Annotated in this window: 55 protein-coding genes, 1 tRNA gene and 1 CRISPR repeat array (2 of these 57 cut by a window edge); of the genes, 8 read left to right on the top strand and 48 right to left on the bottom strand. The window is 42.4% G+C overall.

What is annotated here, in order from left to right; genetic code table 11:
- The 4 genes from ACZ5GB_RS05135 to ACZ5GB_RS05120 all read left to right on the top strand — a co-directional run.
- Positions 1-759, top strand: the 3' portion of a protein-coding gene (locus tag ACZ5GB_RS05135; RefSeq protein WP_464326182.1) for a hemolysin family protein. Its footprint begins 489 nt before the window's first position; only the last 759 of its 1,248 coding nucleotides appear in the window; its start codon lies beyond the left edge, outside the window; the stop codon is at positions 757-759.
- Entirely contained in the window at positions 756-1,832 is a 1,077-nt protein-coding gene (locus ACZ5GB_RS05130; RefSeq protein WP_464326181.1) for an RNA polymerase factor sigma-54, read from the top strand. Before ACZ5GB_RS05135 ends, ACZ5GB_RS05130 begins: the two co-directional genes overlap by 4 nt.
- Positions 1,829-2,896 (top strand): M24 family metallopeptidase, encoded by a 1,068-nt coding sequence (locus ACZ5GB_RS05125; RefSeq protein ID WP_464326180.1) that lies wholly within the window; start codon positions 1,829-1,831, stop codon positions 2,894-2,896. The genes ACZ5GB_RS05130 and ACZ5GB_RS05125 overlap by 4 nt, the downstream gene beginning before the upstream one ends.
- 22 nt (positions 2,897-2,918) lie before the next feature.
- A tRNA-Met gene (locus ACZ5GB_RS05120) sits at positions 2,919-2,992 on the top strand.
- Between the two features lie 6 nt (positions 2,993-2,998).
- On the opposite strand, the gene ACZ5GB_RS05115 is transcribed toward ACZ5GB_RS05120, so the two are convergent.
- The 5 genes from ACZ5GB_RS05115 to ACZ5GB_RS05095 form a co-directional block, all read right to left on the bottom strand.
- Positions 2,999-3,682 (bottom strand): hypothetical protein, encoded by a 684-nt coding sequence (locus ACZ5GB_RS05115; protein WP_339945931.1) that lies wholly within the window; start codon positions 3,680-3,682, stop codon positions 2,999-3,001.
- Between the two features lie 26 nt (positions 3,683-3,708).
- Positions 3,709-4,272: a winged helix-turn-helix domain-containing protein gene (locus tag ACZ5GB_RS05110; RefSeq protein WP_464326179.1), complete on the bottom strand. Its 564-nt coding sequence runs from the start codon at positions 4,270-4,272 to the stop codon at positions 3,709-3,711.
- A 55-nt stretch (positions 4,273-4,327) separates the two neighbouring features.
- Positions 4,328-4,690 (bottom strand): HepT-like ribonuclease domain-containing protein, encoded by a 363-nt coding sequence (locus tag ACZ5GB_RS05105; protein ID WP_339945934.1) that lies wholly within the window; start codon positions 4,688-4,690, stop codon positions 4,328-4,330.
- Positions 4,687-5,085, bottom strand: a complete 399-nt coding sequence (locus ACZ5GB_RS05100) for a nucleotidyltransferase family protein (protein WP_339945936.1) — start codon at positions 5,083-5,085, stop codon at positions 4,687-4,689. The genes ACZ5GB_RS05105 and ACZ5GB_RS05100 overlap by 4 nt, the downstream gene beginning before the upstream one ends.
- Positions 5,086-5,273: 188 nt before the next feature.
- Positions 5,274-6,122 carry a hypothetical protein gene (locus ACZ5GB_RS05095; RefSeq protein ID WP_464326178.1) on the bottom strand — a complete coding sequence of 283 codons (849 nt, stop codon included), beginning with the start codon at positions 6,120-6,122 and terminating at the stop codon, positions 5,274-5,276.
- A 153-nt stretch (positions 6,123-6,275) separates the two neighbouring features.
- Between ACZ5GB_RS05095 and ACZ5GB_RS05090 the strand changes: the two genes are divergently transcribed.
- Complete coding sequence (locus ACZ5GB_RS05090; protein WP_464326177.1) at positions 6,276-6,554, top strand: nucleotidyltransferase family protein; 279 nt, start codon at positions 6,276-6,278, stop codon at positions 6,552-6,554.
- A 463-nt stretch (positions 6,555-7,017) separates the two neighbouring features.
- On the opposite strand, the gene ACZ5GB_RS05085 is transcribed toward ACZ5GB_RS05090, so the two are convergent.
- The 17 genes from ACZ5GB_RS05085 to ACZ5GB_RS05005 form a co-directional block, all read right to left on the bottom strand.
- Complete coding sequence (locus ACZ5GB_RS05085; RefSeq protein WP_464326176.1) at positions 7,018-8,121, bottom strand: AAA family ATPase; 1,104 nt, start codon at positions 8,119-8,121, stop codon at positions 7,018-7,020.
- 207 nt (positions 8,122-8,328) lie between these two features.
- Positions 8,329-9,123 (bottom strand): hypothetical protein, encoded by a 795-nt coding sequence (locus tag ACZ5GB_RS05080; protein ID WP_464326175.1) that lies wholly within the window; start codon positions 9,121-9,123, stop codon positions 8,329-8,331.
- A gap of 27 nt (positions 9,124-9,150) precedes the next feature.
- A complete protein-coding gene (locus ACZ5GB_RS05075; protein WP_464326174.1) occupies positions 9,151-12,669 on the bottom strand; it encodes an Eco57I restriction-modification methylase domain-containing protein in 3,519 nt (1,172 codons plus the stop codon).
- A complete protein-coding gene (locus ACZ5GB_RS05070; protein WP_464326173.1) occupies positions 12,653-15,865 on the bottom strand; it encodes a helicase-related protein in 3,213 nt (1,070 codons plus the stop codon). The genes ACZ5GB_RS05075 and ACZ5GB_RS05070 overlap by 17 nt, the downstream gene beginning before the upstream one ends.
- Positions 15,866-15,878: 13 nt before the next feature.
- The gene (locus tag ACZ5GB_RS05065) at positions 15,879-16,223 is read right to left on the bottom strand and encodes a hypothetical protein (protein ID WP_464326172.1); all 345 of its coding nucleotides are present in this window, start codon (positions 16,221-16,223) and stop codon (positions 15,879-15,881) included.
- Positions 16,220-16,636: a hypothetical protein gene (locus ACZ5GB_RS05060; protein WP_464326171.1), complete on the bottom strand. Its 417-nt coding sequence runs from the start codon at positions 16,634-16,636 to the stop codon at positions 16,220-16,222. The genes ACZ5GB_RS05065 and ACZ5GB_RS05060 overlap by 4 nt, the downstream gene beginning before the upstream one ends.
- The gene (locus ACZ5GB_RS05055) at positions 16,623-17,354 is read right to left on the bottom strand and encodes a TIGR04255 family protein (RefSeq protein ID WP_464326170.1); all 732 of its coding nucleotides are present in this window, start codon (positions 17,352-17,354) and stop codon (positions 16,623-16,625) included. Before ACZ5GB_RS05055 ends, ACZ5GB_RS05060 begins: the two co-directional genes overlap by 14 nt.
- A gap of 15 nt (positions 17,355-17,369) precedes the next feature.
- Entirely contained in the window at positions 17,370-17,996 is a 627-nt protein-coding gene (locus tag ACZ5GB_RS05050; protein WP_464326169.1) for a 3'-5' exonuclease, read from the bottom strand.
- Positions 17,993-19,846 (bottom strand): putative nucleotidyltransferase substrate binding domain-containing protein, encoded by a 1,854-nt coding sequence (locus ACZ5GB_RS05045; protein ID WP_464326168.1) that lies wholly within the window; start codon positions 19,844-19,846, stop codon positions 17,993-17,995. The genes ACZ5GB_RS05050 and ACZ5GB_RS05045 overlap by 4 nt, the downstream gene beginning before the upstream one ends.
- Positions 19,846-20,076, bottom strand: a complete 231-nt coding sequence (locus ACZ5GB_RS05040; protein WP_464326167.1) for a YggT family protein — start codon at positions 20,074-20,076, stop codon at positions 19,846-19,848. The genes ACZ5GB_RS05045 and ACZ5GB_RS05040 overlap by 1 nt, the downstream gene beginning before the upstream one ends.
- Positions 20,073-22,073 carry a sodium:solute symporter family protein gene (locus tag ACZ5GB_RS05035; RefSeq protein WP_464326166.1) on the bottom strand — a complete coding sequence of 667 codons (2,001 nt, stop codon included), beginning with the start codon at positions 22,071-22,073 and terminating at the stop codon, positions 20,073-20,075. Before ACZ5GB_RS05035 ends, ACZ5GB_RS05040 begins: the two co-directional genes overlap by 4 nt.
- 1 nt (position 22,074) lies before the next feature.
- Complete coding sequence (locus ACZ5GB_RS05030) at positions 22,075-22,332, bottom strand: DUF4212 domain-containing protein (protein ID WP_464326165.1); 258 nt, start codon at positions 22,330-22,332, stop codon at positions 22,075-22,077.
- A 408-nt stretch (positions 22,333-22,740) separates the two neighbouring features.
- The gene (gene rph / locus ACZ5GB_RS05025; protein WP_464326164.1) at positions 22,741-23,502 is read right to left on the bottom strand and encodes a ribonuclease PH; all 762 of its coding nucleotides are present in this window, start codon (positions 23,500-23,502) and stop codon (positions 22,741-22,743) included.
- Positions 23,499-24,920, bottom strand: a complete 1,422-nt coding sequence (gene atpD / locus ACZ5GB_RS05020; RefSeq protein ID WP_464326163.1) for a F0F1 ATP synthase subunit beta — start codon at positions 24,918-24,920, stop codon at positions 23,499-23,501. The genes rph and atpD overlap by 4 nt, the downstream gene beginning before the upstream one ends.
- Before the next feature lie 11 nt (positions 24,921-24,931).
- On the bottom strand, positions 24,932-25,798 hold the full coding sequence (locus tag ACZ5GB_RS05015) for a F0F1 ATP synthase subunit gamma (RefSeq protein WP_464326162.1): 867 nt from the start codon (positions 25,796-25,798) through the stop codon (positions 24,932-24,934).
- A gap of 8 nt (positions 25,799-25,806) precedes the next feature.
- Complete coding sequence (gene trpB / locus ACZ5GB_RS05010; RefSeq protein ID WP_464326161.1) at positions 25,807-27,009, bottom strand: tryptophan synthase subunit beta; 1,203 nt, start codon at positions 27,007-27,009, stop codon at positions 25,807-25,809.
- The gene (locus ACZ5GB_RS05005; protein WP_464326160.1) at positions 27,002-27,505 is read right to left on the bottom strand and encodes a DUF29 domain-containing protein; all 504 of its coding nucleotides are present in this window, start codon (positions 27,503-27,505) and stop codon (positions 27,002-27,004) included. Before ACZ5GB_RS05005 ends, trpB begins: the two co-directional genes overlap by 8 nt.
- A gap of 146 nt (positions 27,506-27,651) precedes the next feature.
- On the opposite strand from ACZ5GB_RS05005, the gene ACZ5GB_RS05000 reads away from it, so the two are divergent.
- Positions 27,652-28,500, top strand: coding sequence for a hypothetical protein (locus ACZ5GB_RS05000; RefSeq protein ID WP_464326159.1), 849 nt, complete (start codon positions 27,652-27,654; stop codon positions 28,498-28,500).
- 54 nt (positions 28,501-28,554) lie between these two features.
- Here the strand turns inward: ACZ5GB_RS05000 and ACZ5GB_RS04995 are convergent, their stop codons facing one another.
- The 26 genes from ACZ5GB_RS04995 to ACZ5GB_RS04870 form a co-directional block, all read right to left on the bottom strand.
- The gene (locus ACZ5GB_RS04995) at positions 28,555-29,190 is read right to left on the bottom strand and encodes an MBL fold metallo-hydrolase (RefSeq protein ID WP_464326158.1); all 636 of its coding nucleotides are present in this window, start codon (positions 29,188-29,190) and stop codon (positions 28,555-28,557) included.
- The gene (locus ACZ5GB_RS04990) at positions 29,190-30,572 is read right to left on the bottom strand and encodes an NADH-quinone oxidoreductase subunit N (protein ID WP_464326157.1); all 1,383 of its coding nucleotides are present in this window, start codon (positions 30,570-30,572) and stop codon (positions 29,190-29,192) included. The genes ACZ5GB_RS04995 and ACZ5GB_RS04990 overlap by 1 nt, the downstream gene beginning before the upstream one ends.
- 3 nt (positions 30,573-30,575) lie before the next feature.
- Positions 30,576-32,051: a complex I subunit 4 family protein gene (locus tag ACZ5GB_RS04985; RefSeq protein WP_464326156.1), complete on the bottom strand. Its 1,476-nt coding sequence runs from the start codon at positions 32,049-32,051 to the stop codon at positions 30,576-30,578.
- A gap of 3 nt (positions 32,052-32,054) precedes the next feature.
- Positions 32,055-33,872 (bottom strand): NADH-quinone oxidoreductase subunit L, encoded by a 1,818-nt coding sequence (nuoL, locus tag ACZ5GB_RS04980; protein ID WP_464326155.1) that lies wholly within the window; start codon positions 33,870-33,872, stop codon positions 32,055-32,057.
- Between the two features lies 1 nt (position 33,873).
- The gene (gene nuoK, locus ACZ5GB_RS04975; RefSeq protein ID WP_464326154.1) at positions 33,874-34,182 is read right to left on the bottom strand and encodes an NADH-quinone oxidoreductase subunit NuoK; all 309 of its coding nucleotides are present in this window, start codon (positions 34,180-34,182) and stop codon (positions 33,874-33,876) included.
- Entirely contained in the window at positions 34,163-34,696 is a 534-nt protein-coding gene (locus ACZ5GB_RS04970; RefSeq protein ID WP_464326153.1) for an NADH-quinone oxidoreductase subunit J family protein, read from the bottom strand. Before ACZ5GB_RS04970 ends, nuoK (ACZ5GB_RS04975) begins: the two co-directional genes overlap by 20 nt.
- Complete coding sequence (locus tag ACZ5GB_RS04965) at positions 34,693-35,316, bottom strand: NuoI/complex I 23 kDa subunit family protein (RefSeq protein ID WP_464326152.1); 624 nt, start codon at positions 35,314-35,316, stop codon at positions 34,693-34,695. The genes ACZ5GB_RS04970 and ACZ5GB_RS04965 overlap by 4 nt, the downstream gene beginning before the upstream one ends.
- Before the next feature lie 3 nt (positions 35,317-35,319).
- Entirely contained in the window at positions 35,320-36,369 is a 1,050-nt protein-coding gene (gene nuoH, locus ACZ5GB_RS04960; protein WP_464326151.1) for an NADH-quinone oxidoreductase subunit NuoH, read from the bottom strand.
- A gap of 9 nt (positions 36,370-36,378) precedes the next feature.
- Entirely contained in the window at positions 36,379-38,097 is a 1,719-nt protein-coding gene (locus ACZ5GB_RS04955) for an NADH-quinone oxidoreductase subunit D (protein WP_464326150.1), read from the bottom strand.
- A 12-nt stretch (positions 38,098-38,109) separates the two neighbouring features.
- On the bottom strand, positions 38,110-38,481 hold the full coding sequence (locus ACZ5GB_RS04950) for an NADH-quinone oxidoreductase subunit A (RefSeq protein ID WP_464326149.1): 372 nt from the start codon (positions 38,479-38,481) through the stop codon (positions 38,110-38,112).
- A 5-nt stretch (positions 38,482-38,486) separates the two neighbouring features.
- The gene (locus ACZ5GB_RS04945; protein WP_464326148.1) at positions 38,487-39,938 is read right to left on the bottom strand and encodes an NADH-quinone oxidoreductase subunit N; all 1,452 of its coding nucleotides are present in this window, start codon (positions 39,936-39,938) and stop codon (positions 38,487-38,489) included.
- A gap of 1 nt (position 39,939) precedes the next feature.
- Complete coding sequence (locus tag ACZ5GB_RS04940) at positions 39,940-41,439, bottom strand: complex I subunit 4 family protein (protein ID WP_464326147.1); 1,500 nt, start codon at positions 41,437-41,439, stop codon at positions 39,940-39,942.
- Positions 41,440-41,442: 3 nt separating this feature from the next.
- Positions 41,443-43,347, bottom strand: a complete 1,905-nt coding sequence (gene nuoL, locus ACZ5GB_RS04935) for an NADH-quinone oxidoreductase subunit L (RefSeq protein WP_464326146.1) — start codon at positions 43,345-43,347, stop codon at positions 41,443-41,445.
- A 1-nt stretch (position 43,348) separates the two neighbouring features.
- Positions 43,349-43,651, bottom strand: a complete 303-nt coding sequence (gene nuoK, locus ACZ5GB_RS04930; RefSeq protein ID WP_464326145.1) for an NADH-quinone oxidoreductase subunit NuoK — start codon at positions 43,649-43,651, stop codon at positions 43,349-43,351.
- Positions 43,648-44,136: an NADH-quinone oxidoreductase subunit J family protein gene (locus ACZ5GB_RS04925; protein WP_464326144.1), complete on the bottom strand. Its 489-nt coding sequence runs from the start codon at positions 44,134-44,136 to the stop codon at positions 43,648-43,650. Before ACZ5GB_RS04925 ends, nuoK (ACZ5GB_RS04930) begins: the two co-directional genes overlap by 4 nt.
- Positions 44,124-44,729, bottom strand: coding sequence for a NuoI/complex I 23 kDa subunit family protein (locus ACZ5GB_RS04920; protein WP_464326143.1), 606 nt, complete (start codon positions 44,727-44,729; stop codon positions 44,124-44,126). The genes ACZ5GB_RS04925 and ACZ5GB_RS04920 overlap by 13 nt, the downstream gene beginning before the upstream one ends.
- A 341-nt stretch (positions 44,730-45,070) precedes the next feature.
- A CRISPR array of direct repeats spans positions 45,071-46,223; the repeat unit is 29 nt; unit sequence GTTTTATCTGAACTATGTGGGATGTAAAG.
- Positions 46,224-46,241: 18 nt separating this feature from the next.
- Positions 46,242-46,916 (bottom strand): N-glycosylase/DNA lyase, encoded by a 675-nt coding sequence (locus tag ACZ5GB_RS04915; protein ID WP_464326142.1) that lies wholly within the window; start codon positions 46,914-46,916, stop codon positions 46,242-46,244.
- Positions 46,909-48,459 carry an AAA family ATPase gene (locus ACZ5GB_RS04910; RefSeq protein WP_464326141.1) on the bottom strand — a complete coding sequence of 517 codons (1,551 nt, stop codon included), beginning with the start codon at positions 48,457-48,459 and terminating at the stop codon, positions 46,909-46,911. The genes ACZ5GB_RS04915 and ACZ5GB_RS04910 overlap by 8 nt, the downstream gene beginning before the upstream one ends.
- Positions 48,460-48,470: 11 nt before the next feature.
- Positions 48,471-49,655, bottom strand: coding sequence for a chromosomal replication initiator protein DnaA (locus tag ACZ5GB_RS04905; RefSeq protein ID WP_464326140.1), 1,185 nt, complete (start codon positions 49,653-49,655; stop codon positions 48,471-48,473).
- Positions 49,656-49,807: 152 nt separating this feature from the next.
- Complete coding sequence (locus ACZ5GB_RS04900) at positions 49,808-50,812, bottom strand: aldo/keto reductase (RefSeq protein WP_464326139.1); 1,005 nt, start codon at positions 50,810-50,812, stop codon at positions 49,808-49,810.
- Positions 50,813-50,823: 11 nt separating this feature from the next.
- On the bottom strand, positions 50,824-51,516 hold the full coding sequence (locus ACZ5GB_RS04895) for a succinate dehydrogenase/fumarate reductase iron-sulfur subunit (RefSeq protein ID WP_464326138.1): 693 nt from the start codon (positions 51,514-51,516) through the stop codon (positions 50,824-50,826).
- Between the two features lies 1 nt (position 51,517).
- Positions 51,518-53,026 (bottom strand): sigma-54 interaction domain-containing protein, encoded by a 1,509-nt coding sequence (locus tag ACZ5GB_RS04890; protein ID WP_464326137.1) that lies wholly within the window; start codon positions 53,024-53,026, stop codon positions 51,518-51,520.
- Entirely contained in the window at positions 53,026-53,496 is a 471-nt protein-coding gene (locus ACZ5GB_RS04885) for a YqhA family protein (protein WP_464326136.1), read from the bottom strand. The genes ACZ5GB_RS04890 and ACZ5GB_RS04885 overlap by 1 nt, the downstream gene beginning before the upstream one ends.
- Positions 53,496-53,912 carry a c-type cytochrome biogenesis protein CcmI/CycH gene (locus tag ACZ5GB_RS04880; protein WP_464326135.1) on the bottom strand — a complete coding sequence of 139 codons (417 nt, stop codon included), beginning with the start codon at positions 53,910-53,912 and terminating at the stop codon, positions 53,496-53,498. Before ACZ5GB_RS04880 ends, ACZ5GB_RS04885 begins: the two co-directional genes overlap by 1 nt.
- Before the next feature lie 12 nt (positions 53,913-53,924).
- A complete protein-coding gene (locus ACZ5GB_RS04875) occupies positions 53,925-54,599 on the bottom strand; it encodes a metal ABC transporter ATP-binding protein (protein WP_464326134.1) in 675 nt (224 codons plus the stop codon).
- Positions 54,584-55,423, bottom strand: coding sequence for a metal ABC transporter substrate-binding protein (locus ACZ5GB_RS04870; protein WP_464326133.1), 840 nt, complete (start codon positions 55,421-55,423; stop codon positions 54,584-54,586). The genes ACZ5GB_RS04875 and ACZ5GB_RS04870 overlap by 16 nt, the downstream gene beginning before the upstream one ends.
- Before the next feature lie 30 nt (positions 55,424-55,453).
- Here ACZ5GB_RS04870 and ACZ5GB_RS04865 point away from each other — a divergent pair, with 30 nt between their 5' ends.
- Both ACZ5GB_RS04865 and ACZ5GB_RS04860 read left to right on the top strand, forming a co-directional pair.
- A complete protein-coding gene (locus tag ACZ5GB_RS04865) occupies positions 55,454-56,548 on the top strand; it encodes a J domain-containing protein (RefSeq protein ID WP_464326132.1) in 1,095 nt (364 codons plus the stop codon).
- Positions 56,549-56,591: 43 nt separating this feature from the next.
- Positions 56,592-57,671, top strand: partial view of an N-6 DNA methylase gene (locus ACZ5GB_RS04860; RefSeq protein ID WP_464326131.1) — the 5' portion only. Its footprint extends 282 nt past the window's final position; only the first 1,080 of its 1,362 coding nucleotides appear in the window; its start codon is at positions 56,592-56,594; the stop codon falls past the right edge of the window.

The following is a 57,671-nucleotide window of genomic DNA, read 5'->3' as shown; positions in this document are numbered from 1 at the left end:
AAGGAGCCAAGGGAGGCCTTTTTGGAGCTTATAGAGGTAGGCCTATCCATGGGCTACTTTGACAAAAAGGAGATTGAACCGGTAGAAAGGGCCATAAGCCTAAGGGATATTACAGTAAAGGAGATAATGACCCCAAAACCAGACATCTTTATGTTGTGGGAGGAGCTAACCCTTGGGGAGGCCATTGAAGAGATAATACAAAAGAAACACAGCAAAATACCCCTTTATTCAAAAAGCCCAGACCACATAACGGGCATACTCTATGTAAAGGATATTGTGCCTTTATATGCTAATCTAAAGAGAAAATTGGGAGAACTAAAAAGGGAAGCCCTTTTTGTGCCGGAAATACTTAGCATAATAGACCTTATAAAAGAGATGAGGAGCAAAGGCACACAGATGGCCTTGGTGGTGGGAGAGCATGGGGAGCTTTCTGGCCTTGTGAGCGTTTATGACATAATGAAGTATATCTTTGGCGATGTGCAGGAGAGCTGGGAGGAGGACATAATAAAACTTTCAAAGAACACCTACTTGGTAAGCGGTTGGGTGGATGTGGAAAGGGTGGCAAAGGAGATAGGCTTTAGCCTTCCCGAGGACTATGAGTATGATACCATTGGAGGCTTTGTGATGGCCATGCTTTCAAAGGTGCCGGAGGAAGGGGATGAGTTTGTCTACGATGGATTTAAGTTTGTAGTGGATAAGATAGAAGGAAACAGGATAGTTAGCCTCTTTATAACCCAAAAGGAGGAGGAAAAGGCTTGAAGAAGATAAAGCTACAGCCTCAAGTAAAGCCAAAGCTTTTGCTAAGGCTTGAAGGAGGCCTTGAACTGCTTACAAAAACTTCAGAAGAGCTTCTTCAAGAGATAGAGAAAAAGCCACACATAAAGCTAACACTGCGCACAAGGCCAAGGTGGTTTTATCAAGACTACAAGGAACCTCAGATAAGCTACAGGGAAAGCGAGATCAAAAAGGTAGAAGAACAGATAAGGTATGAGTTTGATGGCTTAGATTTGGATATAGCCTTTGAGATAGTTGCCAACCTTGACCACAGAGGCTTTTTTGTAGGAAGGATAAAGGATATAGCAAACCACTACGGAGTGAGCCAGGAGTATGTGGAAGATATAAGGGATTTTATAAAGAGGGAGATAGAGCCTTTGGGCGTTGCCTGCAAAGACCTTGAAGAGTTTATACTCCTCCAGCTGGAAGAACTATACCCTAAGGAGAAGGACCTGCACAAGGAAGTCTTGGAAGTGTTAAGGGGAAAGGGCAAGAGCCTTAAGGCAAGGGAGGTGCTATCCAGGCTAAAGCTTAGCCCCTTTGAAGGAGAAGAAACTATCTATCAGAGCGGTAGCGTGGATGTGGTTTTTGAACACGATGGCAAGCAGTGGTATGTCTTCCTCATGGATGACTTTTTGGAGATAGAAGGTTCCAAGCCCCTTTCCTTTATACTTGAGCTAAGAAGGAGGGTTTTGAGGGTGGCATGCGACCTAATACTGGAAAGGCAAGAGGGCTTTTTGCTGAAGGGAGAGCCACTAAAAAGCCTGTCCCTCAGTCAGGTGGCAGAAAGGGCGGGCGTGAGCCTTTCCACCGTTAGCAGGATAGTAAGAAGGAAGTATGCGAGGACGCCCATGGGCATATACCCCCTAAGGTTCTTCTTTGTAAGGGAAGGGAAGGAAGGTCTAAGCAGAGAAGAGATTTTAAGGGCCTTAAAAGAACTTCTGGAGGGTGAAGGAAAGGGCAAGTCGGACGCAGAACTTTCTAAGATATTGCAAGAAAAAGGTATTAAAATAGCAAGAAGGACGGTAAATAAATATAGAAGGATGCTTGAGAGATGAGAGAAAGGATAGAAAAAGTTCAAAACCTTTTGGAGGAAAATGACCTTGATGCCTTCCTCTTTTCCTCACAGCCCAATGTCTTTTACCTTTCTGTCTTTAGGTCCAGCCATGCCTATGTGGTGGTAAGCAGGCACTCCTACCATCTTTTGACGGACGGAAGGTATTATCAGAAGGCAAAGGAGGAGCTAAAGGATTGGGATGTGATCCTTTTGGAAGGCAATGTAATAAAGGCTATTGAAAAGCTTCTTAAAAAGGTAGGTGCCTTCAAAGTTGGCTATGAGGAAGACAGGGTGAGCTGTGAGTTTAGAAGGAGGCTAAAAGGGGGCTTTAGATGGGTTGGCAAGGCTGGCTTTTTGAAGCATATGAGGGCCATAAAGGACAGCACAGAGATAAACCTAATGCGGGAGGGAGTAGGAATAAGCGACAGGGTTTATATGAGCATACTAAACAAGATAAGAGAAGGCATGACAGAGCTTGAATTAAGGTCCCTTATTGTCTCGGAGTTTTTTAAGGCTGGTGCCATGGGTGAGAGCTTTCCAGCCATAGTGGCAAGCGGTAAAGGTAGCGCCATACCCCACTGGGAGACATCCACAAGGCCCATAAAACATGGCCAGCCCCTTTTGATAGACATGGGCCTCCTTTGGAAGGGCTACTGCACAGACTTTACGCGCACCTTGCATTTAGGAAGGGCAAGCTCAGAGTTCAAAAAAATATACAACATAGTAAAAGATGCCCATCTTTTTGCCCTTGAGAAGGTAAAGGTGGGAAGAAAGATTTCAGAGATAGACAAGACTGCAAGGGATTACATAAAAAAGAAAGGCTATGGAAAGTTCTTTATACATTCTACAGGCCATGGTGTGGGCATAGAGATCCATGAGTTCCCAAGGGTGTATTACAAGGGAGTGGATAAGGACGTTATAATAGAAGAAGGTATGGTCTTTACCATAGAGCCGGGCATATACCTTGGCGGTAAGTTTGGCGTAAGGCTTGAAAATATAGTGGCCGTAATAAGGGGCGTGGGAGAACCTCTTTCAAAAGTTCCTCTTGACTTGATAGAAATTTAGTAGTATAATAATACTTTGGCTACGCGGGGTGGAGCAGCCTGGTAGCTCGTCGGGCTCATAACCCGAAGGTCGCGGGTTCAAATCCCGCCCCCGCAATATAAATTACCTGCATACAAAGCCTACAACAGCCCTTACAGATATGAATATATCTTCCATTCTTGGTTCTGGTGCTTGAGAGGACTTTAAGGCCATAAAATCCCTACCACCTCTTATTGGGCTAACATATTCATAGTTTACATTTTGAATATGGCATTCTTTCCCAAGCTTTTTGCTTGCCTTTGTGGCAAAATCTTTTGCTCTATCTAAAAGCCTAAGCCTTAACCGTTCCTCTAAGTCTCTTATTTTGATTTCGGAAACAATCCAGATAGTTTGAGAAATAGCATAATTAATAGCTTCTCCAAACTTTTCTTTAAGACCATCCAGAGCATCCAATAGCCTATTTTGGTCCCAAGCCCTCTGTAGCCTAAAGGAATACCTAAGCTCTCCCAAATAGCCCTTACATTTCCTTTTACCTTCTTCCCACCAGCAGTTTTTTTGCACCCAATAATTTCCGCCAGAATACTCCAATCCAAGGCTTCTAATAGTTCTATCTATTTCACCAAGCATACCAACCACATCCGCTTCCTTGTTGCCATGAGCATTTATGGAAATATCCACCTTTAAAACATCAGGAGTTAAAGCTTCTTCCTCTTGGAGTGTTAGAGAGATGTTAATGGCTTGCATGTCTTTGTCTTGAGAAAAGCCAAAGGAAAGAAGAAATAAAAGGCATAGTATAAACTTTCTCATGATTTGAAATCCCTTCCCACTACTAATTATTTTACCTCTTCTAAATACTTTCTTCCTTTTTCTGTTATCTCCCATATACCTCTGGGAGAGCTATTGGAGAGTAGTCCTCCTTTCACAAGGTGTAGCCTGCGCCAATGAGCATATTTTCTCCACCTTATATCCCCTGATGGAATCCTTTCATAGTCTCTCTCTGTAAGCCTTCCCTTCATCTTTTCTTCCACTTTCTTTAATACCTCCTCTGCCCGTCCACTGCCGCCCATTTCCACCAAAGATTCAAGTATCGGTATTGTGTATTCCTCTGGCTGAGTGTATTTTGCCCTACGCCTTGTGTATTCTGTTTTTTCCATTTTGACTTCCCAACTTTCTTCCTTTAAAAGCCTTGAGGCATGAGAGTTTTCCCATTCTTTTTGCAAAGCCATAACCTTTTCTTTGAATTTTTCCATGCTTTCTGCCTTTTCTATGTATTCCCGTGCTTGGTGGTAATTGGATATGTCAAGGGTTGACCTGCTTTTGTCTTTTAGTATGTTTATAACTCCTTGGATTTCCTCAAGAAGCAACTTGAAAGCTTCGGAGACGCTATCCATATTCATTTTGCCCCTCCGTGGTTGGGTGTATTATTATATCCTAAGATAGAATTAAACAAAGTTATCTATCAAGACCGGTTATTTCCTGTAGGAGCCGATCTATGCAACTCCTTAGTTTAGAAAGTTCATTTTTTACTACTTCCCAAATAATTTCATCATCCACATTAAAATACTCATGAACCAAAAAATTCCTAAAATCCTTAATTTTCTTCCAAGGAATATGTTGGCACTTGCCCTTGTATTCACTTGTTATATGTGAAACTGCTTCACCTATTTCTATAAGATTTTTTATAACAGCATCCTTAGTTTTTAAATCATTTTGGAAATCCTCAAAGCTCATATCCTTAGTATATTCTTCAATCCTCTTAATGCATTTTAATATATCTTGCATGAAAAGTTTTGGATTTCTCCCACTCCCTTTCATAATATATACACCACATCCTTCTTAACACTTTCCCAAAGCATTGGTTTATTTTTTAGAGTGTTTAAGGTGGTTAGGTCTACGCTTATGCCCAAGATTTCTTCCAGCTTTTCCTTTAGGCTAACTATGTTAAGTCCTATTGGTTTTTCCAATTCTACAAAGATGTCAATATCACTCGTTATCCTGTTTTCACCTCTTGCATAAGAACCAAAGATGGCTATGCTTTTTACACCAAAATCCTTTTTTAGCTCTTCAAAATGCTCCTGTAAAAGCCTTTTGGCTGTATCAAGGTCTTTTGCATAGTTTTTTATCCTTATAAATTTAAACTTGGAAATATAACGTGGGTAAGTTTTTATAGTTCTTATTTTAGGAATTGCATTCAATTTAACCTGCCTCATGGCACACCTACCTTTATCATAAGGAACTCAATGAGTTGCGTTTATGATTTAGGTCATGTTTTATGTTGCTTGGGTTTAGGGGGCGGGTGGAAGACCTATAAAGGACTTATGAAGTTATGTTTATCATTTTGCATCCACCTTCCTATATGTAATTAATAATTTTTGACAAGTATACGCCGGGTGAGAAATTAGGCCTCAAGTTCACCCCTCCTGTAATAGCTATATCCAATAGCATAAGCATATGTATAAACAAGCACACAAGTTAAAGTCCTCCACCCACTACCAGCATTGAAAAGCTTTATCTGACTTATAACACCCTCCACCACCTGCCTTTTTGCCCTCATATCTTTACTATCACACACAATCACACCTTCACAACCCCTATAACCCCTATCTCCATACACCACACAACTCTCCACAAGCTTCCTAAACCATAAACTCCTTCTCTTCCTTTCCCTAAATGCCCTAACCTCATGCACACTTCCAAAGCTTATCCACACATCATAAACTCTTCCCCACCTATCACATAACACCATCATCAACATGCCATACCTGACCTCCTCAAACTCCACTACCTTCCCATTGTCTCTCCGAACTATCTTCCTTCTCCTCTTTGCCCACCATACCTTCCCTCTTACCCTCCTTATCTTCTGTGTCCTCGCCCTGTTTACATTGGCTATGTCCACTATGGTTCCATCTATTACAAGTTCTATCTTCTTACCATACAAAAGCCTTGCTAAAATCATAAGCCTCAGCTTGTGAAGCTTGTATTCTCTCAATATCCTGTATACTCTCTTGAGTCTGTATCTTCTGAAGATATGCCATGATTGTATGGATGGGTCAATAAGTAGTTTAGCTAAGGTGAGGACTTTTGTATTGGTTATGTAGGAGAGTATAAAGATGGCTGCTATATGGATGTCTGTGAGTTTAGGCTTTCTGCCTGCTTTAGCTTTTGGCACATTAAGGAATGGCAAGGCATTTTCAAGGTCTTTTAGGATTTGTTGGTAGATGCGTAGGTAAGGTGGTATAATTTCCATGGTAAAAACCTCCGATGGTTTTTAGGGCTACTATTATAGTAGCCCTGCTGTCTTTTTATTGATATGGAAAGTTTGGCTTAAAGGGAATTTCTCACCCAGCGTATACTATGTATTATGATTATACATAACATAACAAGCTAAGGAGGTAATGCCATGAGGTGTGTGACGGATATAAGGCAAATCCTCTTCTCTCGCATAGATGAGATAAAAGAAAAGTTTGGCGTTGAAAGGCTTGGGATATTTTTCTTAGATAAGAATGAGGATATTAATATACTGGTAGAGTTTTTGCCGGGAAAGTTGAACTTTGATAACTATATGGACTTGAAGTTTTATCTTGAAGAATTGATTGGTGAAAGAGGGAATCTTATAACGAAAGATGGAATTAAGCCAAGATTTAGGGATTTAATTTTGGAGAAAGTGGAGTATTTATAAAAGCTAATTAAGATAGTTTTCCAAAAATCTTCCTTTGTATAGCAATTTATTTTGCTACTTTCTTTCTTAAGACATTCTATTAATTTCCTATCCGTGGTTATAAACATAACTTCTTTCTCGCTGTAATCCTCTATCAATTGATAGCACAGGTTTACTAAATATTTATCGTCAATATTAACGCATTCAATATTTATATCCCTTCCTCTTAATTGAACTTCAAGGTATTTATCACTGTTATAAAGTATCTTGTGAGTAAGTATTCTTACTATCATCCTATTCTCAGTATCACTTTGTTTTAAAAATTTCCATAACTTCTCTTCAAACTTTGATTTATGGGCTACAGCCAGTTTATCACATTTTTCTATCATTTTTATTAAAAACCTTATTGCCTTTTCCCGCTCTTTTCTTTCATATTCCCCTCTAAGCTCATGCCATATCCATTCATCTATTACCAAAATCATTTTTAAATTTCAAAAAATGCTTTTAGGTCTTCTAATTCTCCTTCCATAAAAGAAGAAAGCCCGCCTTTTATCCTCCCTCTTTCATCACATTCCTGCTCCTTAAATATGGTCTCTCCCTTTTCCTTTTCTACCAAATAGAATTTTACCTTTTTGTGTGATATATCCTTCCTTCTAATGGCAGACAATAAGGAAGATACAAAAACTTCACTATGTGTAGTCAATATAATCTGTTTGTTCTCTTCCTCCACAATTTTACACATAATTTTTGCAAGCTTTCTAATAATGGATGGATGTAGGTGTATTTCTGGTTCCTCTATGAGTATTATCTTTTTGTCTTTTAGATAAAGCTTTGCAAACATATAAACTACCTGATTAATTCCAAAGCCTTCGTTGGTAATTAAAATCTCTTGATTTGAACCTTTTTCCTGTATAAGAAATCTTGATAATGGTATGCCTTGGATAGGATGTATCCTAAAGCTTTTGTTTGCAATCTCTTCCAAAGCTTTGCTTATTTTTGGTACAAGGTCTTCTTGGTTTATTATGGCTGATGCTACCTCTTCATCGGATATAAGGACGTGTGGAACTTCATACCTTAGGTAGTGTGAATAAAAAGCTTCAAAAAATCCACGGTTATGCGGTGCTATATCAACCTGTTTAATAGTGTTGGCTATTTCATTAAGCTTAGAGATTAAATTTCCAGTTTGTCCTTCTTCCTCCACGCTTCCAGACAAGCCAAGCACATAAAAACCATTCCAATAGGCTTTACCTTTTAGAGTTTTAAGGTCTATTTTTGTCTCAAATATCTTTGTCTGTTTATAAGGTATGCTAAACTCCGCAGTTAGCTTAATGTTTTTGTATTTAAGATAGGTGTTTGCTTTGTCCTTTTTTAGGGATATACCAAACTCTCCAGAGTTTGTTGAGTAAGATATTTCCATGGCCAATTCTTCATCCTTTCCATAAAGGCACTCTTTTAGGCCTCCAAGGTCTATAAATCCAAGGTCAAAGAAATTATCTATGGGTTGGTTTGGATTGGTTATTATTTTGTTAAATACCATAAGAGCATATAGTAGGCTGGATTTTCCGCTTGCCGTTGGTCCATAAAGCACATTTAAAGCACCAAGTTTTATTTTTGCTTCTTTATGAACCTAAAGTTAGAAATTGTTAGTTCTGTAATCATTGCACTAATATTTTAGCATGTGAGTTTATCATTCCTTTTCATAATATGGTGCATATCATATTGTTATAGCTTAAAATTGTCCCATTAAAATATTTCAAGGAACTCAATGGGTTGTGTTTATGATTTAGGTCATGTTTTATACAGATGGAAAACAGTTGCCTAATATGTTTCTCCAAATTTCCATTGCTCTTTCTGGTGATGTATTAGATAGCTCAATTGCCTCTGTTATTTTTGATGCTGTGTTTTTAATGGCTCCTATATCATTAAAGGTAAGAAGTAAATCTATGTTAAATCCGGCTACCATTTGGTCTATTATTACATCTGGTATATAGCCCTTGCCCGCTATTTCAAAGATATATTCTACAATCCTTCTCTTTTTCTTTTTTACCTCTTCAGGGGTTAAACCAAGATGCTCTGGAAATACTTCATCCACCACTCTTCTATATCTTATGCTGTCCTCTACTTTTCTAAAATCTTCTATAAAATTCTTTACATCATAAAGAAATTCCTTTAACTTGGTAGGCTTGGCCTCTGGTAGTTTATTGCCTCGGATATATAAAGGTAACATCTCTAAGGGTAATATCTCTAAGCCGTTTCGTAAAGCTTCTATTAATATCTGACTGGAGAAAAACATTTTCAAAGCCTTTGGAAAATCATCAAAGCGTTTAAACTTAGGATATTGTGATGGCTTTTTACTCTTCAATGGAGATTTATAAAATATGCATAAAGCTACAGCTTCTAAAAATAAAGGGTCCATAATATCTCCAATCCTTCCATTCCAGTGCTTTATAATTTTTATCAACGGTGTAAATCTACCATTGGTTTGGCTGTCTGCTATTAGAACCAACTTCTCAAAGTTTGGACTAATCTCATAATTTTTAAGACATTCCTCAATAAACTTCTCAAAAGCTTCTGAGATTATGTTTGTCATTTCACTTTCCCTCCTTCATGCTTTTTATTATAACTCTCCCTCCACTATCCTTATCTCCTCTTCTGTTAAGCCATAGAGTTTATAAACAAGCTGGTCAAGTTGTTTTTCAAGTTCTTTTACTCTTTCGTAATCTGATGTAGCACGGACATTCTTGTCCATGTTTTTATAATCACAGGCAAAAGTGCCTGTGATACATTCAAGTATCTTATCCACAAGGTCAATGATTGGCTTTTGTTGGTCTTCGGGGACTTTGGGGATGGGTATGCGTTCTACGTATTGGTTGGAAAGTAGAAAACCTTTATCAGCATATTGATGGACATAAGTTTTTATATAATAGTCAATAAGGCGCGAATTTAGAACTCCTATTAAAAAGCGAAGATTATTCCCAACCATAAAAGCCATAGAATCAAGAATATACATTCCTTTTGGAACTATACAAAATGAGAATTGTTGCGTCACCCTCTGCCACACAATTTTTTCCTTTTCAAATTCATTGATGACATTTATTCCTGTTTGTATTTCCCACCAAAAATCTCCCTGAGAGGGTCTATTAAACAAATTCTTCCCCTCTTTGTTTATTAAATTTGATTTACTCAAAAGATAATGATACAAAGCAGGATAGTTTTCAGCAAAGGCGTTTTCATAATTTTCTGGAAAGCTTTTCTTAGTCCATCCAGAAAAAGTTGCAATCACCCACAACCCCGCCCACTTATACCTCCACTTTTCAATATCTCTACCTCTCAAAACCGGCTTGATTATCTCTTCTGTTCTCTTTCTCTCTTCCTCTGTTTTGCAATTAGCAAGGATTTTGTTTCTCGTTTCTGTATCAATAATAAAGGCTTCATTATAACCTGTCTTTATTCCAAAATAAATTTTCACATCCCAATCCTTTAAAGGTGTTCCTATTTTTTCTATCTTTTCTTTTATTGCCAAAACCTTGTCTTCTGCAAGTGTCCAGGCGCTGTCAGAGAGTTTCTCTTGTAATATGGTTTTCTTATTGTTTCTGATGTATTTTATAACATCATCATCAACATCACTTCCTACATTAACAAAGCTTACCAAATGCCCTTTTTCTGGTTTGGATTTCAAAAGAGTGATTATATTAGTGTCCACAGTTTGCTCAAAAACTCTGTAGCCCGAAAAGTCCACAACTTCAATAACCTTTGTGTTTTCTTTCAAAAACTTTCTCAATTTTTCTCCATACTTTGCCCTCATCCACTTGTTGGAAGTGATAAAGGAAAGTATGCCTTTGTCTTTCAAAAGCTTATAGCCCTTTTCATAAAAATACACATAAAGGTCCGCCGTGGATGTAAAAACTTCATACTTTTGCTTTTGTAAATCAGGCTTTAAATTTTTAATCTTTTCCTGCCTCACATACGGCGGATTACCTATCACAATATCAAACCCATCTACCACTCCAAACATCCACTCGGGGTCAAACCAATCTGCCTTTGCGGTGGGGTCCAAAATGTCAAAGTCTGCCACCTTTTGGGCATCTTCCTTTTTATATTCCTTCTCCAATATTTTTAATAGTTCCTTTCGCAACTCTTTATCTCTATCTTCCAGTCTTTTCTTTTCATCCCTGTTTCTGACCCTAAAATACCTCTCCCTAATTCTCTTTAATTCGTTCTCTATTCTTTGTAGCTCGCTACTTTTCATTATTAACTGCTTTCCACTCTCCAGACCTATTAGTGTGTTGGCACATACAAACTTTGTCTCAAGGTGGGGCAATGGGAGTATGCCAAAGTTGTTGTTTTTGTCGTTGCTGGGCTTTTGGTCAAGGATCAAAGACAGGAAGAACCTTAGCTTTGTCAGTTGCACCGCTATAGGCTGGATATCCACTCCGTATATGCAGTTTTGGATGAGATAAAGCTTTCTTCCGTAGTCGGGGTAATTTCTTTGTTCGTTGAAGACTTCCAAAAGGTATGCCCTTTCTTCGTTTCTTTCCTCTTGGGTCATCTCTTCCCATCGCTCGGAGAGTTCATTGGTCAGTCTTCTTAGCTGTTCTGACTTCCAAAGTTCGTTGGTTGGGTCTATTCTGTTAAGCAGATAAACAAGCTTGTGTAAAACTCCCATAGGAAAGGCTCCAGAACCTACGGCAGGGTCCAATACCTTTATCTCATCTATTGCTTTAAGAATCTTGTGCCTCTCTTCCTCGCTTAGCTCCACATTTTCCTCAAAGCCAAAAAGCTTTTCTACGCTTCCTTCCTCAATGCCTGTTTTTGTCCTAAGGTATTCCTTCAGGCTTTCCTCCACCATAAAATCCACTATCTCCTTTGGCGTGTAATAAGAACCTGTGGCCTTTCTGGCGGTGGTTTGTGTCTCCTCGTTGTAGCTTGCCAAAAGGTTTTCAAAGATATGCCCTAAAAGCTCTGGGTCCAAAGATACTTCCACATCCACAGGAGAGTTTTCATCGGCCGTAAAGTTATAGTCTTTAAGGATGTTTATAAGTCCTCTTACCTTTTCCCTTCTTGCGTTCGTGCCATAAAAGTAAGACAGGTCTTCTGTTCTTTCAACCAAAAAGAAAAACTCATCTGGAATCTTTGCCCTTTTGCTCTCTTCCCTTGAAAAGCCATCCACATATTGGCTGTCTTCATCCAAACACTCAAAAAGCCCACCGTTTATAAAGGGTGTTTTCTCAAAGAGTTTTATAAAGTCCTCTGGCGGAATCTTTAAAAAGCTTTGATATCTGTATAGGTTTTTAACTCCAAAGTGTGTTCTGTTTTGTAAAAAATCCCCTTCCTTTGCAAACTCCCTTTTGCTGACCTCCCTGTTCAAGGTTGCAAAGAAAAGGTTCTGAAGTATGACATTGTAGTAGTAGTTTCCACTTCCAAAGTCCTTAACTATATCCTTTAACCTCTCCTCATCAAAAATTTCTTCCGGCACAAGCTTCATCTCTTTCAAAAACCATACAAATATAAGCCTTGTAATAAGCCTTATAAGGTTCTCCTCCTTTGTCCCACCGGGAAACCACACTCTATCGTCTTTCAAAGCCCAAGCATACCAGTTTTGAATTTCCTTGTAAAATTCCTTTATAAGTGGCTGGACTGCAAAGGCTTCTGTGATACTCTCTATGCTATCAAGCTGTAATTCCAATAAGGCTTTTTTAAAGGTCCTGTAAGGCTTTCCCTTTTGGACAAAGTAGGTATATCTCTTGTAGTGGCTAAACTTGTGCTTTGCACCTTCATAAATCTTATGAACAAAAGAGAACCTAAAATTGCCCTTTTTATCATAAAAGACAAAAAAGCCACCGTCTTCAAAGCCCAAAAGCCTTTTTGCAAGCTCAAACTGCCTTTTTTTACTGCTTCTTTCCGATAGCTCCTTTTTGCTCTCTATAGCATATATGGCTATAATATCATCCTTTAACCTTATGTTTTCCTCTCCATAAGGCTTTAAAACATAAAGCTTTCCAAAGTATTCTTCATAATCTTCCTTTGGTAGAATATCTTCAAATTCCTTTAGCTGTATTCTTAGCTTTTCTTCAAAGAATTTTCTAAGATTACTCAAGGAACATTGGTTTATCAGGTTTTCAATAAGCCTCTCCATCTTCCTGTCCCCTGTTTTCTATGGATATTATAATTAACTTTTCTTTTCCCTTGTCCTTTACGGCTTTTTCCAAAAAGTCCTTTCCAAGCTCATCCATAAGCTCCTTTATGCTTTCTTTTAGCTTTTCTAAATCATCTAAGTATTCTCCCCACTCTTGTATCCTTCTTATGGCCTCTTCCGTAAGTGTTCTATAGCTTTCTATGTCCTTCTTTATATTCTGTAAAAACTCCCTTTCGTCCTTGCTTAGCATCTGCCCATACTTCTTTTCCACAGTTCTTATCACACTAAAGGCAGAGTTTATGTTTCTTGAATTGTTTGCATACTTAGTTCTTTGCCCCTTTTCAAGATGTTCCAAAAGCTTATTGTAGCTGTCCCAAAAGCTTGGGCTATGGGGCAATCTTGGCGTGTCTGGCTGTGCCTTTACTGACTCATACACATCTTCAAAGCCAACAGACCTTATACCATCTTTGTCCTTCTTTACCACAAAAAGGTCTGTGCCACTTTTTACCACCACTATCAGCTCATCCCTTTGGTAGGGCTTGGCCACCTTTAGGCGTGTGGGCATATTCTCAAGCCTTTGTATGATGTCTCCATACTCCTTTTGATAGGCTTCCCATTCTTTGCGCAGTGATGTGATAAAGGATTCTTCTTCCAGCTCCTCTGGGTTTTTGGTTAATCTCTCATAAAGCTTTGATGGGCTTGGCTCCTCTTCTGGAGAGAATATCTTCGCATCCTCACCAAGTATATCGTGTATCATAAACATTTTGCTTTGGGCTATTTGCTTTTGTCTTGTTTCGCTCTCTCCCCTCTCCGTTGGGAAGAAGTTTAGAATGTATATCTCATCGTAGACCTTCTTGCCAATCCTGTTTATCCTTCCCACTCTTTGTATTACTCTTACTGGGTTCCAAGGAATATCGTAGTTTATGACCACACCAGCCCTGTGTAGGTTAAAACCTTCTGATAGTCTATCCGTTGTTATAAGTATATGGTATTTCCCTTCATCATCCTTTTCTGCGTTAAAGTTGTTGTTTATTTCATCTATCATACTTTTATTAAACTGGCCTGTGGCCGTCAATACCTTATCACCGAATACTTCTTTGAGTTTTTCATCAAGATAGTTGGCCGTATCCACATACTCGGTAAAGATTAAAACCTTTCTTCCAGCATCTATGTATTTTTTCACCTCTTGTATTAGTTTTTCCACCTTTGGGTCCTCTTCCAAAAGCCTCAGGCTTTCCATCCTTTCCTTTATCCTCTTGAAAAGCTCAATATCCCCTTCTATGTGTTTTACAAATTCATCTCTTAGGTCTTCAAGCTTGTAGACCTTCTGGTATTTTTTGCCCTTTGTATTTTCTTCCAGTTTTTCAATGTATTCCTTTATGGCCTTTTCTATCTTCTCATCATCCTCTTCTTCCAAAAGGTCCTCCATAAATTTTCTGTCAAGGATAAAGGTTTTTGCCCTTTTTACAAAATCCAAAGCCTTATTGTGTAATTCTATAAAGTTGTTTATGCTCTCATCAAAGGCATTAAAGCTACTTTCAAACCTCTTTACCAAAAGCCTCCTCATAAAGTTGTAAAGGTTCTTTTGAGACTCTTCCATAAAGGCATCTTCTTCCTTGTCCTTCAAATACTTTGCAGGGTAGTATATGGCTCCCTTAAATTCTCCATCCTCTTCAAAGGACCTTATGACCTCATCGTAAAACTCAGATTGCTCTTTGGTGAGTTCATAGTAGCATGCTATTGGGTCTTCCACCTTTGGCATTGGTATTTCTTCACCATAATACTTTAGGTCCAAGCGGTTCCTTCTTATGGTTATTGGTTCAATAATACTCCTTATCTCCTTTGCTATTTCTCTAAGCCTTTCTTCTATCTCCTTTTTTCTATTGCTTTGAGCTTCTCTTTTTTCCCTCAAAAGCCTTCTAAACTCATTCTCGTAGCCTTTAAACAGGCTTTCAATGTCCTCATCAAGGACCAAGTTTGACCTGGCGGGCACGGTAAAAAGTTTCAAAAGGGCGTATATGTCCGATGGCCTGTTATTAAAGGGTGTGGCCGTAAGAAGCATTACCATCTTTCCCCTGCATATCTCATGCAAGTAGTGGTATCTTTTTGTCTTCTCGTTCCTAAACCTATGGGCCTCATCCACTATAACTATCTCAATATCAGGGTTTCTTTTTACAAAATCCAATACATCTTCAAGCTCTCCTAAGGACCATACTTCCCAATCGTGAAGTTTAAAATCATTTAAATACTTTTTCCATCCCCAGTTTGCACTTTTATCTCCCACAAGATGGGGTGGGCAGACTACCAAGCCTCTTTTACCAAGCATTCTGGCAATGCCACAAGCTATAACAGATTTCCCAAGTCCTACCACATCTGCCAAAAGCACACCGTTATACTCCTTTAGGCTCCTAACACCTTGCAATATGGCCTCAACCTGATATTTATAAGGCTCATATTCTGCTCCTCTCAAAATCTCTTCCGCCCTTTCCCACTCTTCCTTCTCAAAGCTTGTGTTGAGCTCAAGGTAAAGCTTTAGAAGATAAAGCCAAGCTTCAAAGGGTGTTATCTCCTTCATAAAGGTTTTTTCTCTTATGGTTTTTATAACATCCTCCGGGCTTATCTCTACGGCATCTTCCCATAGCTTGTCAAAATATTCTTCGGCCTTTGTTCCATACTCCGCCAATCCTATCTCTATGTTGAACTCATGCTGGTGGTTTAGGCCAGCCCTTGTTAGGTTGCTACTTCCAGTTATAAAAAGGGGGTATGTTATAGCAGGCGATGAGAGTTTAAATAGGTAAAGCTTGGCATGGTTTGGCTCCCTCGTCTTTTTTAAGATAAGCTTTTTTTCTTCCAAAAGCCTCAAAAAGAATTCTGCCTGCTCGTAGACCTCTTTTATGTCCAAGTCCTGAGAATTGAAAGCCCTCTCAAGGGATTTTAAAAAGTCTTTCCTTGGGTCTTCTACAAAGGTATGCTCGTATATTCTGTAGGTGGCAAGGTCCACGTTTAGCCCCACCAAGACCTTTATAAAGCCCTCTTGCATATCCCCCTTCTCATACCTCTCTTTCAATGCGGAATAAAGCTCTGGAATGGCCGAAAAATAGAAAAAGGCCGTCAAAAACTTTAGCTCCCTACTATCCTTTATTACAGCCTTTAGCCTTTCCCCCAAATTTTTTTGCTTTTCGTTGGTAATAAACATGGCTGTGTATATTTTACTCTTTCAACAGGCTTAAGGCCTCCTTACTTAACAATACCATTATTTTTGCATCCTCCCGTTTGAAAGAATCTTCCTCATAATCCGCCCGTTCACGGGCTCTCTTAAGGTCTGATAATATTTTAGCCAGCTTTTTATGCTTTGGATTGTTTGATTTCCAAAGCCTTTTTATAACTTGCCAATGCACAGACCTTGACTTGTCATAAGTCATTGATAGCCTATTCCTTGCTATACAGAAAACACCATAATAGGCCCTGCTAACAGCACTTCTATGGCTTGCCTCATCTTCCCTTTTTAATAGTTCTTCTGCTAAATCTACATAATCTTTCCAATTAAAGCTCATGTGGTTTCTACTGTGTAATCAAGCCTTGGAAATACCTTGTCCATAATCTTTATATACCAATCTTCAAATAATCTTTCATATAGTTCCAGAATCTTTTCTGGTGGATTTTTACTTTTTATGACTATTAAAATCTCCTCCGTGTTTTCTTCTGGGTCTTTATATAGCTTTACATGTATATTACACTCGCCAAAAACTTTACAAATATGCTGATGTGCAGAGTATAACTCTTGGATTAAATCTGGATTTTTTATTAAAAACCTTATTATTTCTTCCTTATCCTCAAATGTGTATAAGCCTTCCTCCTCAAATTGTTCAAGTTTTTTCATAATGTATTCTGTTGTTGCAAAGGTTATGCTCCCAATTGGATATTTATAAGGGTATGCTAAGGTTGTATATTGGTCATAACCTATCATGTTCCACTCCTCCAAAGACTGCACGGGCATCATCCGTAATGCTTTCCTCAAAGGCCCTTTTTATTTCATAATGAAAGGCGTCAAGCATACCTTCCATATCTTCAAAGGACATACCTTCTGGGAGTTCCATGGAGTACGCCAATTCAAAAACAAGTAAATTTTTATCCATTTCCATTGGCCTGTTTAATGTTAATATAAGCTTCCCGCCTTTATCATAAGGAATTTCTGCCCTCAAAAGTAAGGAGAAATCCTCCCTTCCGGTTATATGGGACGGGTATAGTTTAATATACTTAGAAGGATGTGTTTTAGCACTGTCAAATTTTATAAGATTTATGTAAGCCAAGTTCAATGCTTTAATATTGGTGTAATTAGTCAATTCTGTGTATATTTTAGAAATTTCCAAGATGTCCTTCTTAAAATCCTCCCATGAGTAATTAGAAAGCCTGCTTATCGCTAAGGTGCGTGGGGCAACTTGCACTATCCTTTCCCTATTTTGACTAAAAAACTTTACCAAAGGCGTGCCAGACTCTATCCTCTGCTCCAAGCCTTTATCCGTAGGCTTTTGTTCAACTCCCATCAAAGCATAGCTTTCTTTATATGGAAAGTCCTTTTTTAACCTTTCATAAAATAGGCCAAAGAGTGTTAGGTCCCATGGGTAGGGTTCTGTAAAATGGATTACGCACAAAGCCTCCACAAGGGGCGGGTTTTTGTATACCATATTTTTAATATACACTCAAACTACCTTTAAAGGCAAATCCCTTACCTTTCTGTAGTTTTCATGTCTTAAAACTCTAAGTAGAATAAGTGCCGTTGTGTAAGCATCTTCCAAGGCGTTATGAAGGGTAGAAGTGGGAATTTTAAACTTCTTTGCCAGCTCTTCTAAAGAAGAAGCCCTTTCTTCACCTATCATATCCAAAAGGTCAAGGGCATAAGGATAAAAAAAGCCATCGCATTCTTCTTCTGCCAGCCTTCTTATCATGGCTATGTCTATATGCACAAAGTAGCCTACCAAAAGGCAACCTTTTGCGTATTCTATAAACTCCTGACAAGCCTCCCTTCTTTCCTTTGCCTCTTTTAGATCTTGGGGTGTTATGCCATGCACCTTTATGGAGTCTGCAAAGGCCCTTGAAGGCTTTAAAAGCCTGTAAAAACTTTTGGAAAGGTCTATTTTTAAACCTTCTATTTTTACCGCTCCTATGCTTATGGCCTCATCCCTCTTTAGGTCAAGGCCTGTGGTTTCTGTATCAAAGACCACAAAGCATGTCTCTTCAATGGGCTTTTCTCTATCTATCTCCCAATGGAACTTATGCCAAACTTCTGGCTTTAACCTTTTGTATAGCCACCTTTTTAAGGCCTTCATTCAAAGAACCTCAAGTTATACCTCTCATACAAAAACTCTTGAAACTCTTTTATTATTTTGAACACATCCTTTAGGGTGTTCTTCTCCGCCCTTGATAGCCTGTTGGGGTTTATATAGTTGTCTGGCTCCTTCCCTTCTTTTATCTTCTGTGCTTGGAATTTAAACCTTAGGCTCAAAAGGAATCTGTAGGCCTCTTTTAGGTCCTTTGCATGCTCTTCAGAAAACACACCAAGCCTTTTTAGCTCCTCTATCCTTTCAAAGGTATTCCTTTTGCCTATGCCCATTTCAAGGGCAAGGGCCCTTATGCCCTGCGTTATGGGAAATATTCCACCTTTCTTTATCTCTATCTCTCCCTTATGTTCTCCCGTCTTTTCCACCACAAAGTCTCCAAAAAAGCCTATGGGGGGCTTGAAGCGCACCGCATCCACCGCAAGGAAGGGCAAAAAGCCCGGGTTTTCCTTAAGTGTTTGAAGTATAAAGCTCCAAAGGTCTTCTGTGAGACTTTGGTCTCCAAACACATTCCTAAAGTCAAAGAAGATGGCCACGTTTAATATGTTTTCTTCCTTTGGCTTTTCAATCCAATCCTTTACAGCAGACCGCCATTCCTTTGCAGACCTTCTCCAAAAGGGGTTTGAAATCATCACATTGCCGGGGCATGGCGGAAAGCCTATCTCAAGCAGTGTATCTATGTATGCCTTTGAAAAGCTTTCAAAGTAATTTTTGGAGTCAAAGTCCAAAAGGGGATAGTCTTGGTAGATTAGCGCATTGTCTTGGTCTGTCCGTAGGCTTTGTTCCTTTCTTCCTTCGCTTCCAAGCACCATAATGCTAAAAGGCACCAAAGGCTCCTCTCCCAATCTGTTCATGGCAACATAAACTGCCCTCTTCATAAACCGGTCGTTTATCTCCGATATATACTCTCCAAGCCTTTCTGGGTCTGTGCCTTGAAAGACAAGGTCCAGGGTCTGTTCTTTCACAAGGCCGTAGAGATATTTTAGGTCTTCTACAGTCTTTGCCTTGTCTATCTCCTTTATAAGCAAAACTGCGTTTTTGCTTTCGTAAGCTATAAGGTCCCTATCCTCCAAAACTCCCACTGGATCACCGTTTTTCTTAACCAATAGCTTTCTTATTCCATGTCTTGCCATCAAAACCATGGCATCGTAAAGGGTGCTTTTGCTCTCTATCCATACCACCGGAAAGCTTGCCACATCTTTGAGTTTTACCTCTTCTGGCCTTAGGCCTTTGGCAAGCACTTTTCTAAGCACATCCCTCTCTGTGATTATGCCCATGCCTTCTGGAAGTTTAACCAGCACATAGGTGCTGTCCTTTGATACCATCTCTTTTATGGCCTCTTCTACCCTTTGATTTCCCTCCATTACCAAAATGGGCCTAAGATTTATATCCTCAAGGGAAATCTCCCTATGCCTTTCCACAGAGGAGAGACCTTTGCTTGCCACATTTTGCATCCTTTTGGCAAGCTTTCTGGCAAAATACTCTCTGAAGTTTTCGTTGGTGCTTATAAGCTTGTTAAATATTTTTTTGTTTAAAAGGAATACCACACTGTCCTCTATTGCCTTGGCTGTGGAGCTTGGCGGGCTTGAGGTCATAAGGGATATGTATCCAAAGCACTCTCCTTCGTGGATGTATTCAATTACCTCTCCCTCCCTTTCAAGCACAAGGCTACCGCTTCTTAAAATATAAAGAAAGTCTAAGGGTGAAGAGCCTTCTTTGAATATCACATCTCCCTTTTTGTAATATTCCACCAGAAGGTTGTGGGCTATGCTTTGAATCTCTTTTTTATCAAGATAGTTAAAGGGTTCTATCTCCGATAAAAACCTTTCTGCGTCAAGCATCAGAATAATTTTATGACCATGTATCTAAGGATCAAAAGACTTATTAATATGGCCAAGGTATGACAGCAAGGCAAAAAGGACCTATATAGTTTGTATATAGGCTCTGTTGGCACATAGAGCATGTTATAAAAGAAGTTTCTTCTGTCTGTGGTAAAAAAGGAAAGGGCGGCCCGCCCGAGGACGAGCCACATATAAAAGGCAAGGCTGTAGTTTAACACCTGCTCTATCATTCCTCTTCGCCAGCCTTTACTGCACCCTTTGGATAACGTATGTGGTCCACAAACTCCTGAACCTGTTGAGGTGGTGGGGGTGTTAGCCTTGAGACTATAAGGGCCACTATGAAGTTAAGGGGCATACCAAATATACCGGCGGCTATGGGCTTTATGCCAAAAAGCTCCACACCTTGGAACCTGCTAAGATAGAGGTAAATCATGGTTGTTGTAAGTCCCACAATTATACCAGCTATGGCTCCTTGCTTGTTCATCCTCTTGTCCCATATGCCAAGCACCAAGGCGGGGAACAAGGAGGCACCAGCTAAGGAGAAGGCCCAAGCCACAAGCTCCACTATTATGGCAAGCCTAAAGCTTGCCACATAAGCACCTATCAAAGCCACCACAAGAAGCAGCGCCTTTCCAATTTTCACCCTTGTGGAGGGGGAGAGGTTGGGATTGATGATCTTGTAGTATAGGTCGTGGGAGATGGCGTTGGAGATAGTTATGAGAAGGCCGTCCGCTGTAGATAGGGCTGCAGCCAAACCACCAGCCGCCACAAAGCCTGCTATCACGTAAGGCAATCCAGCTATCTCTGGCGTTGCAAGCACTATCATATCGGGGTGTATGGAGATCTCCGCAAATTGCACAATGCCATCGCCGTTTAGGTCCTTTATGCTTATGAGGTTTACCTTTGCCCACTTTTGGACCCAGTCTGGAAGCTCACTAAAGGCTTTGCCCACAAGGTTTAGCATCTCATACCTACCAAAGGCTGCGTAGGCCGGTGCTGTTATATAGAGGAGTAATATGAAAAATAGGGCCCAACCTGCGGAAGTCCTCGCCTCTCTAACGGTGGGTGTGGTGTAAAACCTCATTATAACGTGGGGCAATCCTGCCGTGCCAAGCATTAGCATAAGGGTGAGGGCAAGGAAGTTAGCCATGCCTTTGGCATCGGAGGGTGGTGCCACGTAGGACTTGGGAGGTTTGGAGGCCTCTATCTCTTTCTTCATAGCCTCTGTCCACTTTTCCTTTGCCTCCTGTGGAGACTTGGGGTATTCCTTGAGCTGTTTTTCTATCTCTGCCCTCTTGGGGTCCTCCGCTGGCATAGCCTTTAGCTTCTCTTCAAGCTCCTTCTTTCCTTGTTCCCAGCTTGCTGGGAGGGCTTCTATCTTAGCCTTTAACTCTTCTGCCTTCTTTTTGTGTATCTCTCTTACCTCTATCTCCTTTGGGTCATCTTTTAGCTGAGCGAACTTCTGTTCTATACCTTGAAGGGCAAAGCCGTAGGAGATTTGGGATATGGGGTTTCCTGTGTATTTAAAAGACAGAGCAGTCACGGGTATAAGGTAGGCTAAGATTAGCACTATATACTGGGCCACCTGAGTCCATGTGACCGCCTTCATACCGCCCAAAAAGGAACATACCAATATACCAGCAAGACCTAAAAAGACTCCCACTTCAAAGGGAAGACCTAAGAGTCTGCTGACTATTATACCTACACCAGCTATCTGAGCCACAAGGTATGTGAAGGAAACTATAATGGTGGCTATTATCCCTACAAATCTTGGTATCTTTCCGCCGTATCTGGCGTCAAGGAAGTCTGGAATGGTATAAGCACCAAACTTTCTAAGGTAAGGAGCTATCAAAACACCTAAAAGCACATAGCCACCGGTCCATCCCATAATGAAGGCAAGGCCGTTATAACCCTGAAGGGCAAGGACGCCAGCCATACCAATAAAGGATGCTGCAGACATCCAGTCGGCGGCTGTGGCCATACCGTTAAAAATTGCAGGAACTCTCCTTCCTGCCACATAGTACTCTGCTACCTTTCCAGTCCTTGAGATTATTCCTATGGTTGCATAAACCGCAATTGTTCCAAAAAGGAAAACGTAGCCTATGAACACAGGAGAAAGGTTAAAGAGTTTTTCACCTATGTAAAGGAGTATGAGAAGTAGTATAAGACCACCCGTATAGATGGCGTAAACCTTCCTAAGCCTTTCAACAAATCCCTTATCTACCATCTTACTCCTCCTCTACTCCGTATTTTTTGTCAATCTGATCCATCTTTTTCGCATAAAAGATTATGAGAAGAAGGAATACAATAAGGGAACCTTGGGCGCCCATGTAATAACCAAGCGGAAAACCAAAGATAACTATTTTATTGAGCCAGCCTGATATAAGAGCAGCGCCATAAGAAACTAAGGCCCAGATAAAAAGAACTATGAGCATAAGGTTGCGGTTTTCCCGCCAATAATTTTCTAACTGCTCTTTTGTTAGCATGCCTTACCTCCTTTTAAAAGTTTGTGATTTATTTTATAGTCTTTTTGTTTTACAGTCAAGGATATAGTGTTTTAAGTATATATGCATCTCATTTAGTAAACTTTCTATTACATTTCAAAAAATTATGAGAAAAATCCTATACTTTTTGTAATTTTCAAAAATATATGATTTATATCATATTATTTTTACACTATGTAAGAAATTCCCTCTTTGTAGCATGGTATACTGTGCCTTATTTTTTTTAGTGCAAGCGTTAACGTGCCACTACATTGTTTGTCTCATTTATTTTTAGCAAAAACTGTAATTGCATCACCATTGCTTATGTAATGGTTGTCCTTTTGAAATACCTATTTAGAGATAGGGGGGAGCCTACCCCTACGTTAAAAATGGACAGGTATAGTATTATGGCTACAAACGGGCTTCTTTTATATTTTTTCTTCTAAATATTCCCCCGTTTACTTCAAAAAAGGCCTTTTGTAGCTCCACAAGTTGTTTTATAGCCTCCAAGCCCAGGCTTAGCATCCTGTCAAACTCTTCTCTTGTAAAGGAGTGTTCTTCTCCGAGGGCTTGTATTTCGGATATTCTACCAGAGCCTGTGCCTACCACGTTTATATCAACCTCTGCTTTTGAATCCTCTTCAAAGTTTAAGTCAAGAAGTATATTGCCCTCTACCATGCCTACGCTTACGGCTGCCACAAAGTCCTTAATAGGCGTTGATGTCAAAACTCCATCTTCATAAAGCTTTATCACGGCATCGGTGAGGGCCACAAAGGCACCCGTTATGGATGCGGTCCTTGTGCCTCCATCGGCCTGTATCACATCGCAATCCACCCAAAAGGTCCTCTCTCCCACCTTTGTTAGGTCAAGGGCTGTCCTCATAGCCCTTCCTATCATCCTTTGGATCTCATGAGTTCTACCACCTATCCTTCCCTGGACGGATTCCCTTATGTTCCTTGTGTGGGTTGCTCTTGGTAGCATGGAGTATTCCGCCGTTATCCAACCTTGGCCTTTCCCTTTAAGGAAGGGGGGAACCCCCTCCTGAACGGAAACGGTGCATATCACCTTTGTATTTCCGAACTCCACAAGCACAGAGCCCTCTGGATGCTTAAGGTAATCCCTAATTATTCTAATGGGCCTTAGCTCACCGGGCTTTCTTCCGTCAGACCTCAAACCTTAGCCCCCAGAGCTTTAGCCTTTTCTACAACCTCTTCTATGGTTCCCACCATATAGAAGGCCATCTCCGGCAGATGGTCATACTTTCCTGTAAGTATTTCCTTAAAGCTCCTTATATTATCTTCAAGCCTTACATACTTTCCGGGCATACCGGTAAACTGTTCTGCCACGTGGAAGGGCTGGGCCAAAAATCTTTGAATCCTTCTTGCTCTGTTTACTATGGCCTTGTCCTCTTCGGAAAGCTCTTCCATACCAAGTATGGCTATAATCTCTTGTAGCTCTTTGTACCTTTGGAGTATTCTCTTTACTTCCATAGCAACCTGATAGTGTTCCTCTCCCACAAACTCTGGAGCCAAATACTTGGATGTAGACTCAAGAGGGTCCACAGCAGGGTATATACCAAGCTCTGCAAGCCTTCTTGCAAGAACGGTGGTAGCATCAAGGTGGGCAAAGACCGAATAGGGTGCTGGGTCTGTAATGTCGTCCGCAGGCACATAAACGGCCTGTATGGAGGTTAGAGAACCTTTTTTGGTAGAGGTTATCCTCTCTTGAACTTCTCCCACGTCCGTGTTGAGTGTGGGCTGGTATCCCACAGCGGAAGGAAGCCTTCCAAGGAGTGTGGAGACCTCCGAACCTGCCTGAACGAACCTAAAGATGTTATCTATGAAGACAAGCACGTCCTGGCCTTCTACATCTCTAAAATACTCCGCCATGGTTATGCCCGTTTGGGCAACCCTAAAACGCACTCCCGGTGGCTCGTTCATCTGGCCATAGACCATAACTGTGTATGGTAGAACCCCAGATTCTTTCATCTCGTGCCAAAGGTCGTTTCCTTCCCTTGTCCTTTCTCCCACACCTATAACTACAGAAAAACCTTTGTGGAACTTGGCTATGTTGTGGATAAGCTCCTGCATAAGGACCGTCTTTCCAACTCCTGCACCACCGAAGAGGCCTACCTTTCCACCCTTAACATAAGGCTCAAGCAAGTCTATAACCTTTATACCAGTTTCCAAGATCTCTACCTTTGTAGATTGTTCTTCAAGGGATGGTGGTTCTCTAAACATGGGCCAGTATTCTTCTGCATTGACAGGCCCAGCTTCATCTATAGGCTGTCCTACCACGTTAAATATCCTTCCCAAGGTAGCCCTTCCTACTGGCACCTTTATGGGACCACCCAAATACTCCACCTCTTGACCTCTCACAAGGCCATCGGTGGCACCCATGGCTATACATCTTACCCTGCTCTCTCCTATATGCTGTGCCACTTCCAAGTATAGGTCTTCCTCTGCCCAGTTTCCTCTGTCATCTATGAATTTACGCCTGGTCTTGAGGCCATGTCTGACCGGTGGCAAGTTCTTTTCACCAAACTCCACGTCAATAACTGCACCTATAACCTGCACTATCCTTCCTTTCATGTCAGCCTCCTTTATTTCATTGCTTCAACTGCATTAACTATATCTATAAGCTCAGAGGTAATAGACTCTTGCCTTGCCTTGTTAAAGATAAGGGTCCAGCTCTTTATAAGCTCATCCGCATTCCTTGTGGCGTTGTCCATAGCCACCATACGAGCAAAGTGTTCAGAAGCGTTAGACTCAAGCATGGCTCTGTATATCTGGTAGTTAAGGTAGAGGTCTATGAGCTTGTTTAAGAATAGGTCCTTGTCCACTTCAAACTCATAAGTGCCATAATCCCCTTCGCCTTCAATCCTTTCAAAGGGTAAAAAGGTTCTAAGCACGGGCTTATAGCTTACCCTTGTAATCATCTCATTGTTCAAAAGATAAACGACATCCGTTTCCTTTTTTGTATACCTTTCCCTTAACAGCTCTCCAACCTCTTTGACCACTTCAAAGTTTATCTCCTTCCTAAAAACCTCATCGTAGGCTTTTAGAATGGGATAGCTTCTCTTTCCAAAGTATTGGGCACCCTTTCTACCTATAAGCACCAAGTTTACCTTTATGCCCTTTCCTTGCTTTTCTCCTATAAACTCCTCCGCCTTCCTTATTAGGTTTGAGTTGAAGGCTCCTGCCAAGCCTCTATCTGCGGTTATAAGCACAAGGTCGCAAACCTTTTCTTCTCTTATTTCAAAAAGAGGGTGGCTTTGGGGGTCTATATGGGAGGATAGGCTTTTGAGAACTTCGTACAACCTTTCCGAATAAGGCCTGGAAGCGTATATTAGCTCCTGAGCACGCCTGAGCTTTGCTGCGGAAACTACCTTCATGGCATTGGTAATTCTACGGGTATTTCTTATACCTTGTATCTTTCTTCTTATATCCCTGGGTGAAAGCTTTGGCATGTGGAATATTATAGCATAGTATCTAAGTATTTCATCACATGAAGCATATCCTTATCACCCCTTCCAGACAAATTAAACACAACAATGCCTCCCTTCCCTATACCTTTTGACAACTCTACTACCTTTAAGACCGCATGGGCTGGCTCAAGGGCTGGTATTATACCTTCAAGCCTTGAAAGGAGTTTAAAACCCTCAAGAGCCTCTTGATCTGTGGCATAGATGTATTCTGCCCTTTTGCTTTTGAAAAGATAGGCATGCTCTGGGCCAACTCCAGGGTAGTCAAGCCCTGCGGAGATAGAATGGGTTGTAAGGATCTGCCCTTCTTCGTCTTGTAAAAAGTAAGACTTCATGCCGTGAAGCACACCCGGAGAGCCACCGTTTATGGAGCTTGCATGCTTGCCAGTCTCAAGACCAAGGCCTCCAGCCTCCACGCCTATGAGCCTAACTTCTGGATGTTCTATAAAGGGATAGAATATGCCCATGGCATTTGAGCCTCCACCTACGCAGGCGACCACCGCATCGGGAAGCCTTCCCTCCAACTCCATAAGCTGTGCCTTTGTCTCCTCACCTATCACCTTCTGAAAGTCTCTAACCATCATGGGAAAGGGATGAGGTCCCACCACAGAGCCTATTATGTAATGGGTATTTTCCACATTGGTCACCCAATCCCTTAAGGCTTCGTTTATAGCATCCTTTAGGGTCCTTGATCCGCTTTTTACCACCCTTACTTCCGCACCCAATAGCCTCATCCTAAAGACGTTTAGCTTCTGGCGCTCCGCATCCTCTTCTCCCATATATACTACGCATTCAAGCCCCAAAAGGGCGCAGGCAGTAGCCGTTGCCACACCATGCTGGCCAGCACCCGTTTCCGCTATTATCCTCCTTTTTCCCATCCTCTTGGCAAGAAGTGCCTGTCCTAAGGTGTTGTTTATCTTGTGGGCTCCTGTGTGCAGAAGGTCCTCCCTCTTTATGTATATCTTTGCTCCTCCAGCATACTGGGTTAAGTTCTTTGCAAAATACAGTGGCGTGGGCCTTCCTGCAAAGCTTTTAAGGTAGTGGTTAAATTCATCCCAAAAGGATGGGTCCTCCTTTGCTTCCTTATAGGCCTCTTCCAGCTCTTCAAGGGCATACATTAGAGTTTCCGGAACAAACTTTCCGCCGAACTCTCCAAAATAGCCTTTTTCATCGGGATAGGTATGGATTTTATTCATCTATTGCCTCCTTTCTTAAATCTCTTTTCATGGCTTCTTCGTAGGTGTAGGGGCATTCTTCTGGGATATGATATTGGTCTGGGTCTTCTCCCAATTCTCTAAGCCATATTCTTAAATTACCTACCGCCTCAATCCAGGCAGACTGAAGCTCCATCGGTAGTTTAGCCTTGAGGCTTGGGTATCTCCTAAAGAGGACCACTATCCTATCCCTTGCATTCTCCACACTCTTTATCCAACTAAGCCCTCCTTTTTCTTTTCCAGCTTTTGTTAGCCCTCTAAAGTGGTCCCATTTGTAAAGATGCTCCAAAATCACCGCCAGATGGCTCATACAACTCTCAAGATGTCTTAGTCCCATATCCTCTATCTCCTCCAGAAGGTTCTCCCAGTCTACCAAGTCGTAGGCTTTTTCTCTAAGGAGTTCCAAGTTTTTCTCCACCCAAAGGGGAAAGTCCTTTTCATAAAGCTCTTTTAATTCCTCTTTGCTTATGGTCCTCATACTATTAATATACTGCTTCATTAGTTTTTATGATAAAAATAAATACGCCGAGTGAGAAATTCCCTTTAAGCTAAACCTTCCATATCAATAAAAAGACAGCAGGGCTACTATAATAGTAGCCCTAAAAACCATCGGAGGTTTTTACCATGGAAATTATACCACCTTACCTACGCATCTACCAACAAATCCTAAAAGACCTTGAAAATGCCTTGCCATTCCTTAATGTGCCAAAAGCTAAAGCAGGCAGAAAGCCTAAACTCACAGACATCCATATAGCAGCCATCTTTATACTCTCCTACATAACCAATACAAAAGTCCTCACCTTAGCTAAACTACTTATTGACCCATCCATACAATCATGGCATATCTTCAGAAGATACAGACTCAAGAGAGTATACAGGATATTGAGAGAATACAAGCTTCACAAGCTGAGGCTTATGATTTTAGCAAGGCTTTTGTATGGTAAGAAGATAGAACTTGTAATAGATGGAACCATAGTGGACATAGCCAATGTAAACAGGGCGAGGACACAGAAGATAAGGAGGGTAAGAGGGAAGGTATGGTGGGCAAAGAGGAGAAGGAAGATAGTTCGGAGAGACAATGGGAAGGTAGTGGAGTTTGAGGAGGTCAGGTATGGCATGTTGATGATGGTGTTATGTGATAGGTGGGGAAGAGTTTATGATGTGTGGATAAGCTTTGGAAGTGTGCATGAGGTTAGGGCATTTAGGGAAAGGAAGAGAAGGAGTTTATGGTTTAGGAAGCTTGTGGAGAGTTGTGTGGTGTATGGAGATAGGGGTTATAGGGGTTGTGAAGGTGTGATTGTGTGTGGTAGTAGGGAGATGAGGGCAAAAAGGCAGGTAGTGGAAGGTGTTATAAGTCAGATAAAGCTTTTTAATGCTGGTAGTGGGTGGAGGACTTTAACTTGTGTGCTTGTGTATGTATATGCTTATGCTATTGGATATAGCTATTATAGGAGGGGTAAACTTGAGGTCTAATTTCTCACCCGGCGTATTAGTTTTTATGATAAAAATAAATGAGACAAAAAAATTTTATGCAAAAAGGCTTCTAAGGTATGGATTAAAAAGCCTCTCCTGTCCTATGGTAGTCTCCTCATAATGCCCAGTTATAACAAGCACATCGTCCTCAAGCTCTGAGAATATCCTTTTCAAAGACTTCCTTAGGTCCTCAAGGCTTCCGCCCGGAAGGTCCCACCTTCCCACACCGCCTTTAAAAAGAAGGTCTCCCGCTATTAGGGTTTTATCCTCCTCTGAATAAAGACAGCAAAGGCCGGGAGTATGCCCGGGAGTGTGAATAACTTTAAGTTTGCTTTTTCCAAACCTTATCTCCATTCCATCCTTTAGCTCTACATCTGGGTCTGGGCAGGGGAAATTGGCTCCTATCTGTCTTTCAAAGCCGGGCCAGAGGGGGTTGCTAAGAAGAAACTTGTCCGCTGGGTGCATGTAAAAGGGTGCATTAAAGTGTTCCTTTAGGGTTTTTACCTGTCCCACATGGTCTATGTGTCCATGGGTGGCCACAATGCCCACAAGTTCAAAGGGCTGTAGCTCTTTTATTATCCTTTGTGGGTCCGCTCCGGGGTCTACCACAAGGGCCTTACCACTTTCCTCATCCACCACTATGGAACAGTTTACAGAAAGAAGCCCAACCGGTAAGACTTTTAAAAGCATTAGAATTTGATAAGGTCGTAAAAAAGATGTGGGAAAATACCCAAAAGAAGCATAAATAGGGAACAAACCATAAGGGTAAGGGCCTCTCCACCGGAGACCTTGGCAGGTGGATACTTCTTTTCACCCTCCTCAAGGAACATGGAGACTATAACTCTAAGGTAGTAGCCTGCGGATATGATGCTGGCAACTACAAAGGCAAGGGCAAGGGGGAAGAGCATGGAGTTTACAAGACCCATAAAGAGGCCAAGCTTACCAACAAAGAGGGCCATGGGTGGAATGCCTATGAAGGCAAAGAGGAATAGGGCAAAGATGGAGGCAAGGGCTGGGTGGTCTTTAAACAGCCCTCTGTAGTCAAGTATATGGTGGCTAAAGCCTTCCCTCTTTTCAAGGGAGGCCATAAGGACAAAGCTTCCAAGGCTTGCAAAGGCATATAGGGAAACATAAAATAGCAGAGCCTTTTGAAGGTTTGGCTGGGCTGTGGCCAGTCCAAGGAAGAAGTAGCCCGCATGGGCTATGGTGGAGTAAGCAAGGAGCCTTTTTACAGACCTTTGGGCGTAGGCCACAAAGTTGGCGTAGAACATGGAAAGGAGAGAAAGGAGGGCTACAAGGATAAGCCATTGCTTAAGATGGTAAAAGTAAGATAGGAGCTTTACAAGGAAGAAGTAGATGGCCACCTTTGGCACGGAGGATAAGTATCCTGTTATAGGTGTGGGGGCACCCTCGTAGGCGTCTGGTGTCCAAAAGTGGTATGGGACTGCGGAGGCTTTGAGTGCCAAGGCGGAGAGTATGAGGAACATGGCAAGCAAAAATAGGCTGTTTTCGTCCCTGTATTCTTTGAAAAAGAGGCTACCGGTGCTGGCGTAGTAAAAGGCAGAGCCAAGGGCAAGCATGGATGTGCCTACCGCACCTATTACAAGGTATTTAAAGCCGGCTTCTTTTGAAAAGTATTCATCCCTTTGAAGGGACACAAGCACATACATGCTTATACTTGCAAGCTCAAGGGAGAGGAAGAGAAGGACAAGGTTGTTGGAAGAAAGGAGGATAGAAAGACCTAGGGTGGGCATAAGGGGAAGGTAAGAGAGTTCTGTGTATACAGAGTTCTTCTTTTCATAATAGTCCTGCATGGAAAAGATGGCCAAGCTTGTAAGCAAGTATATTACTGCCTTTCCAAGCAGGTTTAAAGAGTTTACTTCAAAGAGGTCAAAGAGGGTTTTTGAGGGGTAATTCACAAAAAGTAGGCTTATCAAAGAGGCTATTGGCACAAGGGCTGATATGTATGTAAGAGTCCTATAGTGTTTTTTGCTGGCAAAGAGGTCAAGTATAAAAAGAAGGAGTATGCCAAAGGCAAGCACAAGCTCAGGCAATAGGACATTCCAATTCACTTCTTAGCCTCCCAACACGTATTTGGTGGTTTGCTCTATTATCTTTACAAAGGGGTAAGGATAAAGGCCCATGAGCAATGCTAAGGCTATTATAAGCACAAAGGAGAGGGTGTGATGGGCTTCTAAGTCCTTTAGGTGCTTCCACTTTTCAAGCCTGTATTCGGAGAGAGTTTCCTCTTCAAACATGACCCTTTTATACATGTATAGGAAGTAGGCGGCGGACAGAACCACACCAGAGCCTGCTATGAAGGCCCATATGGGGAAGCTTTTGTAGGTGCCGAGGAAGACCAAAAACTCAGCCACAAAGCCAGCCAAGCCCGGAAAGCCTATGCCTGCAAGTCCAGCTATCATAAAGAACACAGCCAATTTTGGTACATACCTGGCCAATCCTCCCAGATCATCCATATGGTAGGAGTGTATACGGTCGTATATAAAGCCGGCGGACATAAAGAGGGCTGCGGAGGAAAGACCGTGGGCTATCATCATGTATATGGCGCCGTTTAGAGCGTTGTGGTCCATGGCAAAGGTGCCAAGGGTTACCACACCCATGTGGCTTATGGAAGAGTAGGCTATAAGCCTTTTGATATGCGTTTGGGCTATGGCCATCATAGCAGTGTAAATTATGGCTACAAGGCTAAGGAAGAAGATAAGTGGTATGAACTGTTTGCTTGCCTCAGGGAAAAGGGGCAAAGAATACCTCACAAAGCCAAAGGTGCCCATCTTCAAAAGCACGGCGGCAAGTATTACAGAGCCGGCCGTTGGCGCTTCCACGTGAGCATCAGGAAGCCATGTATGCACTGGCCACATGGGTATCTTTACCGCAAAGCCTATGCCAAAGAGGAAGAAGGCAATGGTTTGCAAAAGCATAGGATAGGAAAAGCTAAGATGGAAAAGGTAGTCAAAGGATATTTTGCCGGTCATCATATAGCCATAGACCACTATGCTGGCAAGGCCAAGAAGGAGGAAAACGCTACCGAAGAAGGTATATACAAAGAACTTGTTGGCAGCATAGACCTTTCTATCATGGCCCCAAAGGCCTATGATGAAATACATGGGAATGAGCATACCTTCCCAAAATAGGTAAAAGAGGAATAGGTCTAAGGCGGAAAAAACACCCAAACAGGCAGTCTCCAAAGCAAGGAAGAGAGCAAAGTAAAGGTTTGGCCTGTCCTCTATCTTCCAGGACCATAAAAAGGCAACCAAAAAGACCAAAGAGGTCATCAAAAGTAGGGATATGGCCATGCCGTCCACACCCACATGGTAAGAAATACCGAGGGAAGGTATCCAGTCTACCTTTGTGATGTACTGGAAACCTTTTAAAGACCAGTCAAAGTTTACAAAGAGGTATAGCATTATGAGGAAAACTACAAAGGAGATAGCCAAGGAGATAAGCTTTGAAAACTTTTCCTTTCTGACAATGCCAACCGCTATGGCACCAAGCAATGGAAGAAATATGGCAAGGTTAAGAAGCTTTTCCATCCTTTACCTCCAAAAGATTACTAAGAATAAAAGGGCCAAAAAGCCAACAGAAAGGAAGAGTATATATAGGTTAAGCTTGCCTGCCTGCAAGGCCTTTAAAAGACCACCCAAGGCACGCACGCCCACATAGGAAGAATTTACCAAACCATCTATAAGCTGTCTTTCCGCCGTGGCATATAGCACCCTTGAGTAGAAAAGATAGCCGTAAGCCAAAACCTTATGGTAAAGCCTTTCTGTAAAGAACTGCTCTTTGAAGGTAGTATGTAAAGGCTTTAGGGCCTCATAGGCCTTCTCTGGATTTATTATGCCCTTTATATACACCACATAGGCTATGGCTATGCCTGTTAGCCCTATGGCCACTGACAACACCGCTATGTTTAAATGCAATTCTTTCTCCGCTCCAAAAACTTTGCCATACCATCCTTCAAAAAAGCCCGCTACCACTGCCATTATGCTTAAAACTACCATAGGCACCAACATCACTCCAGGGCTTTCATGTGGCTCCTCTCCATGGTGCCTCTCTTTGCCATGAAACATTACAAAGCCTTCCCTGAATATGTAGTAGGCTGTTAGTAAGCTTACTACCGATGCCAATAGCCCCCAGCCAAAGCTTGCCTCATAGGCCGTGGCTACTATCATGTCCTTGCTCCAAAAGCCCGATAGAGGAAATATTCCAGCCAATGCTAAGGCTCCTACTAAAAAGCTTGCGTAGGTTATGGGCATATACTTCTTTAAATTGCCTACCTCGTATATGTCATGCACATGGTGGTGAAAGGCATGGATTATGGAACCTGCCGATAAAAAGAGTAGGGCCTTGAAAAAGGCGTGTGTGGTAAGGTGGAACATGGCCGCTACCTTGTCCCCAAGGCCTAAGGCCAAAAACATTAGCCCAAGCTGGCTCATGGTGGAAAAGGCTATTATCTTCTTTATGTCTGTGTGTGAGGTTGCTGCCAATGCTGCAAACAGGGCCGTTAATCCGCCTATTACCGCTACCACTTTTAAACTCTGTGGTGCGCTCTCAAACATGGGATATAGCCTTGCTACCATATAGACTCCTGCCGCTACCATGGTGGCTGCGTGTAGCAAGGCTGACACTGGCGTTGGACCTGCCATGGCGTTTGGTAGCCATGTGTGCAGTGGCAACTGCCCAGACTTTCCTACCGCTCCACCAAAAAGCAACAAACAGGCAAGACCCAAAAGGGCCTTATCCACACCACTTAGCTTGCTAAATATCTCCACTATGTTTAGTGTGCCAAAAAGGTAAAAGCTTGCTATTATGCCAAAGAGGAAAAACCAGTCTCCAATCCTGTTTAGTGTAAAGGCTTCCAAAGATGCGTTGGCTGCTTTCTTTTGTGTGTGAAAGTAGCCAATAAGAAGGTAAGAAGCCAATCCCACACCTTCCCATCCAAAGAAGATGCCAAGAAGGTTATCTGACAAGACAATCAGAAGCATGGCAAAGAGGAACAGGGAAAGGTAGGCATAGAACTTAAAGGTCCACTGACCAAAGAGGTTAGACATATAGCCAATAGAGTAGATGAAGATAAGAGTGGCAACGAAGGTCACTACAGAAGCAGTTATAGAGGAAAGGGGGTCAAAGTAGAGTCCCAAAGACAGTGTGTAATTGCCAAGGGGCAAAAAGTCATAGAGCTTTACGCTAAATGGTTCTTGTAGTGCCTTTGAGGTGGCCCAGAGGGAGAAAAGAAAGGAGAAGAGTCCTCCAAGAACGCAAAGGATGGCAGATGCCATATCTCCCAGCCTTGAGCCAAACAGGCCTATTACCAAAAAGGCTATTAAGGGTGAAAGTAGTATTAGTATTTCCATCTTAGCCCCTCATATCCACTATTTCATCTGTAGAATCTACCTTCCTTAGCCTAAATATGGCTATTATTATACCAAGGCCTACGGCCGCTTCTGCGGCAGCAAGGGCTATAATAAAGAGGGCAAAGACCTGGCCATCCACCAAGCTAAGATGGGCGTCTGCACCTACGAAAAGTATATTTACCGCATTTAGAGCCAGCTCCATGCTCATAAGCACTGTTACCATATTCCTGCGCACTATCATACCAAAAACACCAAGGCCAAACAGAACAATGCTAAGTATCAAATATGCTTCAAGGGGTATCATCTTCATAAACCTGAGCCTCCTTCCTTCCTATCAAAACAGCGCCTATCATACCAATAAGAAGAACCAAAGAAACCAGTTCAAAAGCCAAAAAGTACTTACTAAACAGTATAACACCTACTACCTCTGTGTTGCCAAACTTTTGTATAAGCTCTCTAAATTGACCTTTGGGAGATACGCTTACACCTATGAGGAAGACAAGGACCATCTCCAAGTAAAGTAGCAATATAAGAGGAAAGGATAGCACACCCGCTACCCTATAGTGGCTGTCCTTTTTAAGAGCCTTTTCCCAAGGGACTGCAGTTAGCACAAAGACGTAAAAGACGGCCACAGCAACGGCGTATATAAGTAGCTGGATGGCTCCTACAAGCTCCGCACCAGCCACAAAGAATATACCAGCCACAGAAACGAGAACGGAAAGAAGGGCAAGTATTACATAGATAGGATTAGGCAAAAAAACTACACCAAGGGCGGAAAAGATTGCCAAGGCAGAAAAGAGCAAGAAAACTATCCATTGGATCACCTTTTTACCTCCGGTAGATTTATGGAGTTTTCATACCACAGCCTTTGTCTTTGGTGGTCATCTATCCATATCCTATCTGGTTCATCCTCCCTTCTTCTTTGCCAATCCCTTCCTATCCTTTCTAAGGTCTCAAGGTCAAGCACCGCATCCTTCCTTGTGTAGCTGGCCGTCTCGTGAATATCGCTTTGGAAAAGGCAGTCCACAGGACAGGCATCTACGCAAAAACCACAAAAGGTGCAAAGCATCATGTTCATGTTAAAGATTGAGACCCTTCTCCTCCCATCCGGAAGCTTTTCACCCTCTATCTCAAAAAGCTGTGGCACAGGGCATGCCCTTTTGCAAAGCATACATACTACGCACCTGCTTTTCCCAGGCTCCACCTTTATCTTAAACCTCTCCACCCACTCGTCAAAGGCGGGCTGTGGCTCTCTTCCATCCACTACCTTATGTCCAAAAAAGCCCCTAAAACGTTTTGGTGGCGTGAGCTTTTCATAAGGATAGTGGGTGGTTATGGTTTTTCTGAAGGCATGCCTTATGGTTATGGAGAGGCCTTTTATAAAATCCAAGAAGAGTATCCTTTCAAACCAGCTCAAGGGCCTTTCAAAAACCTTTTTAACCATGTTTTACCTCCATACAAGGGGTGCCACTATGGCCGTTAGCACCAAGTTAATAAAGGTAAGCGGAAGCATTACCTTCCATGCCGTTTCGGTTATCTGGTCAATCCTATACCTTGGAAGGGTCCAGTGTAGCCAAAGGACAAAGAGGAAAAGAAGGCTTACTTTTAAGACAAACCAAACATAGGGCGAAAATGGACCAAGGAAGAAAAGAGGGTCTACAAAGCCAAGGAAGGGTATGTTTATGGGGGACCAGCCACCTAAGAAGAGGACCACCGCAATGGCCGAAAGGGAAAGCACCTCCACATACCACTCTACAAGGGGGAAAAGACCAAACTTCATACCACCATACTCCACGGTAAAGCCTGTCACCAGCTCTGCCTCGGCCTCCTGTATGTCAAAGGGGACCCTTCCAGTTTCCGCCAGCATGGCAAACATATAAACCACAAAGGCCAAGGGCTGAAGCCATATATACCAAAGCTTTTGTTCTATCTGCTTTTGAACTATGTCGTAGGTGGAAAGGGTGCCGGCCAATATGATGGGTCCCATTACCGCAAAGGTTATGACCACTTCATAAGAGATGATAATGCCAGCCTTTCTCATAGAGCCTATTAGGGCATACTTAGAGTTGGAGGCCCAGCCAGCCAAGGCTATGGCAAATACGGCCATGGAACCAAGGGCAAAAACCAGAAGAAGCCCTACGTTTACGTCGGTAAGTATGGGCTTTATCTTTATACCAAAAGCTTCAAACTCTGGGCCAAAGGGGACTACTGCAAAAACAAGGGTGGCAGGTACTAAGGCCATTACAAGGGCAAGGTTATACAAAAACCTGTTGCCATACCTTGGGAATAGGTCCTCCTTTGTAAGGAGCTTAAGGCCGTCTGCCAAAGGCTGTAGTAGGCCATGCCATCCTACTACCATAGGTCCCGGTCTTCTTTGAATGTGGGCTGCCACCTTCCTTTCCACAAGGGTAAGGTAGGCACCTATGCCAAGCACTATACCCAGGATTACCAGTATCTTTATAATGGTTATCACAAGCCAAGCCAAAACACCTTCCATCCTTTCCTCCTACCTGTCTATTTCTCCTACCACTGGGTCAAGGCTTGCCAAAATGGCCACTGCGTCGGCAATAACCCTATCCTTCATAAGCTTTGGATATATACATAGATTGTACATGGAGCCGGGCCTTATCTTTACCCTGTAAGGCTTTATACCGCCGGTGGAGTATATGTAAAAACCCAGCTCACCCCTTGGGTTCTCTCCAGAGGAGTATATCTCTCCCTCTGGCACTTTTAGACCTATACCATCCAAGGAAAGCTTTATCTTTTTGGGGTCTGGAGATTCGGCAAAGAAGGGCGCTGACTTAGGCATCCTTTCTAAGACATTCACACACTGTTCAATGATCCTAAGGCTTTGTCTCATCTCCTCAAGCCTTACCAGGTATCTATCATAAACATCTCCATTTTCTCCCACGGGAATATCAAACTCCACCCATCCGTAAGCATCGTAAGGTTCAAACTTTCTAAGGTCATAAGGCACGCCAGAACCCCTTGCCACAGGGCCGGTAAGACCATAGAAATAAACATCCTCTTTACTTATCACACCAACGCCTATGTTTCTCCTTAGCCAAATCCTATTCCTGCTTAGTATGGTCTCCCACTCCTTAAGCTCTTTAGGAAATCTCTTTATAAAGGCCTTTATCACTTCCAATGCTCCCTCTGGCAGGTCCATACGCACACCACCCACCCTTGGATAAGATATGGTGAGCCTTGCACCCGTTATGCCCTCTATTATGTCCATAAGCTTTTCTCTTTCTTTAAAGGCATATAGGAATATGGTCAATGCTCCAAGGTCAAGGGCGTAGGTGCCAAGCCAAAGAAGGTGAGAGTTTATCCTTTGAAGCTCGGACATCATAGTCCTTATATACTTTGCCTTTTCTGGCACAAGGTCCTCTATGCCAAGAAGCCTTTCTACGGCCACAACCCATGCCTGATTGGAACACAGGGCAGAAAGGTAATCCATACGGTCCGTGTAGACCAAGAACTGATTATACATCTCATTCTCCGCCAGCTTTTCCACGCCCCTGTGTAGCTGGCCCAATATAACATCGCACTGATAGACCCTTTCCCCTTCAAGGTCAAAGAGGAACCACATAGTTCCGTGAGTGCCTGGGTGCAAGGGTCCCCAATTAAGCACTATCTGTGCCTTCTTTTTTAGTCTTTTCTTTTCTGTAATCTCAAGGTCCTCAAGGGTTGGCACAGGCGTGTGCATTTTATCGTAGTTCATAAGGCCCTGAAGGTTGTCGCCCCAAAGGACCTCGTTCAAGGAAGGAAGGTATTCGGTAGCGTAGCCTTCCAGAGGGAAGTCCTTCCGTAGAGGATAATACTGGTATGTTTCCCACATAAAGGCCCTTACAAGGTTCTCATGCCCTTCGTATTTGATGCCAAACATATCGTAGCATTCCCTTTCGGCCCATTTGCCTGCAAACCAGAGCTTTTCTATGGAAGGGAGTTCGCCATCGGTCCATGTTTTTACTACTACTCTTTTCCTTTCATCCACGTTGTAGAGTATGTAAAAGGCCTGGAACCTTGGCTTTTTGTCTGGAAAGTCAATAACCGAGTGGTCAAGGAAAAGTTTAAAGCCCTTTTCTTCTTTTAAAGCCTTTAGAAGCTCTATAAGGTCGCTTTTTGGTATGTGTAGGGCCGTAATGGTTGGTTTTTCTTCTATCTGTAGCTCTCTAAACCTTTCCTTTAGGTCAATAAAGTCTTCACCCTTTGCCCAAGGCATCTTTCAACTCCTTTATAGACTTTCTTCTTCAAACTGCCAGTTTAAGGCACCTCTTCTCCAAGCGTATAAAAGCCCGTAGGTAAGTATAAGGATAAATAGGAACATCTCAATAAAGCCAAATACGCCAAGGTATCTATACACTACCGTCCAAGGAAAGAGAAAGGCAGCTTCTATGTCAAAGAGCAGGAGCAAAAGGCCCAAGAGATAATAACCTTGATGAAAGGTGGCCTGGGCGGATTGATCATACAAAGGCACACCACATTCATAAGGATAGTCCTGAAGTGCATCTTGGGACTTGGGACCAAGTATATAGTTTATAAACACAAAGACCAGCGCAAGGCCAAGCATAATAACAAAGAATATCAACAGCGCCAAGTAGCCCATGCCTTTCACCTCATAAAAAGGTTTTCTGCCGAAGCACTAACAAAGTTCCATAATATTATAGGCACAGCACCGAGCAAGACAACGCCTATGGTTATAAGCATTATAAGCAACTTTTCTGCACCGGAAAGAGAAAGGCTAAATTCCCCGTTAGGCTCCTTCATAAACATAAGGGCCGTTATCCTCAGGTAATATCCCGTGGATATACCGGTAGCCACTATCATCACAAGGGCAAGCCACCAAAGGCTTCCAAAGGAAAGGGACATAAAGACTAAAGCCTTTCCCACAAAGCCAACGGTGGGCGGAACACCGAGAAGGGCAAGGAGCATTATCATAAAAGACAAGGCAAGCCAAGGAGAGGAAAACCTAAGACCAGAAAACTGTTCAAGCCTGTTTTCCCAGTTGGGAACCCTTTCAAGCAAGGCAAGCACCATAAAACTACCAAAGCCCATAAGGGCATAGGCTATCAAAAAGTAGATCACAGCCTTTAGGCCGATAACCTTGGCAATGGCAATACCTGCCATTATGTATCCAGAATGGGCTATAGAAGAGTAAGCCAAAAGCCTCTTTACATCCTTTTGCGCAAGGGCTGTCAGATTTCCATAAAGCATGGTGAGGGCTGATATGATGCCTACGGTGGTTATCCAAGCGTAGGAGAAGTGTTCTTGAACGTAGGGCATTAGCCTTACAAGGGGAGCAAAGAAGGCAAGCTTTCCAAAGGAAGCCATGTAGGCCGTTATGGGCGTAGGAGCGCCTTGGTAGGCATCTGGAAGCCAAAAGTGGAAAGGCACAGCTCCTATCTTTATGGCAAAGCCTATAAGGAAAAGCACAAGGCCCAAAACTAAAAAGTAGTGGTTTTCACCTACATGGGTGAGGATATACCTTAGGTCCAAAGAGCCAGAGTATAGATACATAAAGCCGGCACCATAAGAGGCCAAGGCTATGGAAAGGCCACCAAGCATGAGGTATTTGAAGGCACCTTCCTTGGAGTTAAAGTCGGACCTAAGAAGGGCCGTAAGGATGTAAAAGGATATGGATACGGCCTCAAGGGCCACATAAAGCACTATAAGGTTATAGGAAGAGGCAAGGAACATGCCACCTACCAAGGAAAAGTTAAGGATGTAATAAAACTCTCCGTATAAGGACCTTTTGTGCTTGTAATACTTGTATGTAAAGCCAAGGAGGAATATGGTAAGGAGGAGCATAAAGACCTGCACCAGAGTTGAAAAGCTATCCCTATAATACAAGCCGTAAAAGGTTTCTCCCTTCATGTTAGGGTTTAGGACAAGAAAGAGCAAAGCTATTATGTAGCCTGTGAGGCTTACGCTTATGGCAAGGGCATGGTTTATCCTTTTGTATATAAGGTCTAAGCTAAAGAGGATAAAGCCCGTTATCAGTACTATAAGTTCTGGGAGGACAAGCCAAAGGTTGGGAAATTCCAATCTTACCAGCTGTTCCATCTTAGCCCCCCACTATCCTTATTATGATGGCTTTTAGAAGGTGGTCTATGTAAGGGTCATAAAAGGCGAAGAATAGGAAGGGAAGAAAGCCAACCATAAGCATCGGCACCACAACGAGAAGGTAAGCAAGGAGCTTATAACCCCTTATATCGGTAAAATGCACAAGCCTGCTCTCTTCCTTTGTATCCAAGTAGAGGGTTTTCAAAAGGTAAAGAACATACACGGCGCTAAAGAAAGCACCTACTATTACAAGGAAGGCAAGTATAAGGCTGTATTCTCTTGCACCCACTATGGTGAGGAACTTACCCCAGAAGGAGGAACCACCGGGAAGGCCCATGGAGGAAAAGCCTGTAATGGCCACAAGCACGGCGAACAAGGGCATGAACTTTATACTACCTTTTAGGGCCTGCATGTTAAAGCTGTGAAGCCTGTTGTATATAAAGCCTGCCATCATAAACAGAGCGGAGGAGGTAAGGCCATGGGCGAACATCTCTGTAATGCTTGCCCTCAAACCTTCTGCATTCAAAAGGAACATACCAGCTACCACAAAGCCCATATGGCTAACGGAAGAGTATGCCACAAACCTCTTTACATTACTCTGGCTTATGGTGAACCAAGAGGCAAAGACTATGGAGAATATGCCCCAAAGGACCATAAGTGGCATAAGGAACACGGAAGCCTCTGGAAACAGGCCTATGTTGAACCTAAGGAGTGCGTAGGTGCCCATCTTAAGGAGTATGGCCGCAAGGACCACAGAGCCAGCCGTTGGTGCCTCACCGTGGGCGTCCGGTAGCCATGTATGGAAAGGCACTATGGGCGTTTTTACCGCAAAGGCGATAAGGAACAAAAGGAACATAAAAACCTCAAACTCAAGGCTATACCTGTTGTTTATAAGGTCAAAGTAGTTGAAGGAAAACTTACCAAACTGTTTGTAATGCTGGACCGCAATGCTTACTATACCAAGAAGCAAAAAGAGGGAGGATACAAATATATATATGAAGAACTTATAGGCCGAATACATCCTTAGCTTGTAGCCCCATATACCTATAACAAAGAACATTGGCACCAAGGTTAGCTCATAAAAGACATAGAAGACCATAAGGTCAAGGCTGGCAAAAACACCCACCAGGAAGCTCTCTGTTAACAAAAACCACACAAAGTATTCCTTTAACCTATGGCTTATCTGATGGTCCCTTGTGGACCATAGTATGGCGGAGAGAGAGGTAAGGGTGGTAAGAATATACATAAGATAAGAAAGGCCATCAAAGCCAAGGTGAAGGCTTAAGTTTAGCTCTGGAATAAGGCTATACCTTTCCTCAAATTGAACCTTGTGCGCCTTGGAAAAATCAAAGAAGAACAAAGAAATCAAAGAAAGGAGAAAAACAATACCGCTAAAAGCCACAGCTATCCATTTAGAAAGGGCCTCCTTTGCAATAAGGATTACAAGACTGCCTACCAAAGGCAGTATCATACTTATAGAAATCAAAGGAAAGCCTTCCATGCCTCACCTCATACTGTATAGAATTATGCCAAGTATTAAGATCACGCCCATCAATAAAAAGCTTACGTAGTTATTCAAAAGGCCCGTTTGTATATTTCTTACCTTTTTGCCCGTCCAGTAGGTAAGCCTTGCCACACCGTTGATAAGAAGGTCCACAAGTATTATATCCAGCTTCATCCAGAGGAACTTAACCACTTTAAAGTATAGAAAGTTTAATAAGTTTAGGAAGCCATCTATGATAAACCTGTCCCCCACCAAGAAAAGCACCCTTGAGAGGGACATATAGCCCTTTGCCAAAACCTTATGGTAAAGCCTTTCTGTAAAGAACTGCTCTTTGAAGGTAGTATGTAAAGGCTTTAGGGCCTCATAGGCCTTCTCTGGATTTATTATGCCCTTTATATACACCACATAGGCTATGGCTATGCCTGTTAGCCCTATGGCCACTGACAACACCGCTATGTTTAAATGCAATTCTTTCTCCGCTCCAAAAACTTTGCCATACCATCCTTCAAAAAAGCCCGCTACCACTGCCATTATGCTTAAAACTACCATAGGCACCAACATCACTCCAGGGCTTTCATGTGGCTCCTCTCCATGGTGCCTCTCTTTGCCATGAAACATTACAAAGCCTTCCCTGAATATGTAGTAGGCTGTTAGCAAGCTTACTACCGATGCCAATAGCCCCCAGCCAAAGCTTGCCTCATAGGCCGTGGCTACTATCATGTCCTTGCTCCAAAAGCCCGATAGAGGAAATATTCCAGCCAATGCTAAGGCTCCTACTAAAAAGCTTGCGTAGGTTATGGGCATATACTTCTTTAAATTGCCTACCTCGTATATGTCATGCACATGGTGGTGAAAGGCATGGATTATGGAACCTGCCGATAAAAAGAGTAGGGCCTTGAAAAAGGCGTGTGTGGTAAGGTGGAACATGGCCGCTACCTTGTCCCCAAGGCCTAAGGCCAAAAACATTAGCCCAAGCTGGCTCATGGTGGAAAAGGCTATTATCTTCTTTATGTCTGTGTGTGAGGTTGCTGCCAATGCTGCAAACAGGGCCGTTAATCCGCCTATTACCGCTACCACTTTTAAACTCTGTGGTGCGCTCTCAAACATGGGATATAGCCTTGCTACCATATAGACTCCTGCCGCTACCATGGTGGCTGCGTGTAGCAAGGCTGACACTGGCGTTGGACCTGCCATGGCGTTTGGTAGCCATGTGTGCAGTGGCAACTGCCCAGACTTTCCTACCGCTCCACCAAAAAGCAACAAACAGGCAAGACCCAAAAGGGCCTTATCCACACCACTTAGCTTGCTAAATATCTCCACTATGTTTAGTGTGCCAAAAAGGTAAAAGCTTGCTATTATGCCAAAGAGGAAAAACCAGTCTCCAATCCTGTTTAGTGTAAAGGCTTCCAAAGATGCGTTGGCTGCTTTCTTTTGTGTGTGAAAGTAGCCAATAAGAAGGTAAGAAGCCAATCCCACACCTTCCCATCCAAAGAAGATGCCAAGAAGGTTATCTGACAAGACAATCAGAAGCATGGCAAAGAGGAACAGGGAAAGGTAGGCATAGAACTTAAAGGTCCACTGACCAAAGAGGTTAGACATATAGCCAATAGAGTAGATGAAGATAAGAGTGGCAACGAAGGTCACTACAGAAGCAGTTATAGAGGAAAGGGGGTCAAAGTAGAGTCCCAAAGACAGTGTGTAATTGCCAAGGGGCAAAAAGTCATAGAGCTTTACGCTAAATGGTTCTTGTAGTGCCTTTGAGGTGGCCCAGAGGGAGAAGAGAAAGGAGAAGAGTCCTCCAAGAACGCAAAGGATGGCAGATGCCATATCTCCCAGCCTTGAGCCAAACAGGCCTATTACCAAAAAGGCTATTAAGGGTGAAAGTAGTATTAGTAGCCCTTCCATCCTATTCCCTCAGGTGCGTAATTTCAGAAGAGCCTTCATAGCCCTTAAGCCTAAAGAGAGCCACTATCAGGCCAAGGCCTACGGCCACCTCAGAAGCAGCCACCGCCAATACAAACAGTGCAAAAACCTGCCCTTCCACACCGCCAACCATCTTATCCACGCTCGCAAGTGCCAAGTTTACCCCGTTCAGCATAAGCTCCGTGCTTATGAGAAGGGTTATAAGGTTCTTTCTTATGATAACACCAAGCAGGCCCGAAAGGAATAAAAAGATGCTTATAAGGATATAAGCCTTCTCTATGCTCACTCCTCTTTCCTCCCAAGAAGGATGGCTCCTATCATGGCTGTCAATAGTATAACAGAAGCCACTTCAAGAGGAAAGAGGTAAGTGGTAAAAAGGCTCTTACCTACCTCCTTTACATTATCTTGGCCCGCCACACCCACATGGGCAAAGTTGCCTTTAAGTATGGCATAGGCAAAGCCTCCAAAGGCCAAAAGCAAAATGGGAAAGCCAAAGAAAAACTCCTTTTTATAAAAGCCTTCAAACCTTTTGACCTTTTCCCAAGGAATGGTGGTTATCACAAAGACATAAAAGACCACTATGGCAACCGCATAGATTATAAGCTGTAAGCCTGCTAAAAGCTCCGCACCCAAGTGAAGGAACATGCCAGCCACCGCCAGTATAAGGCTAACAAAGGATAGAAGGGCATGCACTGGGTTTTTCAAAAATAGAACACCCATCACGGACAAAACAGCCCAAGAGGCCAAAAAGCCAAAGATTATCCACTCCATTCTATCTTCCCCCAAAGTCTTTCTCTATGTTCATCGTCAATCCATATACGGTCGGGCTCATTGCCCCTTCTCTTCTTCCAGTCTATGGCGTTCTCTTCAAGCTTGTCCATTTTAAGCACCGCAGACCTTCTTGTATAGCCAGCAAGCTCATAAAGGTCTGTCATGGTAAGACAGCCCACAGGACAAGCATCCACGCATAGACCACAGAAAAGACAGTTAAGCAAGTTCATATCAAACCTAACTACCTTTTTAGACCCGTCGGGCATCTGCACCGCCTCTATTCTAAAGAGGGTTGGCATAGGACAGGCTGTCTGGCACATATAACAGGCCACGCACCTGCTCTTACCCTTCTCATAGCTCATAAACTTCTCTATGGCCCTTAGAGAGTCTGGCTCTGTGCCATCCCAAACAAAATGGCCATGGGCCCCTCTATACCTCTTAGGTGGCGTTAGCTTTTCAATGGGATAGTTGGTGGTGATAGGCCTGCGAAAAAGGTTTTTTAGCGTGACCGAAAGGCCCTTTATAAAATCCACAAATAGCACCGTCTCTATAAGGTTAAGGAAGGCTTTCCTGTCTACCTTTTTTATACCCATAGTGGGCTATTATTTTAAGCCATATTGAACCCTCATGCAAAAGTTTATGAGATTAATCACTCCCTTTGTGTTTTTAAAATTATTTAAAGCATACTTCCTGCGTGCAAAAACTCTTTGAGACAAAAACGCAAAAATTTACTTTATCATCTCTTAATCATCCGTGAACCTACCTTTTAGGTTCATAACCTTCTGGATAAGATATATCAAGGCTTAGAAGTCTTTTTGCGAAAAATTCTCAATTCCCAACTGAAGGTTCGCGGAAATTTTGCTTCACTTGAACCACTTGACAGATTCCTAAAATTGGTGTATTATCTATATTAGATTTAGGTGGTAGGTGGTGGGTTTTATCTGAACTATGTGGGATGTAAAGGGGCAAGCTACGAAAGACGTCAATGGTGAATGGTATGTTTTATCTGAACTATGTGGGATGTAAAGCTACCTTTCCCAACAGCAGGCACTTGCGGAGGACTGACGTTTTATCTGAACTATGTGGGATGTAAAGAAGCTTGGCTGGTAAATCAATATGCTTGTTCTTAGGTAGTTTTATCTGAACTATGTGGGATGTAAAGTAACCCACGCTTCGTGTTTTCATACATATCTGCGTACCATGTTTTATCTGAACTATGTGGGATGTAAAGGGCACGGCGGGATGAAGGTTTGTCTTAATCTAACACTGTTTTATCTGAACTATGTGGGATGTAAAGGACTCAATATCGCTGATAGTTGCCCTCAACTCCAAACGTTTTATCTGAACTATGTGGGATGTAAAGAATCTAAAGTATGATTGTAAACCAACCCTTTCAAAATTGTTTTATCTGAACTATGTGGGATGTAAAGTGTAACATGAGATACTTTTCACTTTCCTTTTCATCTGTTTTATCTGAACTATGTGGGATGTAAAGGTTTCTCTGTCAACATACTGAATAGTGTTCTCACCTGTTTTATCTGAACTATGTGGGATGTAAAGAACAAGGAAATCTTTGAACTCGTTTGGAATTTTACAGCGTTTTATCTGAACTATGTGGGATGTAAAGAGCCAGTACGATGTAGAGCTTGCAGTTCCAGAGCAGTGTTTTATCTGAACTATGTGGGATGTAAAGGAGAATAACGGGAAGAACCATAACAAAAAGAGAATAGTTTTATCTGAACTATGTGGGATGTAAAGTAAGATACTCTGCTGTTCTTGTAATTCTGTAAGTTTTATCTGAACTATGTGGGATGTAAAGTAATAGTTTGAAGGTGCTCAAGATAGTCAAATATCTCTTGTTTTATCTGAACTATGTGGGATGTAAAGTGAAGCATCTGTTGTCCCACTCTTCATATGTCCAGTAGAGTTTTATCTGAACTATGTGGGATGTAAAGGCAAGTAAGAAATGTGATAGAGAGACGTAGAAAGAGAGTTTTATCTGAACTATGTGGGATGTAAAGGCTGGAAAGTCTGGGAAGTTTTATGAGCTTTGGACCGGTTTTATCTGAACTATGTGGGATGTAAAGGATGTAAAGTGATGTAAATTACTTCAACACTTTTCCCGTTTTATAGTAAAAAACATAAAGGTCAAGCTCTGCTTGGGTCATGCCAAGCCTTTCGCATACCTCTTCAAGCCTTTTTTCCGCCTCAAGGTATATCTTCCTTGTGATGGTCTTATAGTCTGGCAAAAGGCCCTTTTCTTTGAGGTATCGGAACACGTGCCTGTCCACTATGGCAAGGTTCTCATAGCCTATGTTTCTGAGAAAATGGGAAGCCTCCTTTAGGCCAAAGCCTTCCACCTTATACTTGGAACAGCTATCGCTCAAAAGCTCTCTTATCTCCTTGGCATTCTTAGAGTTCTTTAAAAGCTCCATAACTCTATGAAAATTCTCCCTTGCCTTGACTATCCTCTCTGCCCTTTGGCGGGCAAACCTGTGGCCTGCGGAAGAGATGGCCTTTTCAAGCTCTTCCAAGCTCATGCTTTTGAAGCCCTCTATGCCTATGGCCTTTTGCAGTTTTATGCCCATCAACGCAGAAGAGTTGGCTGTAAGTATGCAAAAGCAAAGCTCGGAAAAAAGGTCTGCCTCATACACATTGTCCGCAAAGGGTCTAAAATCAAAGGTGGTCTTTCCCTTCTCCCCCAGTTCTTTGAACTCAGATAGTCTTTTATCCACATAAGGCTTGACCTTTTCCTTTATCTTTAATATCTCCTCAAACACCGCAAACCTCCTTTATTAGGTCCTTTGCACCCCTTAAGGTGTTTTCATTCACCTTTCCCATAAGCCTTGCTATCTCCTCAAGGCGCTCCTCTTCTTGCAGTTCAACCACTTTGATAAAGGGAATGTCCCCCATGTATTCTTTTTTTGTAGTAAAGTGCTTGTCTCCTGCACAGGCCACCGCTGGCTGATGAGTTATAACTATAAGCTGGGTGTTTTTTGAAAGCTCCCTCAAAAGCTTTGCAAGCCTTATGGAAGTAATACCGCTTATGCCAGCATCCACCTCATCCAAAACGTAGGTCTGGGCTGGTGGCGAAAGCATAAAAAGGGCAAGGGAAAGTCTTGAGACCTCACCACCAGAGGCCACATCGGAGACCTCTTTTTCATCCCTACCATAGGAAGAGAATAAAAACTTTACCTGCTCTTTACCATACCTTCCCACCTTCTCCTCAAAATGCACCTTAAAGCTTGCCTTCTCAAGCCCCATATCCTTCAAATATTCCAAAACCCTCCTTTCAAACTCCTCCTTCCCCCTCTGCCTTATCTGGCTTAGCTCATCGTATAACCTTTCAAGCTCCTCCTCCTTCCTTTTTAGTTCTTCTTCCAGCTTCTCTGGACTTTCTTCCTCTTCAAATCTTTTAAGCTCTTCCTTTAGCCTTTGCATGTGGTCCCAAAGCTCTCTATAGCTCATACCATACTTTCTTTCAAGCCTTTGAACCTTAAAGACCTTCTCATTTAGGCTATCAAGCTCCTCTTGGCTGTAGGAGACAAGCATAGTCCTTAAAGACCTCTCTATCTCAAAAAGCACATCCCTTATTGGCTCAAGACTTTCCAGTTGCTCCTTTACATCCTTAAAGCTTGAAAGCTCCCTTAGGGCCTTGCTTGCCACCTTTAGGCCTTCTGCGCTTGCCTCAAGGCCAGAAAGGGCCGAAAGCACAAGGTTGTTTATCCTTTCCGCCAAGTTTATCTCTTCAAGCCTTTTTTTGACCTGGTCATAAAACTCTGGAGAAAGGCCTATGCCTTCTATCTCTTTTATCTCCTCCTCAATAAGTCTTCTCCTTATCTCCCTTTCAATCCTCCTTTCTCTTATATTCCTTAGCCTTTCCCTTAGGTCCAAAACCTCCTCATAAACCTTCTCCACCCTGCTCCTTGCTTCAAGAGCCTTCACAAATCTATCATAAACATCCCTTTGAAAGTCCGATCGCATTATCTTTGTCCTATCGTTTTGACCTTGGAGAAGCACCTGAGAAGAAAGGATTTCTTCTACCACCCTTCTGTTGCTACCCCTTCCATCAAGGTAATACCTGCTCCTTCCTTTTACTACCTCCCTTCTTAGGACTACGCTTTCACCCTCGGAAAAAAGCTCTGCCTCCACGCATGTGCCTTCCGGGTAATCACCATCTTCACCCATTAGGAATAGAAGTGAAGATATGGTGAGAGATTTCCCCGTTCCAGTCTCTCCAGTTATCACGTTTAGCCCCTTATCAAAGTAAAGCTCTTCACCCTTTATAAGAAAAAAGTTTTCAAGGGTTAACCTTACCAGCATGGATATAAAATTTACTCCTTTATAAACCTTCTTAAATTCTTTTCCAAAACCTGAAGCATGTAGTCAAACTTCTTGTCTGTTTGTCTTTTTTCTTCTACCTTTTTAATGGCATAAAGGGCCGAAGTGTGGTCTGATTTACCAAAAAGTTTGCTTATTTCTGAGTAGCTCATTCGTAGCAACACCTTGCAAAAGTACATGGCTATCTGCCTTGCCCTAATTATCTTTCTTTCCTTTGTTTCCCTTTTTAGGTCCTCCACCCTTAGCATAAAGTGCTTGGCAATAAGGGCCAGAAGCTCCTCTTCCCTCTTTGGACTTTTCTTTACTTCTTCCCTTATGCCTGTAAGCTTAAGGGTTTTTATAAAGCCTTCTATCTCCCTTACGCTAAAGCCCGTATTTTCCATAACGTAGTCTATATACCTTTTGTCCAAAGGAAGACCAAAAAGCAAAAGCTTGTTTTTGACTATGGAAAGCTTTGTATCCTCATCCAGACCTATTTCCAGTATGAGACCGCTGGCAAACCTGCTAAGAAGCCTTTCGGAAACATCCTTTATGTCCCTTGGATGCCTATCGCTTACAAAGACTATCTGCTTTTCCTTTGCCTGAAGGCTTTCAAAAATCCTAAAAAGCTCCACCTGGGTCCTTTCTTTTCCCGAAAGGAACTGCACATCATCCAAAAGCAAAAGGTCCACGTTGGAGTATAACTTTCTAAATTCCTCCATTTTGTCCTGCCTTAGGCTTTTTATCATCTCCTCCGAGAAGTCGCTGGCCTGCCTATATACTACCTTGTAGCCCAAAGACTTGGACCTGTTCCCTATGGCATGAAGGAGATGGGTTTTACCAAGACCCACACCACCATAGATAAATAGGGGGCTGTAGCTACCGGGGTTTGAAGCCACTTCAAAGCATACCCTATAGGCAAGCTCGTTGGACTTACCCACCACAAAGTTTTCAAAGCTGAACTTGGGCTGAATGCCATCCTTTATATCTTCCCTTTCCTCTTCTTCCTTTGATTTTACAAATATCTCCTTACCATAATCGGATAGCCTTGCTTTTATATACTCCAAGACCCACCTCTTGTGTTCAAGGGTGGGCGTGATTATGATAACTTTGCTTGGGGTTTCTTCAATGCTAAACTGCCTAAAAAGCCCCACCGCAAACCTATCTCTGTTTTCCAAAAAAAGTAAAAAATCCCTCATGGCTCAATCTTTATAACTACTTTCTATGACCTTTTACGCCCCTCAATGGGTTTTATAAATAGTAAAGCCAAAGGCTATGGTATTCCAAACTCAAAAAGCTTTATAAGACAAGGCTCTGCCATTGCTTGACCTAAGTAATGCCTACTTTGTGTCTATTTAAAAAGGCTTATAAACTCCGTAGGACTTAGCCTTGGAATATGCATTATTCTTAAGTTCTCTCTAAGGTGGTCCACCTTACTCATGCCCACAAGGGCTGTACCCACGCCCGGTGTGCTAAGCACAAACTGAAGACTTGATAGCACATCGCTATCTACTTTTAGCTTTTCCTTTAGCTCCTTTGGCACCCTGCCTATCACCCTACCTTGGTATATGCTGGCGCTCGTATATACATAAAGGCCAAGCCTTTGGCAAGCTTCAATGGTGGAAAGCTTTTCTCCGTCTATCTCTTGATTTTTCATAGTATAGGCCTCTGGCATACCAAGGCTATAAGGAAGCTGTATGAACTTGAAGTGGTGGTCCTCACCAGCCACCTCTTTTGCTATGCTTAATAGCTCTTTTAAGTTAAGGTACTGCCTGCTTGCGGGCGACACTCTAAAGCCAGACCAAGTGGCAAGACCATAGTATTTTACCCTGCCTCTCTTTACTTCTTCCTCAAGGTATTCAAAGCACTCCCTTATCTTCCTGTTGAAGGCCTCTCTACTTATGAAGTTTAACTGTTCCTCTGGGTTATGGAGAAAATACACATCTACGTAAGAAGTTTTCATATTCTCAAGGCTCTTTTCCAAGCACCAGTTTATAAACTTTGCGGAAAGGTAATGGCCCTGTGGCGTCATCTCCTGTATGTCTACTATGCCTGTGTTTATAAAGTTCTCATAAAAGTAGTCCTTTGGGTCAACCTTAGAGTCCACATCGTAGGGAATATACCCTCCCTTTGTAGAAAGGATCACCCTTTCCCTTCCTACCTCTTCAAGCACATCCCCTATATCCCTTTCGCTTTTCATATACCTGTAAACTATGGCCGTGTCTATCACATTTATCCCTTCCCTTACGGCAAGCCTGATAACTTCCTTATAACCTTCGGAAGTCTTTTGGTCAAGTTCTCCAAGGTATGTGCCTACTCCAAGGTCTGAAAGTTTTAGGTCCAAAAACTCTTTCATATTTTCCTCCTTTAGAAGCTCAAAAAGTCAAAGCCTGCTTGTTTTTGCAAAAGCCCCTTTTCCACCAAAAGATTTTCTTCCTCTCTTATAAGGCCCTCTGGCATAAGCCTTTTGGGACATGCATAAGAGCAGTTCATACAATGGGTGCAAAGGTCTGGCTTGAGGGAGTGTAAGGTCTTTACGGTGGCCTCTTGGTTTGCGTTCCTCGGGTCTATGAGATGTTTATAAAGCCTTGTCAAGATTATGGGCCCTCCAAAAAGGGATGATGTGGAAAGCACAGGACAAACGCTGTCGCATATGCCACAAAGGATACACTCCCAACTTCTTGAGCTTTTAAGGTTTATCCTCTCATCAACTCTTACATTTGATTCGGATGGATAAAGCCAAACCTTTGACCTCTTTAATTTCAAATACATCTCTTCGTGGTCCACCACAAGGTCCTTTATGACTCTAAAGCCGTCAAGGGGTTCTATAAAAATCTCTTCTTCTGAAGGTAATACCCTTGTGGAGCATGCAAGCACAGGCTTTCCGTTTAGCTTTACTGCACAAGTCCCGCATATGCCAGCCCTACACATGCTTCTAAAGGAGAGGGTGGGGTCTACTTCCTTTATCTTGTATAGGACCTCAAGAAGGGTAAGGTCCTTTTCTACATCTATTTCAAACTCCTCCCTTGCGAGAGGACTTCTTTTTATCCTTACCTTCACCTCAATACCTCTTTATTTCAATCTTGTACTTTCGTATCCTGTAGTCAAGCTGTCTTAGTGTGTATCCAAGAAGCCTTGCTGCTCTTGATTTTACATAACCTGTTTTTTCAAGGGCCTTTAGTATCTCTTCCCTTTCTGTGCTTTCTATGACCTGCGGTATGTTCCTTGGCTCAGAAGTATCAAGCCTTGTAAAGAAGTAGGGTGGTAGGTCCGATTCCCTAATTAGGCCATCCCTCAATATAACCAACCTTTCCACCGCATTCTCAAGCTCTCTAACGTTTCCATACCAAGGGTATTCCATAAAGATCTCAATCACCTTTGGATGGAACTTTACCTTTTTGTTATACCTTTGGTTAAATACCTCAAGGAAGTGGTCCACGAGTATGGGAATATCCTCCTTTCTTTCTCTAAGGGGTGGTATGTGTATGGGTAGCACGTTGAGCCTGTAGTAGAGGTCCTCTCTAAAATGCCCTTGAGCTACAAGTTCTCTCAAATCTTTGTTTGTGGCGGATATTATGCGCACATCCACCTTTATGGTCTTTTCACTGCCAAGCCTCTCTATCTCCTTGTCCTGTATGACTCTGAGTATTTTGGGCTGTAGGGCAAGGGGCATATCTCCTATCTCATCCAAAAATATGGTTCCACCGTTTGCCAGCTCAAACTTGCCCTTCTTTGAAGTGTAAGCTCCTGTAAAGGACCCTTTTTCATAGCCAAAGAGTTCCGCCTCAAGTAAGGTCTCTGGTATGGCGCTACAGTTTATGGTTATAAAGGGCTTTTCCTTTCTTTTGCTCATAAAGTGTATGGCCTTTGCCACAAGGCTTTTGCCCGTTCCGCTCTCGCCAGTTATAAGCACGTTAACATCTGTCTGCGCCACCCTCTCTATAAGGTCAAGTAGCTTCCTTATGGCAAGGCTTTTGCCAACTATGCCCTCCACATTATACCTTTCACTCAAAGCCTTTGTTAAGAGTCTTCTTTCCTCCTCCCACTCCTGCCTTTCTTGGTTCATCTTCTCATCCAACTTATACAGCATACCTATCATAGTCCCCACTATCATAAGAAGCTCCACACCCCTTTCTACACTCTCCTCACCAAAGTCTTTGAACACTGCAAGCACGCCCAATGGCTCTCCACCCAACCTAATAGGCACGGCCACAAAGCTCATATTACCCTCAAGCCTCTCCCTCAAACCCGTTTTGTTAAGGTAGGCATTTACCCTTATATCGGAAAGGAATACGGGCACACCATCCTTATAGACCTTTCCCACCACTCCCTCGCCCCTTCTAAAGATGCCCCTCTCTACCTCCTCCTCCGTTAGCCCAAAGGCTTTAACTATCTTTAAGGCTTTTATCTCTGGCGAATATAGGGCCACATAGCTATACCTTACATCCCAAAAGGAGTATAGGACCTTTAAAAGCTCTTCCAAGCTTTTGGTAAACTCAAAGCCTTTACTCAGGATTTTGGCAACCTCGTTTATTATGGTAAGCTCTCTAAGGTTTAAGCTCCTTTCCATCAGTGTTCTTCTTTCACCTTATAATAAAAGATAAGCACTCCTATCACTACAGCAATGGCCACACCAAAAAGGAGAGTCTCCATAGGCTCTTTCCACTTTACCACATTCTTTGTAAAGGTTATGGCAAGGATGAGGATGACCACGCTTGCCAGCTTGGCCTTTAGCTGGTCTATGCTCTCAATCTTTAGCCACTCAGGCACGTTTAGCTTGCCCACAAATAGTTCATAGAGGCCTACGGCAAAGATATACAGGATAACGGAAAGTAGGTGTATGTCCATTACGGCTATAAACTTGGTAGAAAGCACAGCCGTATCAAGATATTCTGGACTTGTAAAAACCTTATAGATGGCTTCAAAGGAAAGGTAAACACCGTAAAAGCCAAGGAAAACGGCGCTTATAAAAAGGCTAAGAGCAGGAAGTATAGCTATAGCCTTACCTCTTTCCACAAAGAATCTAACCAACCTCTCCATCACTTCACCTCTGTATTTATTATTATCTTTACACCCCTTGTTCCCACCAAGGCGTTTGTAGAGCCAATAAGGTCTCCCTTTTGGACCTCCGCCTTATCCGATGGACTTATGCGTGCCGTTAGCACCACTTGACCCTCCATTATCCTATCGTGGCTTAGCTTGTGTTTGCCGGTTATCTTAAAGTGGTAAGGAAGCTTAGGATTTTTCACCCTTAAAACCGCTATAGGCATAGGATTCTCCAAGTCCCTTACAGAGATTATAAGGAAGTGATCACCCTTTGGCACTTTGCCTCGTAGGCTATCATCCAAAAACACCTGCCCTTCTATAAACTGGTTCCTATACTTTTCCAAAGGCACATCCTTAGGCAGAGGCTGGCAGGAGAAGATAAGGAAAAGAAGGATTAAAAACTTTATCATGGAGATTATATTTTAATGCAACCGGTAGAGTTCTCTAATCAAACTTTCAAACTCTTGGGGCTTGATTACTTTGCAGAAGGGCATGCCAAGGCATAGGATTTTGGTGGCATTTCTCAAAACAAAGCCAATATCGTGAGAGACCACTACCACCGTCCTGTCTTTAGCTATCTCTTTTAGCACATACTCTATATGCTCTTGGGCGTGTATATCCAGCCCTGTCATTGGCTCATCCAATAGTATTAGGTCTGGGTTTGTGGCAAGTGCCATGGCAAGCAAGACCTTTTGCTGTTCTCCGCCGGAGAGCTTTGTAAAGGGCCTTTTAAGCACGTTTTCAAGGTGTAGGAAGGCTATGATCCAGCCTACCTTCTCTTTTGGAGCAGAAGCTCTGAGCAATTCTTCCACGTTGCCCGTAAAGGCCCTCTCCACTGCAAACCTTTGGGGCACATAGCCTACCCTTTGCCATTGGGAAAAGCTATCAAGCCTTTGGCCAAAGAGCCTAACCTCACCACTTTGTGGTTTTAAAAAGCCAAGGATGAGCCTGAGGAGTGTACTTTTACCAGCGCCGTTAGGGCCAAGGATGCCAAAGAACTCTCCCTTTCTTACCTCAAAGCTTAAATTTTCTATAAGTGGTTCATCCCTTTTATACCTAAAGCTAAGGTTTATTACCTCTATTACCTTGTCGGACAACTTAGACCCTCAGAAAGTCTTTCCAAATTCCTTTTCATTATAGAGAAGTAGTCATCCTGCGCCTTTTCTGGGAAGAGGGAGGTGTTAAAGGGAACTATCTTGGCTCCCACCTCTTGGGCTATCCTTTTTGCCAAGGCCTCATCATAGCCAAGCTCGTGAAAGAGTGTTTTGACTTTGCTTTTCTTTATCCTTTCCACCATATTCCTTATCTCCGAAGGCTTTGGTTCCTCCTCCGCATGCAAGCCTCTTAGGCCTATAACCTCAAGGCCATAATCCCTTCCAAGGTAAAGAACAGACAGGTGGGTAATGACAATCGCCCTGCTTTGGCACTTAGAAAGCGTTTTTTTATACTCCTCGTCAAGTACCTTTAGGTCTTTTAAGAACTCCTCAGACCTTTTTTTGTATTCTTCCGCACCAGAAGGGTCAATGCTAATCAAAGCCTTTTTTATATTTTCCACAAGTTGAGAATAGGCCCTTGGTGATAGCCAAAGGTGCGGGTCAAGGCTGTTGCCTACTTTTATAAAGCTTATATTTCTTTCAAGGGAATAGGCCTTTCCCTTAGGAAGTCTGTTTGCCAACCTTTTCTCCCAGCTTTCCACTCCAAGGTAGAAAAAGGCCTTTGCCTTTTGTATCCTTTTTATGTCTCCCGGCTTTAATTCATAGTGGTGTGGGTCCGATTGGCCTTTTATTAGCACATCCACCTCAAACCTATCGCCCGCTATATACTTCAAAGGGTAGTATATTGGATAGGTTGTGGCAAGCAAGAGTTCCTTTCCGATGGATATAAGGGGCATTAAAAGCAGTATTAGGATTATGAATGGCATGGTTTTAATTTTAACATATACTTTTAATCCATGCCCATAAAGGATTACTACCAGATACTTGGAGTAAGCAGGAATGCCACAAAGGAAGAAATAAAGAAGGCATACAGAAGGCTTGCCAAGGAGTGGCACCCAGATATAAACCCAGACCCTCAGGCCAAAGAACGCTTTAGAGAGATAAACGAAGCCTATCACATTCTCTCAGACGAACAAAAAAGACAAGAGTATGACCGCATATTGCAGAGTGGCGATGAAAAAAGATACAGAGATTTTATGGAGTACATTCAGGACTTTCTTGAAAGCATATGGCAAGGTATGAGAAGGGCGCCAAAGCCCAAAAGGGGCCAGGATATAAGGCTAAAGCTTGAATTGACCCTTGAGGAGGCTGGCTTTGGAACGGAAAAGGAGATAGAGTATGAAAGGTGGATAGACTGTCCGGACTGTGAGGGCAAGGGCTACAGGGGAGAAATGGAAAGGATCACATGCCACGCCTGTGGAGGCACTGGAAGGAGGGTAAGCGGTATATTTAACTTTCCCAGGCCTTGTTCTGTTTGTAAAGGTAGGGGCTATATAATAAAGAACCTTTGTCCCACCTGCGGTGGAAGGGGAAGGGTGGCAAAGAGGAGCAAAGTGAGGGTAAGCATACCACCCGGAACGGACGAAGGGGAAGTTCTAAAGGTATCTGGCCTTGGGCATACGGGAGAAAGAGGAGGGGAACCGGGAGACCTATACCTTAGAGTAAGCCTAAAGCCTCATGATGTTTTTAGAAAGGTTGGAAAGGACCTTTATATGGAAAAGCTTATCTCCTTTCCTATGGCCGTGCTGGGTGGCACTTTTAAGGTAAAAGGCCTTGACGGAGAAGAAATAGAAGTTTTTGTCCAGCCTGGGACAGAATGTGGGTCCACAAAGACTATACTGGGGAAGGGCTTTCCCACGCAAGGAGGTGCGGGCAACCTCATAATAAGCTTTCGTATAGAGGTGCCAAAGAATGTAAGCGGTAACTTAAGAAGCCTTTTGGAAAAAATGGCAAAAGAGTTGGAGGATGAAGGGGTGTATGTGGAAAAGGGATTTATTGAAAGGATAAAAGGTATTACCTTAAAATTTTTAAGTGATGAACACAAATCTTAAAAGAAGGTTCTTAGGATACTATCCTACTCCTACAGAGGTCTTTATGGAGTATATTTTTCCGGAAATTAAGGCGCATCTGTATGATTATCTTTGGGTTGATATGTTTTCTGGAGAGGGAAATCTAATTCTTCCAATGTTGGAGGCCATACCAGAGGAAAGGAGGATAGAATTTTTTGAAAAACACATCTTTCTGTTTGACATTCAAGAGAATATGGTAAAGAAGGCTATTGAGAAGGCAATGGAATACGGCATTCCGAAAGAAGTTGCAGAAAGGAACATTCAGGTAAGAGATACTATTGAGGATTATCCTGAATTTTTGCTAAGGATGGATTATCCAGTTTTTCATATAACTAATCCACCGTATTTATATCTTGGCTATATAATGAAGCATGAGGAAACACGGAAGTATTTGAAATACTTTAAAGGTGAGAAGGAAGGATACCAAGACCTGTATCAACTTGCGCTTATTAACGACCTAAGGCATGGTATTAGAAAGATGATTTACATAATTCCGTCAAACTTTTTATTCGGTGCTTCTGTTTCAAATAAAATAAGAAAGGATTTTTTAGCTTACTATACAATTAAAAAGGCAATAATTTTTGAAAGACCTATATTTGATTTTACGGGTACAAACGTAGTAATCTGTTTCTTTGAACGGAAAAATGTCTATGGTCATGAAAGGATAGTTTTTGAAGGTCTAAAGATAAATCATGATAAAAAAAAGCGTATATATGTGCTTGACCCTAAAAATAATTACCGTGCTGGCCTTGAGTTTGAAGAGTTTGTAAAATCTGCCAAAGCGGATAAACCCTTAGAAGTTCAATTTTATCTGTTGCTTGACGATGTAAAGAAGAATGAAGGCCAGATTGAAGTGGAAGTTATAGATGTTAATGATTTTGAAGGTGGAAAGTATAAAAAGAAAAAAATATATGTAAACGAAAAGTTGGCGCAGAAAATAAGGTCAAATATCCTTTTTATAAAAACCTTAGATACTGGCACGACAAAAGGTAGGGCTGGCTTATACAGAATAAGGGATTTTTTTGAAGCGGACGGGATTTTGGTTTCTAAGGAAAAGTATAGAACTCATCCAATACAAGTGTTTCTTCATCCTACATTAAGCATA

This window comes from Hydrogenobacter subterraneus (assembly GCF_055390195.1).
This window is presented reverse-complemented; position numbering and strand designations above follow the sequence as displayed.

Coding starts and splice junctions, on each gene's coding strand:
- ACZ5GB_RS05125 (WP_464326180.1), top strand. CDS start 1,829: ATGAGAGAAAGGATAGAAAAAGTTCAAAACCTTTTGGAGGAAAATGAC.
- ACZ5GB_RS05115 (WP_339945931.1), bottom strand. CDS start 3,682: ATGAGAAAGTTTATACTATGCCTTTTATTTCTTCTTTCCTTTGGCTTT.
- ACZ5GB_RS05110 (WP_464326179.1), bottom strand. CDS start 4,272: ATGAATATGGATAGCGTCTCCGAAGCTTTCAAGTTGCTTCTTGAGGAA.
- ACZ5GB_RS05105 (WP_339945934.1), bottom strand. CDS start 4,690: ATGAAAGGGAGTGGGAGAAATCCAAAACTTTTCATGCAAGATATATTA.
- ACZ5GB_RS05100 (WP_339945936.1), bottom strand. CDS start 5,085: ATGAGGCAGGTTAAATTGAATGCAATTCCTAAAATAAGAACTATAAAA.
- ACZ5GB_RS05095 (WP_464326178.1), bottom strand. CDS start 6,122: ATGGAAATTATACCACCTTACCTACGCATCTACCAACAAATCCTAAAA.
- ACZ5GB_RS05090 (WP_464326177.1), top strand. CDS start 6,276: ATGAGGTGTGTGACGGATATAAGGCAAATCCTCTTCTCTCGCATAGAT.
- ACZ5GB_RS05080 (WP_464326175.1), bottom strand. CDS start 9,123: ATGACAAACATAATCTCAGAAGCTTTTGAGAAGTTTATTGAGGAATGT.
- ACZ5GB_RS05075 (WP_464326174.1), bottom strand. CDS start 12,669: ATGGAGAGGCTTATTGAAAACCTGATAAACCAATGTTCCTTGAGTAAT.
- ACZ5GB_RS05070 (WP_464326173.1), bottom strand. CDS start 15,865: ATGTTTATTACCAACGAAAAGCAAAAAAATTTGGGGGAAAGGCTAAAG.
- ACZ5GB_RS05065 (WP_464326172.1), bottom strand. CDS start 16,223: ATGAGCTTTAATTGGAAAGATTATGTAGATTTAGCAGAAGAACTATTA.
- ACZ5GB_RS05060 (WP_464326171.1), bottom strand. CDS start 16,636: ATGATAGGTTATGACCAATATACAACCTTAGCATACCCTTATAAATAT.
- ACZ5GB_RS05055 (WP_464326170.1), bottom strand. CDS start 17,354: ATGGTATACAAAAACCCGCCCCTTGTGGAGGCTTTGTGCGTAATCCAT.
- ACZ5GB_RS05050 (WP_464326169.1), bottom strand. CDS start 17,996: ATGAAGGCCTTAAAAAGGTGGCTATACAAAAGGTTAAAGCCAGAAGTT.
- ACZ5GB_RS05045 (WP_464326168.1), bottom strand. CDS start 19,846: ATGCTTGACGCAGAAAGGTTTTTATCGGAGATAGAACCCTTTAACTAT.
- ACZ5GB_RS05040 (WP_464326167.1), bottom strand. CDS start 20,076: ATGATAGAGCAGGTGTTAAACTACAGCCTTGCCTTTTATATGTGGCTC.
- ACZ5GB_RS05035 (WP_464326166.1), bottom strand. CDS start 22,073: ATGGTAGATAAGGGATTTGTTGAAAGGCTTAGGAAGGTTTACGCCATC.
- ACZ5GB_RS05030 (WP_464326165.1), bottom strand. CDS start 22,332: ATGCTAACAAAAGAGCAGTTAGAAAATTATTGGCGGGAAAACCGCAAC.
- atpD (WP_464326163.1), bottom strand. CDS start 24,920: ATGAAAGGAAGGATAGTGCAGGTTATAGGTGCAGTTATTGACGTGGAG.
- ACZ5GB_RS05015 (WP_464326162.1), bottom strand. CDS start 25,798: ATGCCAAAGCTTTCACCCAGGGATATAAGAAGAAAGATACAAGGTATA.
- trpB (WP_464326161.1), bottom strand. CDS start 27,009: ATGAATAAAATCCATACCTATCCCGATGAAAAAGGCTATTTTGGAGAG.
- ACZ5GB_RS05005 (WP_464326160.1), bottom strand. CDS start 27,505: ATGAGGACCATAAGCAAAGAGGAATTAAAAGAGCTTTATGAAAAGGAC.
- ACZ5GB_RS05000 (WP_464326159.1), top strand. CDS start 27,652: ATGGAAATTATACCACCTTACCTACGCATCTACCAACAAATCCTAAAA.
- ACZ5GB_RS04995 (WP_464326158.1), bottom strand. CDS start 29,190: ATGCTTTTAAAAGTCTTACCGGTTGGGCTTCTTTCTGTAAACTGTTCC.
- ACZ5GB_RS04985 (WP_464326156.1), bottom strand. CDS start 32,051: ATGGAAAAGCTTCTTAACCTTGCCATATTTCTTCCATTGCTTGGTGCC.
- nuoL (WP_464326155.1), bottom strand. CDS start 33,872: ATGGAAATACTAATACTACTTTCACCCTTAATAGCCTTTTTGGTAATA.
- nuoK (WP_464326154.1), bottom strand. CDS start 34,182: ATGAAGATGATACCCCTTGAAGCATATTTGATACTTAGCATTGTTCTG.
- ACZ5GB_RS04965 (WP_464326152.1), bottom strand. CDS start 35,316: ATGGTTAAAAAGGTTTTTGAAAGGCCCTTGAGCTGGTTTGAAAGGATA.
- nuoH (WP_464326151.1), bottom strand. CDS start 36,369: ATGGAAGGTGTTTTGGCTTGGCTTGTGATAACCATTATAAAGATACTG.
- ACZ5GB_RS04955 (WP_464326150.1), bottom strand. CDS start 38,097: ATGCCTTGGGCAAAGGGTGAAGACTTTATTGACCTAAAGGAAAGGTTT.
- ACZ5GB_RS04950 (WP_464326149.1), bottom strand. CDS start 38,481: ATGGGCTACTTGGCGCTGTTGATATTCTTTGTTATTATGCTTGGCCTT.
- ACZ5GB_RS04945 (WP_464326148.1), bottom strand. CDS start 39,938: ATGGAACAGCTGGTAAGATTGGAATTTCCCAACCTTTGGCTTGTCCTC.
- ACZ5GB_RS04940 (WP_464326147.1), bottom strand. CDS start 41,439: ATGGAAGGCTTTCCTTTGATTTCTATAAGTATGATACTGCCTTTGGTA.
- nuoL (WP_464326146.1), bottom strand. CDS start 43,347: ATGGAAGGGCTACTAATACTACTTTCACCCTTAATAGCCTTTTTGGTA.
- ACZ5GB_RS04925 (WP_464326144.1), bottom strand. CDS start 44,136: ATGGAGTGGATAATCTTTGGCTTTTTGGCCTCTTGGGCTGTTTTGTCC.
- ACZ5GB_RS04920 (WP_464326143.1), bottom strand. CDS start 44,729: ATGGGTATAAAAAAGGTAGACAGGAAAGCCTTCCTTAACCTTATAGAG.
- ACZ5GB_RS04910 (WP_464326141.1), bottom strand. CDS start 48,459: ATGCTGGTAAGGTTAACCCTTGAAAACTTTTTTCTTATAAAGGGTGAA.
- ACZ5GB_RS04905 (WP_464326140.1), bottom strand. CDS start 49,655: ATGAGGGATTTTTTACTTTTTTTGGAAAACAGAGATAGGTTTGCGGTG.
- ACZ5GB_RS04900 (WP_464326139.1), bottom strand. CDS start 50,812: ATGAAAGAGTTTTTGGACCTAAAACTTTCAGACCTTGGAGTAGGCACA.
- ACZ5GB_RS04890 (WP_464326137.1), bottom strand. CDS start 53,026: ATGGAAAGGAGCTTAAACCTTAGAGAGCTTACCATAATAAACGAGGTT.
- ACZ5GB_RS04885 (WP_464326136.1), bottom strand. CDS start 53,496: ATGGAGAGGTTGGTTAGATTCTTTGTGGAAAGAGGTAAGGCTATAGCT.
- ACZ5GB_RS04880 (WP_464326135.1), bottom strand. CDS start 53,912: ATGATAAAGTTTTTAATCCTTCTTTTCCTTATCTTCTCCTGCCAGCCT.
- ACZ5GB_RS04870 (WP_464326133.1), bottom strand. CDS start 55,423: ATGCCATTCATAATCCTAATACTGCTTTTAATGCCCCTTATATCCATC.
- ACZ5GB_RS04865 (WP_464326132.1), top strand. CDS start 55,454: ATGCCCATAAAGGATTACTACCAGATACTTGGAGTAAGCAGGAATGCC.